This is a genomic window from Streptomyces sp. NPDC054883 (genome assembly GCF_053610645.1).
In genome coordinates this window covers 1-55744 of the sequence record NZ_JBSGYT010000008.1, presented here as the reverse complement: position 1 = coordinate 55744, position 55744 = coordinate 1, and the positions used below count along the sequence as shown (strand labels likewise).

Genomic DNA, 55744 nt, shown 5'->3' with positions numbered 1-55744 from the left:
GACGGCGCCCCAGACGCCCGGCACCAGCAGGGCCGGCGCGGCGAGGACGCCGGCGAGGGTCATCACGTAGGTCAGCTGGTTGGGCGTGACCTTGGTGGTGACCAGGACGCGGGTGATGCGCAGGGAGATCTCGCGCATGTACAGGCGGCCGCCCCAGTGCTCGCCACTGCGCCGGTCCTTGACGCCGGCCGGGTGGACGACGGGCCGGAGTTCAGCTACGGATGGTCTTGGCATAGTCGGCGTAAGCGTCCCTGATCTCGGCGGCGGACAGGTTGAGGTGCTCCAGGATGGTGAAGCGTCCCGGGCGGGTCTGGGGGGCGTACTCCACGGCCGCGACGAACTCGTCCTCGCTGAACCCGATCTCCTCGGGCGCGGTCGGCAGGCCGTGGCGGCGCAGGACCTCGACGAAGAGGCCGGCCTGTTCCACGGCCCCCCGCAGGTGCATCGCGAAGGCGGCGCCGAGGCCGACCTGCTCGCCGTGGAGCGCGGAGCGGCCCGGGTAGAGCAGGTCGAAGGCGTGGCTGATCTCGTGGCAGGCGCCGGAGGACGGGCGGCTGTCGCCGCTGATCGACATGGCGATGCCGGAGAGGACCAGGGCCTCGGAGAGCACGGTCAGGAACTCGTCGTCGGTGCAGTCCCCCGGGTGGCGCAGTACGGACTCGCCGGCGGTGCGGGCCATGGCGGCCGCCAGGCCGTCCACGGCCTCGCCGGTGATCCGGTGCGACAGCTCCCAGTCGGCGATGGCGGAGATGTTGGAGATCGCGTCGCCGATGCCGGCGCGGATGAACCGGACGGGCGCCTCCTTGATCACGTCGAGGTCGATGACCATCGCGATCGGGGTGGGCACTCCGTAGGACCCGCGGCCGTTGTCGTTGTCCAGGATGGACACCGGGGAGCAGATGCCGTCGTGGGAGAGGTTGGTGGCGACGGCCACCATGGGCAGGCCGACCCGCGCCGCGGCGTACTTCGCGACGTCGATGATCTTGCCGCCGCCCAGGCCCACGACGGCGTCGTAGCGGCGGCCCTTCATGTCGTCGGCCAGCTTGACCGCGGAATCGATGGTTCCGTCCACGACCGGGTACCAGTCGGCATGCGGCAGGACCGGCTCCAGCTTGGCGCGCAGCGCCAAGCCGGAGCCGCCGCTGATCGCGATGGCGAGCTTGCCGGACGCGGAGATGCGCTGGTCGGCCAGGAGGCCGGCCAGATCGTCCATCGCCCCGCGGCTGATGTCCACGACAACAGGCGAGGGGATCAGCCGCGTCAGTACTGGCATGCGATCGTCCGCCCCTTGGCGAGGTCGTCGTGGTTGTCGATCTCGACCCACCTGACGTCGCCGATGGGGGCCACGTCGATGGTGAAGCCGTCGTCGACGAGCTGCTGGTAGCCGTCCTCGTAGTAGAGGTCGGGGTCGCGCTCGAAGGTGGTCTTGAGGGCCTCGGCCAGCGCTTCGGCGGCCTCGGGCTCGATGAGGGTGACGCCGATGTACTCGCCCGTGGCGGTGGCCGGGTCCATGAGCTTGGTGATCTTGCGGACACCCGCGCCGTCGGCCGTGATGACCTTCATCTCCTCGTCGGCCAGGTTCTTGACCGTGTCGAGGGCGAGGATGATCTTCCGGCCGTGGCCGCGGGCGGCCAGCAGGGTCCGCTCCACGGAGACCGGGTGGACGGTGTCGCCGTTGGCGAGGATCACGCCCTGCTTGAGGACGTCACGCGCGCACCACAGCGAGTAGGCGTTGTTCCACTCCTCGGCCTTGTCGTTGTCGATCAGCGTGATCTTGACGCCGTACTTGGCCTCCAGGGCCTCGCGGCGCTCGTACACGGCTTCCTTGCGGTAGCCGACGACGATGGCGACCTCGGTCAGCCCGACCTCGGCGAAGTTGCCCAGGGTCAGGTCGAGGACCGTGAGGCTCTCCTCGTCGCCCTCGGGGCCGACGGGCACGAGGGCCTTGGGCAGGGTGTCGGTGTAGGGACGCAGGCGGCGTCCGGCACCGGCAGCGAGTACAAGGCCGATCATGCTGGTTCTCCTTCGTCATGTACGGCGGGTGCCCCGGAGGAGACCCAGAAGCGGATGCTCTCCACGAGCACCACGAGTGCCACGGCCACGGCCAGGGCCGTGAGCGCGACGGGGAAGTCCGCGGCGCGCGTCGCCAGTACGGCGGCCAGGACGGCGGTGACGAGCACCCGGCCTTCATGACCGCCGGTCGTCCGCACCAGCCAGTGCGGCGGCGCGCCGGTGCCACCGCGGATGCGGTACACCGTGTCGTAGTGATGGTAGGCGACCGCCGCGACCAGTCCGAATGCCGCCGGAAGCGCTCCGGGGACGTCCGCCTTCGCGGCGAGGATCAGCACGGCCGTGTACTCGGCGGCCCGGAAGACGGGCGGGACCAGCCAGTCGAGGGCGCCCTTGAGGGGGCGGGCGACGGCCACTCCGGCGAGCACCGCGTAGACGACGGCGGCGATCACGGTCTGGCGGGCGCCGAAGGGCTGGGCCCAGGCCGTCCACAGCAGGGCGACCGCGCCGATCACGGCGGCGGCGAGGCCGGCGCCGGGGGCCTTGCGGCCGACGGACCGGGCCACGAGGTCGGCGAGCGGGCCGGAGTCGGCGAGGTCGGCCAGCGCCCGGGCGGCCCGGTCGGTCCTCTCGGCCCTGCGGGTCAGCGAGCGCAGGACGCGGCCGGCGGTGGTGTAGAGCGCGCCGAAGGCGCAGCCGACGAGGAGGGCGCAGAAGACGATCCGGGGGCTGGTCACGGCGGTCAGTACGGCGATCATCGCCCAGCGCTCACCGATCGGCAGGATGATCATCCGGCGGACCCAGACCGTCCAGCCGACGCTGTCGAGGCGGTCGGAGAGCGCGGCCGTCGGGCTCGTGTTGGCCGCGGCGTCGTGGTTGGCCTCGTTGAAGGCGAAGTCCACGACGTGCCGGCAGGTCATAAGGATCATCGCGCCGAGCGCGAGGGCCCAGACGTCGTCGCCGTTGCGGGCGGCGCCCAGCGCGAGGCCCGCGTAGAAGGAGTACTCCTTGGCGCGGTCGAAGGTCGCGTCGAGCCAGGCGCCCATCGTGGAGTACTGGAGCGAGTAGCGGGCGAGCTGCCCGTCGGTGCAGTCCAGGACGAAGGAGACGAGGAGCAGCACCCCGGCGGCGACGTAGCCCGAGCGTTCGCCCGTGGCGGCGCAGGCCGCCGCTATGAGGGCGGTGATCAGCGAGGCGGTGGTCACCTGGTTCGGGGTGAGGCCGCGGCGGGCGCACCAGCGGGCGATGTAGCGCGAGTACGGGCTGATGAAGAAGGTGGTGAAGAACCCGTCACGGGACTTGACGGCGGTACGCAGGCGTACGGCTTCGTCGTCCACGGCGGCGACGGCGGCCGCGGCCGCGTCCCGCTCGGCCGGGCCGGCGGGCACCGCGGCGACGAGGGTGCCGAGGTCGGGGCGCTGGACCGGGGTGCCGGCGGCCTCGACGGCGGCCGCGAGGCGGTCCGGGTACGGGCCGTCGCCGTCGCCGTCGGGCGCGAGGGCCGCGGCCGCGTCGAGGGCGGCGCGGGCGCCCGGCTGGACGGCGAGTGCGCCGGTCACGGCGCAGGCGTCGAAGCGCGGGTCGGTGAGTGCCAGCCGCAGGGCGTGCCGGTGGCCGACGAAGGCGCTGTCCACGACGGCTACCCGCTGGTCGGCCGGTACTCCGGCCAGGGCGGTCGCGGTGTCTTCGGGCCCGGCGACGGGGCGGACGTCGAAGCCGAGCGAACGCAGCTCGTCGGCGAGCGGTGATCCGGGGACCGGCAGGCCGGTGAGGATGACGGTCGGCAGACGAACCCACTCCTTGCAGCGAACACTGGACGGCCGCCGCGCTGGGCGGCGGCACGACGGCAGAGGCTATCGGATGAACGGAAGCCGGGGTTCACCAGCCGTTTACGCCCGCACAAGCCGAATGTCCCGGGCGGCGGCCCCGGCCACGCCATCATTGACGATCACGCCGAGGGACTACAAACCGCCCGTGCGTTCCGCCGGCGGGGGCCCCTGGATTCGCGGGGCGGGCGGGCTGGCCGCCCCCCGCCGCCCCGCGGGGCGGCCTGCCTCGTCAGGCCGCGTACCACGCGTCGGGGGGCAGACATGCGCGGATCGACGAAGTGGGGACAAGCCGCTTTTGTACGGCAGACTTGAAGGCCGAAGTCCGAAGCGAAGGATGGGTATGCCGATCACACCAGCCACCGCCGGGAACAGCACGTCCGCCGGCACCGGGACTCAGGAACCGATCATGCTCGAACTGGTCGACGAGTCCGGCAACACCATCGGCACGGCGGAGAAGCTCTCCGCGCACCAGGCGCCGGGTCAGCTGCACCGGGCGTTCTCCGTGTTCCTCTTCGACGAGCAGGGCCGCCTGCTGCTCCAGCAGCGCGCCCTCGGGAAGTACCACTCCCCCGGCGTCTGGTCGAACACCTGTTGCGGTCACCCGTACCCCGGCGAGTCGCCGTTCGCGGCCGCCGCCCGGCGGACCCACGAGGAGCTGGGGCTGTCGCCGTCGCTGCTCGCGGAGGCGGGAACGGTGCGGTACAACCACCCGGACCCGGCTTCGGGGCTGGTGGAGCAGGAGTACAACCACCTGTTCGTGGGACTTGCGCAGGCCGCGGTGCGGCCGGACCCGGAAGAGGTCGGGGACACCGCTTTCGTCACCGCCGGGGAGCTGGCGAAGCGGCACGCGCAGGCTCCGTTCTCGGCGTGGTTCATGACCGTGCTGGACGCGGCGCGCCCCGCGATCCGCGAACTGACCGGTGAGGCCGCGGGCTGGTAGCCGGCACGCCGGCAGCCGTCACGCCCCCGGGACGGGGGCGGGCACGGGAGCGGTGAGCGGCAGGGCAGCCCAGATCACCTTGCCGCCGGTGGAGGTGTGCTCGACGTCGCACACCCCGCCGGCCTCCCGGGTGATCTCCCGGACCAGCAGCAGGCCCCGGCCCCCGGTCTGGCCGAAGTCGGCCTCCAGCGCTTTCGGGCGGTACGGATGGCTGTCCTCGACGGCCACCCGTACCCATGCGCGGCCCACCGCCACCTCGACGGCGACCTCGGGGGAGAGCAGGGCGGCGTGCCGGACCGAGTTCGTCACGAGTTCGGAGACGATCAGCAGCAGGGCGTAGACCAGGTCCTGGTGGGCCGGCACCCCCTGCCGGCCGAGCAGGTCGCGGACCGCGCGGCGGGCCTGCGGAACGGATTCTTCTACCGCCGGCGCGGTGAACCTCCACACTCCCTCGTAGGCGAGTGGGTCCGCCGGGACCTCCGGCTCACCCCCCCTGGCCGGCGGGACACTCCCGCTGTCGTCCATCTTCACGCCCCCGTCTTCGCGCTCGATCGTCTCCACGTTTCAAGGGTGGACAACAGCCAGGTCCGGACCGCGCCGCTGACCAGAAGTCAGCGTCATTCGTGCACTTTCTGACCACTGGCGTATGACAGCGTCAGTTGTTCGACCGTTCCTGATCCGGCGGCGCGACTGCCGGGTCACGCACCTGCTCGTGCGCCCCTTGGTCCTCCTTCACCTGTCCGAGGATCCGGCGGCCCGCCAGGCCCAGAGCCAGCAGGCTCAGCCCGTCGAAGAGCAGGGCGAGCGAGAAGAAGGTGCCGATCACGTACAGGCTGCTGCCCGGCCAGTCGGCCAGGATCAGCAGGCCCAGCAGGACGCCGAAGGCGCCCTGGACGAGTGCCAGCCCGAAGTGCGGCCCGCGCACCACCATCGCGCCCGCCAGCCGGAACACGCCGCCGGTGAGGAAGAGCAGCGCTGCGAACATGGTCAGGGCCTCGGCGCTCGCCTCCGGACGGCGCAGGATCACGAAACCGGCGGCGATGTTGACGGCGGCGACGACGACCGCGAGCCAGAAGTAGTTGCTCCTGCGGGCCTGTACCGCCTGCGCGAGGCCGACCACACCACCGATCAGCAGCAGCCAGCCGAAGAGGAACATCGAGGTCAGGGTGGCCACGCCGGTGTAGACCAGACCCACGAGCCCGGCCGCCACCAGCAGCACCCCGAGGAAGGCCAGCAAGCCGAGGTCGCGGCTCAGCTCCTTCTTCTCCCGCCGGGGCTCGGAGCGGCTCCGGTCTGCGCCCATGGAGATGCCACCTTTCAGCGCCCCCCGGACGGACTCCAACGATCATAGGTTCGACGGACCCGGATAGCATCCGGCGCATGGACGCAGCCCTCCTTCACACGGTGGCCGACGGGGTCGCCACCGTCGTCATCTCGCACCCGGCGAAGCGGAACGCCATGACGGCCGGCATGTGGCGGGCCCTGCCCGGGCTGCTGTCCGCGCTGGCCGGCGACGCGTCCGTACGGGTCGTCGTGCTGACGGGGGCCGGGCCGACCTTCTGCGCGGGAGCCGACATCACCTCGCTGCGGGGCGACGACGACCCGCAGGCGCTGTCCGTTGCGGCGGAGGAGGCCCTGGCCGCCTTCCCGAAGCCCACGATCGCCGCGATCCGGGGGTTCTGCGTGGGCGGCGGGAGCCAGCTGGCGGCGGCGTGCGACCTGCGCTTCGCGGAGGCGGGGGCGCGGTTCGGGGTGACCCCGGCGAAGCTGGGCATCGTCTACTCGGCCCCGTCGACGCGGCGGCTGGCCGCGCTGGTCGGGCCGGCGACCGCCAAGTACCTGCTCTTCTCGGCGGAGTTGATCGAGGCGGAGCACGCCTTGCGGGCAGGGTTCCTGAACGAGCTGCTGCCGGCCGGGGAGCTCGACGAGCGCGTGGCTGAGTTCGCCCGGCTGCTGACCGCCCGCTCACAGCTGACGCAGGGCGCGGCGAAGGAGTTCGCGGACGGCCGGACGGACCGGGACGCGTACTGGGCCGCCCAGGCCGCGGCCGGCGGCGACACCGCGGAGGGTGTCGCCGCCTTCCTGGAGCGCCGGGCGCCCGCCTTTACCTGGACCCCTCCGGCGGACTGACCGCGCGCAGCCGCGCGACGAGCTCGGCCGGGGCCTTCGCCGGGGAGCCGGCGTCGTAGGGCGGCTGGGGGTCGTACTCGGTCATCAGCTGCACGGTCCGGGCGACGTCGTCGCCGGCGATGCGGCCGAGGAGGGTGAGGCCCATGTCGATGCCGGCGGACACCCCGGCGGCGGTCACGTACTTGCCGTCGAAGACGACGCGCTCGCCGGTCGGCTCGGCGCCGAACGCGGGAAGCCGGTCCAGGAACAGCCAGTGGCCCGCGGACCGGCGCCCGTCGAGCAGGCCGGCGGCGGCCAGCAGGAGCGAGCCGGTGCAGACCGAGGTGGTCCAGGTCGTGGTGGCGTCGACGGCCCGCAGCCAGTCCAGCACGGCGGGGTTCGCCATCTGGACGTCGGGGTGCGGACAGCCGGGCACGATGACGATGTCCGGGCGGGTGACCTCGTCGAGCGCCTTGTCGGCGACGAGCGCGAGGTTCCCTGCATCGACCCGCACGGGCCCCGGCCGTTCGGCGACGAAGACGACCTCGGCACCCGGGAGCCGCCCCAGGGTGTCGAAGGGCCCGATGGCGTCGAGGGCGGTGAACCGGTCGTAGAGCAGTACGGCGATCTGCATGGCTCCTCCGGAGCGGTAGTGGTCGGTACGAGCGGCGCCGGGCCGGCGGGGTCATGGGCCGAAGCGGCGGCGGTATTCGGACGGGGGTTGGCCGAGGGTGCGCAGGAAGGCGCGGCGGAGGGCCTCGGGGGTGGCGTAGCCGGACGCCCGGGCGACCTGGGCGACGCCCGCGCCACCCTCTTCCAGCAGCCGTCGCGCGTGCTCCACCCGCACCCGCTCGACGTACCGCCCAGGCGTCACCCCCGTCTCCGTCCGGAACGCCCGCGCGAAGTGCCGCGGCGAGAGCGACGCCCGCGCCGCGAGCGCCTCCACGCTCAGGTCCTCGTCCGGGTGCTCCGTGATCCACTGCTGCACGTCCCGCAGGGGTTCCCGCTGCGCCGTCTGCGCCGCCAGCTGCGCGCTGAACTGCGCCTGGTTCCCGGGCCTGCGCAGGAACACCACCAGGTGCCGGGCGATCAGCAGCGCGACGTCCCGGCCGACGTCCTCCTCCACCAGCGCGAGCGCGAGGTCGATGCCGGCCGTCACCCCGGCCGAGGTCGCCACCCGCCCGTCCCGTACGTAGATCGGTTCGGGTTCGACCGTGACGGCCGGGTAGTCCCGCGCCATCCGTTCGCAGGCGTCCCAGTGCGTCGTGGCCCGGTGCCCGTCCAGCAGCCCCGCCTCCGCCAGCAGCAGTCCCCCCGTGCACACCGACACCACCCGCTCCGCGCGCCCCCCGTACGCGCGGAGCCAGTCGGTGAGCCGCGGCTCGAAGTCACCCGAGTACCGGCCCCCGGGCACCAGCAGGGTGGTTCCCGGCCCGGGCCGGGCGCTTTCCAGGTCCGCGTCGGGGACCAGGGTCAGCCCGCTGCCGGTGCGTACGGGAGCACCCCCGGGGGAGACCGTCCGGATCCGGTACCCGGGATGCTCCGGGAACCGCCCGACACCGCTGAACACCTCCACCGGGCCGGTCACGTCCAGGCTCTGCACCCCGTCGTAGAGGAGGACGAGCACGTTTCGAGACGACATGGCTCCATCCTGTGACGCGGCCCCGATGGCCGCAATGACGCGCATCCCACCTATCCGGCCACCGTCCGGACCCCGTGGACGGCGCGGATAGGATCGACGGACCATGACTGCAACCCTCGTCGCCAAGAACCTCACCGCCGCGCACGGTGAGCGCACGCTCTTCGCCGGCCTCGACCTCGTCGTCGCACCCGGCGACGTCATCGGCCTCGTCGGCGTCAACGGCGCCGGGAAGTCCACCCTGCTGCGGCTCCTCGCCGGGCTGGACGCCCCCGAAACCGGCGAGCTGCGGCTCTCCCCGCCCGGCGCCGCCGTCGGGCACCTGCCGCAAGAGCCCGAGCGCCGCCCCGGGGAGTCGGTCCGCGAGTTCCTCGCCCGCCGTACCGGCGTCGCGGCCGCGCAGGCCGAGCTCGACGCGGCCACGCAGGGCCTGGTCGACGGCACCCCCGGCGCGGACGACGCCTACGGGGAGGCCCTCGACCGCTGGCTGAACCTCGGCGGAGCGGACCTGGACGAACGGGCCCAGGAAGTCGCCGACGACCTGGGGCTGTCCGTCGGCCTCGACCTCCCGATGGCCGCCCTCTCCGGCGGGCAGGCGGCCCGCGCCGGCCTCGCCTCCCTGCTCTTGTCCCGGTACGACGTGTTCCTGCTCGACGAGCCGACCAACGACCTCGACCTCGACGGTCTGGAGCGGCTGGAGCGGTTCGTGAAGGGGCTGCGCGCGGGCACGGTCGTCATCAGCCACGACCGCGAGTTCCTGTCGCGGACCGTGACCAAGGTCCTCGAACTCGACCTGGCCCAGCAGCAGATCAACCTCTACGGCGGCGGCTACGACGCCTACCTGGAAGAGCGCGAGCGGGCCCGGACGCACGCCCGCGAGGAGTTCGACGAGTACGCCGACAAGCGCTCCGCGCTCGAAGGCCGGGCCGCGATGCAGCGCGGCTGGATGGACAAGGGCGTCAAGAACGCCCGCCGCAAGGCCACGGACAACGACAAGATCGGCAAGAAGTTCCGCAGCGAGGCGAGCGAGAAGCAGGCCGCCAAGGCCCGCCAGACGCAGCGCGCCATCGAGCGGCTGGACGTGGTCGACGAGCCCCGCAAGGAGTGGGAGCTGCGCATGGAGATCGCCGCGGCTCCCCGCTCGGGCTCGGTGGTCGCCACCCTGCGCGAAGCGGCCGTCACCCGGGGCGACTTCCACTTCGGCCCGGCCAGCCTGCAGATCGACTGGGCGGACCGGGTCGCCATCACCGGCGCCAACGGGGCCGGGAAGTCCACCCTGCTGGCCGTACTGCTCGGCCGGCTGACGCCGGACTCCGGCGCGGCCGTCCTCGGTTCCGGCGTGCTCGTCGGTGAAGTGGACCAGGCGCGGGGCCTGTTCCTCGGCGACGAGCCGCTGCTGGAGGCGTTCTGCGCCGCCGTACCGGACACCGAGCCCGCCGAAGTCCGCACCCTGTTGGCCAAGTTCGGCCTCAAGGCGGTGCACGTACTGCGCCCGGCGGCCACCCTCTCGCCCGGCGAGCGCACCCGCGCGGCGCTGGCGCTGCTCCAGGGCCGCGGGGTGAACCTGCTGGTGCTGGACGAGCCCACCAACCACCTCGACCTGCCGGCGATCGAGCAGCTGGAGTCGGCGCTGGACGCCTACGAGGGCACGTTGCTGCTGGTCACCCACGACCGCCGGATGCTCGACGCGGTGCACGTGACCCGCCGCCTGGAAGTCTCGGGCGGCAAGGTCACGGAGCTCTAGACGTTCTCGGGCGCCCGCCGGGTGCGGGCCATCCGGCGGGCCACGAAGTCGCGCGGGAGGTGGCGGGCCGCGAGGGCGTACGCCTGGTAGCGGCGGCTGGTGACGCTGAGGGGGCGGCGCCGGGCCAGGTCCCGCAGGGCCTTGGCCACCACCGCCCCGGGCTCCAGCCACACCGCGTCGCGCAGGGCGCTGACGTCCATCCCGGCGCGCTCCTGGAACTCGGTGCGGGTGAAGCCGGGCACCACGGCCAGCACGCGCACCCCGTACGGTTCCATGTCGATCCGTACGGATTCGCTGAACGCGGTGATCCAGGCCTTGGCGGCCCCGTAGGTCCCGGTGGGCAGCAGTCCCGCGACCGACGAGACGTTGAGCACCGCGCCCCGGCGGCGCTCGCGCAGGCCCGGCAGCAGCGCGTGGGTCAGTCGCAGCGGGACCTTGGCCAGCAGGTCGAGCATCCGCTCCTCGTCCTCGACCGGGCTGTACGGGAAGGGCGCGGGCAGTCCGAAGCCGGCGTTGTTGACCAGGATGTCGACGGGCCGCGTCCGGTCGGCGAGCCGCTCGGCGACCTTCGCGCACTCCGCGGGGTCGAGCAGGTCCGCGGGCAGCACCTCGCAGGCCGTCCCGGACAGGCGGCCGAGCTCCTCGGCGAGGACGGTGAGCCGGTCCTTGTCGCGGGCGACGAGGACGAGGTCGCAGCCCTTGGCGGCGAGGCCCCGCGCGAAGGCCGCGCCGAGGCCGGAACTGGCCCCGGTGATCAGAGCGGTGGTCACTGCGGTGGCACTCCTTCGGTGGTGGTGCGGACGGCCGGGGTTCACGCCGGCCGCGGCGTGAACGCGGTGGTGGAGGCGGACGCGTACGCCTCCGCGACGTGCACCAGGAAGCGGGCCTCCTCGTCCAGGTCGCCGCCTTCCGCGGAGGTCTGGATCGCGGCGGGCAGCTCCAGGGCGGAGGCCTCCCCCGCCTGCTGTCCGGGCAACCCGGCCAGTTTGGCCTGCCGGGCCTCCTTGAGTACGCAGGCCAGCGCGGCCGCGGAGCGCCGCTGCTCGGGCACCCCGCTGCCGGCGACGTGGGTGCGCGCCAGCTCTGCGAGACCCGGGGCCACGTACTCCCCCAGGATCAGGATGGCGTCGCGCGTCTCGATGACCTTCCGGTACACCAGCAGGTTGCGCGGCAGGGGCGGCCACAGCAGCTCCACGACCCGCCCGGCGCGCGGCTTCGACAGGACGACGTGCGGTACGGCTAGGACCAGGTCCCGCCACAGCGGCCACAGCCGCCAGGCGGTGGCGATGTCGGCGGTCGTACGGCGCAGGGTGAAGAGCGTCGGGACGACGATGGCGGCGGCGCGCAGCAGCCCGTGCAGGTTCATCATCAGCGGCAGGGCGGGCATGGCCCAGGTGCTGCCGAAGAGGGCCTTGAGCAGGTACACGAACCAGAACACGCCGGCGAGGGCCGTGCCGAGGCCGAACAGCCGCAGCCCGAGGGCCAGTCCGCGGCTCTCGGTGCGGCGGCTGTAGCGGGCGCACACGTACACGCAGGTGGTGTTGGCGACGAGGTGGGCCGAGATCAGCACCAGCCAGTACGCGAGGGAGGGCACCGGGTCCCCGACGGGCGGCATGGTGTGCGTACCGTGGTCCGGCGCGAGGCCGTCCAGCACGATCAGCGTGGTCAGCCAGAGCACCGTGCCGGTCCGGGCGGCCAGTTGGAGTCGGCGGCCCCCGGTGGCGGCGGCCACGAAGTAGACCACGGCGCCGGCCGACAGGACGCCGATGAGGTTGCGCACCAGGCCGATCGTGTGCGCGTAGCCGGCGTCGCGGCTGGTCGCGTAGGCCACGACGGCGGGCAGGTTCAGGGTCATCGCGGCCGCGGCGGTGGCGACGGCGAGCCACAGGCCGCGCTGCTGCGGGGAGCGCAGCGCGCCGGGCGCACGCAGCAGGACCGCGATCCACAGGCACACCACGCTGGGGACGGCGAGCCAGTCGCCGAACGCGGTGAGGTCAGCTGCCATCGTGCGCGCCCCGCTGCCCGTACCCCATGGCGGACTCCAGGCGGGCGAGGGCGCCGCGCGGTTCGGTGCGCGCGCGCGGGCCGTTGCCCGCGGTCCGCGTGCGGATCATGCTCGCGAGCATCTCCGCCTCCTGCTCCTGGCGGGTGGTGTAGTTGGTGCGTCCGAGCACGACGGGGGCCTTGCCGTCGGTCTCCTCGCCCTCCAGCGAGTGGTGGCCGAACAGGATGTGGCCGAGCTCGTGGAGCACGATGTGCTCGCGGTGCAGGGGGGTGGTCTGGGCCTCGTAGAAGACGTAGTCGACGCGGGCGGTGCCGACCCACAGTCCGCAGACGCCGGATTCGGCGGCTTCCTTGGGCAGCGGGTGGAGCCGGATCGGGCGGCCGCGCTGTTCGGCGATGTCCGTGCACAGGTGCTCGAGCGAGAACGGGCGGGGCAGGTCGAGATGGCCGAGAATCATCTCGCACCGTTTACGCAAGTTGAGATTCCGATAGGGCATGTGTTCCCTCTTCGGACCCTTTCTCGGGCAGCGTCGATAGGCGTGCGTGGGCATGGGCGTACATCCTGTGCCTTGAGGCGGCCTCGGGAGTGCGGTCCCGGAGGGGAATGCGGAAGCCCGTCCGCGTCAGGACGAACGGGCGTTCCACCCATGCCTACAGATCTTTTACGGGAGTTGGCAAGGCCGTGTGCCCAGGTGGGGAACCTATTCGGCCAATCCGTACGCGTCCACGCGCGCGGGGCCGCTACCGCTTGCGGCGCTCCTCCTTGCCGGTGAGGCCGGCCCGGCGCAGGGCGTCCGCCATCGCGCTGTTGGCGGGGGCCGGGGCGTTGCCGCCGCCCTGGCCGCCGGACCGGTTCTGGCCGCCGGCGCCGTTGCCGGTCCTGGCCTGGCCGCCCTGAGCGCCCTGCCCGCCCTGCCGGCCCTGCCCGCGCTGGCCGCCCTGGCCGCGCTGCTGCGGGGGACGGCCGCCGCCGCGGCGCTCCTCGCGCTGCCCCGGGGCGCCCGGGGGACGGTCGCCCGTCGCCTCGTCGTCGATCCGCAGCGTCAAGGAGATCCGCTTGCGCGGGATGTCCACCTCCATGACCTTGACGCGGACGATGTCGCCCGGCTTGACCACGTCGCGCGGATCCTTGACGAAGGTCTTCGACAGGGCCGAGACGTGCGCGAGGCCGTCCTGGTGGACGCCGATGTCGATGAAGGCACCGAAGGCGGCCACGTTGGTGACCACGCCTTCGAGGACCATGCCGGGCGCGAGGTCGCCGATCTTCTCCACGCCCTCCTTGAAGGTGGCCGTCTTGAAGGCGGGGCGCGGGTCGCGGCCCGGCTTCTCCAGCTCCCGCAGGATGTCGGTGACCGTCGGCAGGCCGAACGCCTCCGTGACGAACTGATCCGGCCGCAGCGAGCGCAGCACGCCGCCGTTGCCGATCAGGGCCGCGACCTCGCTGCCCACCGCCTTGGCCATGCCCCGCACCACCGGGTAGGCCTCGGGGTGCACGCTGGAGGCGTCCAGCGGGTCGTCCCCGCCGCGGATCCGCAGGAAGCCGGCGCACTGCTCGTACGCCTTGGGGCCGAGCCGGGCCACGTCCTTGAGCCCCTTGCGGCTGCGGAAGGGGCCGTTGGCGTCGCGGTGGGCGACGATGTTCTCGGCGAGGCCGCCGCTGATGCCCGACACCCGCGAGAGCAGCGGCGCGGAAGCGGTGTTGACGTCGACGCCGACGCCGTTCACACAGTCCTCGACGACCGCGTCCAGCGAACGGGAGAGCTTCACCTCCGACAGGTCGTGCTGGTACTGCCCCACCCCGATGGACTTGGGGTCGATCTTCACCAGCTCGGCGAGCGGGTCCTGGAGGCGGCGGGCGATGGAGACGGCGCCGCGCAGCGAGACGTCCATGCCCGGCAGTTCCTGCGAGGCGAAGGCGGAGGCCGAGTACACCGAGGCGCCGGCCTCGGAGACCATCACCTTGGTCAGTCCGAGCTCCGGGTGGCGGGCGATCAGGTCGCCGGCGAGCTTGTCCGTCTCGCGGGAGGCCGTGCCGTTGCCGATCGCGACGAGTTCGACCGCGTGCTGCGCCGCCAGCCGGGCCAGCTTGGCGAGGGACTCGTCCCACTTGTTGGCGGGCACGTGCGGGTAGATCACGTCGGTGGCCACGACCTTGCCGGTGGCGTCGACCACGGCCACCTTCACGCCGGTGCGGAAACCCGGGTCCAGCCCGAGCGTGGCCCGGGTGCCGGCGGGCGCGGCGAGCAGCAGGTCGCGGAGGTTGGCGGCGAAGACGCGTACGGCCTCGTCCTCGGCGGCTGCGCGCAGCCGGGTCCGCAGGTCGATGCCGAGGTGCACCTGGATCTTCGTGCGCCAGGCCCAGCGGACGGTGTCGGCGAGCCACTTGTCGCCGGGGCGGCCCGAGCCGGGCCCCACGCCGAAGCGGCGGGCGATCATGCCCTCGTACGCGGAAGGCCCGGGCGCCGCGGTCTCCCCGCGCTCGGCGGGCTCGTCGGGCTGGAGGTCGAGGACGAGCACGTCCTCCTTCTCGCCGCGGAGCATGGCGAGGACTCGGTGGGAGGGCAGCGCCGTGAAGGGCTCGGCGAAGTCGAAGTAGTCGGCGAACTTGGCGCCCGTCTCCTCCTTGCCTTCGCGCACCTTGGAGGCGAGCCGGCCGCGGCTCCACATCCGCTCGCGCAGCTCGCCGATCAGGTCGGCGTCCTCGGCGAACTTCTCGGTGAGGATGGCCCGGGCGCCCTCCAGGGCGGCCGCCGCGTCGGCGACGCCCTTGTCCGGGTCCACGAACGCGGCCGCGGCGACGGCCGGTTCCACCGAGGGGTCGGCCAGCAGGCCCTCCGCGAGCGGTTCGAGGCCCGCCTCGCGGGCGATCTGGGCCTTGGTGCGCCGCTTGGGCTTGAAGGGCAGGTAGATGTCCTCCAGCCGGGCCTTGGTGTCGGCCTCCCGGATCCGGGCCTCCAGCTCGGCGTCGAGCTTGCCCTGCTCGCGTACGGAGTCGAGGATCGCCGCCCGCCGGTCCTCCAGCTCGCGCAGGTACCGCAGCCGCTCCTCCAGGGTGCGCAGCTGGGCGTCGTCGAGCATCTCGGTCGCTTCCTTGCGGTAGCGAGCGATGAACGGCACGGTGGAGCCGCCGTCGAGCAGCTCGACGGCGGCCTTGACCTGCCGTTCCCGTACGCCGAGCTCCTCGGCGATCCTGCCTTCGATGGACATCGTCACGGTGCGGTCCTGCCTGCCTTCGTACGTGTGCATGGGATGCGCGGAAGGCTGCCAATTGTGGCAGGTGGCGGTGACGGACGTCCGGAGACCCGGCTCAGGCCTTGCCGAAGAGGCCCTGCGGGAAGGCTCCGGCGCCGATGGCCTTCGTAACGAGCCCGCCGCCGAGTTCGGCGAGGCGGGCCAGGCCGTCCGCGCCGAGGTGCTCGTAGGGAGCGGCGTCGAGGCGGTCGGTTTCCGTCTCCAGCTGCTCGCGCACGGCGGCGCCTTCTTCGGTGAGCTCGCCGGCCGCGTCGAGCATGCCGCGCTCGCGCAGCCGCTCGGTGGCGGCGTCGAGGTCGGACTGCTCCCAGCCGCGGATCGACTTGATCCACTTGGGGGCCATGCCGCGGCCGGTGGCGGTGTGGCTGACCAGGGCTTCCAGCGGGTCCAGCGGTGCGAGCAGGAGCGCGGCGAGGTGACCGTCTCCGCGGTGCTCGCGCAGCAGGGTGGTGGCGTGCCACAGCCGCAGGTGCGGCTCCTCGGGTACGGGGAGGTCGGCGTGGGCGGCGTAGAGGGGGCGGGCGTGCCGGGTGCAGCCCTCGGTGGCCCGCATCGCCAGGTCGGCGGCTTCGGCGACCTCGGGCGACGCGACGGTCTCGTCGCCGAGGAGGCGGCGCAGTGTGGTGTCGACGGCGCGCAACCGGGCGGCGAGTGCCTGCGCGGGCGAGGCGGTCTCCCACACGGCGGGCAGGTGCTCGGCGACCAGGTCGTGGCGGTAGTTGTAGAACGCGGCGGTCACCGTGCCCGCGCCGACGGCGCCCATGGCCGCGGACCGGGAGGCGAGGTTCACGGCGGCTCGGTGCGTGACGCCGAGGGCGGCGAACTCCTTGCCGAGGTCGGGCGAGAAGTAGACGGTGGCGTGCAGCGGGTTGATGGCTGCGTGCCAACAGCGGCGGGCGGCGCGCGGGGGAAGAGTCATGCGGGGCAGATTACCGACTGCTTAGTATGCGGACCAGACCCCACTGCGCCCGGGGGCGCGTTCCGGCCGGTGTGCGGGCGCGGTATCCAGCCGATCTTCGGCCGCCCGATGGCCTGACCGGGCTGTTCGCGGCGCTGCGCGGCCGGCTGTGACGGCCGAATGGCGATCATGTGACAGCAGGCGCCATGGACATGACGCGGCCCGCCACGCGTGAATACGGTCGCACCACGCATCCGCGAACGGAACTGTCTCCCCTACCCCTTGGAGCTCTTCGTGCACCGCAAAGTCATCGCCCCGAGCGTGCTCGCCGCTTCCCTGCTGCTGGTGATCCCGGCGTCGGCGGCCAGTTCCGTCCCGGGCGCCCCGGGCATAGGCGATTCCTACTACCCGACCAGCGGCAACGGCGGATACGACGTATCGCACTACGACCTGCGCCTGAAGTACGAGCCGAAGACGGACCTGCTGGAGGGCACCGCCACCCTCCTGGCCACCGCCACGCAAAACCTGTCCCGCTTCAACCTGGACTTCGGCCTCAAGGTCAGCGAGATCCGGGTCAACGGCGCCAAGGCGAAGTTCGCGGCCTCCGGCGCCCACGAGCTGGAGGTGACCCCGGCGCAGGCCCTGGAGAAGGGCAGGCAGGCCTCGGTCGTCGTCAAGTACGCGGGCAAGCCCTCGGAGTTCAAGGTCGACGGATGGTCGGCCTGGCAGCGCACCCCGGACGGTGGCATCGCGGCGCAGGAGCCCGATTCGGCCGCCTGGTGGTTCCCGGGCAACGACCACCCGCTCGACAAGGCCACCTTCGACATCTCGGTCAACGTCCCGGACGGCACCCAGGCGATCAGCAACGGGGTGCTCGTCTCGCAGAGTTCGAAGCTCGGCTGGACCCGCTACAACTGGCGCTCGAACAAGCCGCAGGCCACGTACCTCGCCACCCTCGCCGTCGGCAAGTTCGACGTCACCACCGACAAGACGGCGAGCGGGCTGCCGATCCTCAACGCGTACAGCAAGGACCTCGGCGACAACGCGGGCGCGGCGCGGGCGAGCGTGGAGCGGACCGGCGAGGTCGCCGAATGGCTGGAGAGCGTCTTCGGCCCGTACCCCTTCAACGCGCTGGGCGGCTACGTGCCGAACGTGCCGTCCGGCTTCGCCCTGGAGACCCAGACCCGCCCGTTCTACAGCCCGCGCCAGTTCTCGAACGGCGCGAACGTCTCGGTGGTCGTCCACGAGCTGGCGCACCAGTGGTACGGCGACAGCGTGTCCGTCGACAATTGGAAGGACATCTGGCTCAACGAGGGCTTCGCCCGCTACAGCCAGTGGCTGTGGTCGGAGAAGGAGGGCGAGGGCACGGCGCAGGAACTCGCCGACTGGGCGTACGCCACGCGTCCGGCGGAGGACCCGTTCTGGCAGGTCAAGCCGGGAGACCCGGGTGCTGACAACCAGTTCCACGGGGCGGTCTACGACCGGGGCGCGATCGCGGTCCAGGCGCTGCGCAACGAGATCGGCGACGAGAAGTTCTTCAAGATCCTCAAGGGCTGGCCGACCGAGCGCGCCTACGGCAACGCGAAGGTCGCGGACTTCGTGCGGTACGCGGAGAAGGTCTCCGGCAAGCCGCTGGCCCAGCTCTTCGAGACCTGGCTGTACACCCCGGGCAAGCCCGCCTTCGCCCCGCCGGCCGCGGGCCCGGCCCCGGCCGCCCGGTCCTCGAAGGCGCCCGCCGCCCAGCCGGTGGAGCCGAAGTCCTGGAAGAAGATCGCGGAGACCAACTCGGTCCACGAGCACTGACCGCGCCCTGCGCAGGCCCCGCGCGCCGTCGCCCCTCAGCGGGCGGCGGCGCGCCGCCGCGCCCGGGCCGCCCGGGCGACGGGCAGGTAGCGCAGCCGCTCGGGCAGCAGCGGTACGAGGATCCGCACGACCGCGCTGAACCGCCGGAGCCTGCGCTCCTGCACCGGGGTCCACTCCAGCCCGATCGCGGCACGCGCCTCGGGCGGCATGTAGCCGACGGTGACGAAGGCCCGCAGCCGCAGGAACGCGGCCCGCAGCACCGGCCAGGCGAGCCGCAGCAGCAGCCGTACCGGCAGGGGTCCGCCCTCGGGGCGGGGCAGCGCCACGTCGGTGGCGACCAGCTCGCGGGCGACCGGGGTGGGCTCGATCTCCTCGGCCAGCATCCGGCGGTAGTAGACCCAGTACTCTTCGACGCTCTGCGGCATGTCCCGGTCGTGGAGGCCGAGGATCCGGCCCACCTGGAGCCACTCCCGGTACAGCTGGCGCTCCTGGGCCGGGGTGAAGCGGCGCAGCAGGTACCGGCCCGCGTAGAGGTAGACCGGGAAGCCGGTGGCGTGCACCCAGGAGTAGCAGGCGGGGTCGAGCGAGTGGTAGCGGCGCCCGCGGGTGTCGGTGCCCTGGATCTCCTTGTGCAGACGGCGCACCCGGCGGCCCTCCTCGGCGGCCCGCTCGCCGCCGTACACCCACAGCTGGACGGAGCGCAGCGAGCGCTCGCCGCGCCCCCAGGGGTCGGTGCGGAAAACGGAGTACTGGTCGACGCCGGCCCCGATCGCGGGGTGCGCGACCTGCATGGTGAAGGCCGCGGGGAGCATCAGCAGGGCGCGGACGTCCCCGGCGATGGTCCACAGCACGCCGCCGGGCGGGGGCGGCTCGGGGTCGCGGCGGTGGCCGGGCGCCCGGGTGGCGGACTCCGTGTTGCTCATGGTTCAAGTATGCGAGTCCAGACGGCCGTGCTGCGGACAGAAAGTCTCTGCATGGGTGTTACCCAGAGGTAACCGCGGCTGCTTGGATGACGGCGTCGAGCTTCCCCCGCCGGACTGACGGAGCCCCCATGACGCACACCCCGAACCGCCGCGGACGCACCGCCGCCACCGCCGTCGCGGCGATCGCCGCGGGCGCGCTGGCCCTCACCACCGCCCCGGCCGCCACGGCCGCGCAGAGCACCACCGCCCCGCGGCTCAGCGTCCTCACGTACAACACGTTCCTCATGTCCACGAACCTCTACCCCAACTGGGGTCAGGCGTACCGGGCCGCGGAGATCCCCAAGGCCTCCTTCTTCCAGGGACACGACGTCGTGGTGCTCCAGGAGGCCTTCGACAACACCGCCTCGGACGCGCTGAAGTCCAACGCCTCGGCGCAGTACCCCTACCAGACGCCGGTCGTCGGCCGGTCCAAGAGCGGCTGGGACGCCACCGGCGGCTCGTACTCCGCCACCACCCCGGAGGACGGCGGGGTCACGGTCCTGAGCAAGTGGCCGATCCTCCGCAAGGAGCAGGTGGTGTACAAGGACGCCTGCGGCTCGGACTGGTGGTCCAACAAGGGCTTCGCGTACGTCGTGCTCGACGTGAACGGCACCAAGGTGCACGTGGTCGGCACCCACGCCCAGTCCACCGACTCCGGCTGCGGCACGGGTGAGGCGGCGGACATGCGCGCCCGCCAGTTCCGCGCGATGGACGCCTTCCTGGACGCCAAGAACATCCCGGCGGGCGAAGAGGTCATCGTCGCGGGCGACATGAACGTCGACTCGCGCAGCGCCGAGTACCCCTCGATGCTGGCCAACGCCGACCTGGCCGGCGCCGACTCGCGTACGGGGCACCCGTACTCCTTCGACACGGCGCTCAACTCGATCGCGAACTACCGCTACCCGACGGACCCGCGCGAGGACCTGGACTACGTCCTGTACCGCAGGGGCAACGCCCGCCCGGCGGGCTGGGACAACACGGTGGTGAAGGAGCAGTCCGCCCCCTGGACGGTCTCCAGCTGGGGCACCTCCTACACCTACACCAACCTCTCCGACCACTACCCGCTGATCGCCCACTGACCCGGCCGTCCGTCTCCGCACCCAGCGCCGTCCCACGGCTGCTGGAAGGCGCCGGGCCGGCGGAGGCAGCAGGGGCTCGGGGATCGGCACCGGCACCCGGTCCGACGCCGCCCGGCGGCGGGTCCCCGGGTTCCGTTAGGGCTCGTAGAGTTCCTCGATCAGGTCGGCGTACTTCTCGCGGACCACGCGGCGGCGGAGTTTGAGGGACGGGGTGAGTTCGCCCGACTCCGGGCCCCACTCCTCGCTGAGCACGCGGTACCGCTTGATCCGCTCGGTGCGGTTGAGCCGGGCGTTGGCCGCCGCCACCGCGCGGGCGATCTCCTCACGGACCTGCGGGTGCTCGGCGAGTGCCGCGGGCGAGGCCGCCTCGATGCCGCGGGCCGCCGCCCAGGCCGGGGCCAGCTCGGGGTCCAGGACGAGGAGTGCCACGAGGTAGGAGTGCCCGTCGCCGTGCACGAGGGCCTGGCCGATCAGCGGGTGTTCCTTGACCGTGTTCTCCACCAGGGCGGGCGAGACGTTCTTGCCGTTCGAGGTGATGATCAGTTCCTTCTTGCGGTCGGTCAGCCAGAGGAACCCGTCCCGGTCGAGCCGGCCCACGTCCCCAGTGGGGAACCAGCCGTCCGCGTCGCTCGCCCGCTCCACCGAGCCGTCGGGCCGCAGGTAGCCGTCGAAGACGGTCGCGCCGCGGGCGAGTATCTCGCCGTCCCCGGCGGTCTTGAGCTCGACACCGTCGATCGGACGGCCCACCGAACCCAGCCGGAAGCCGTCCGGACTGTTGACCGTGCACACCCCGGCCGTCTCGGTCAGCCCCCAGGCGTCCATGATCGTGATGCCCCACCCCGCCCAGAACCGCACCACGTCGATCGGCATCGGCGCGGTGGCGCTGGCCGTCCAGACCAGCCGGTCCATCCCGGCCAGGGCCAGCAGCGGGTCCAGCACCCCCTCCTTGGCCCGGGCGTACGAGGCCTCCAGCGCCGCCGGGACCGGCTCGCCGCGCTCCCGGTGCCCGGCCACGGCGCGGGCCACGCCGTTGGCCGCCTCGATGGCGGACCGCTGCTCCTCGGGGAGCCCGGCGAGGACGGCACGTACGGCCGCCGCCAGCTTCTCCCAGACCCGGGGCACGCCGAAGAACTGCACGGGGCGCAGTTCGCGGACGGCGCCCGCGACGGCGGCGGGGTCGGCGACGAGGCGGACGTGCCCGGCCCGCAGCAGCGGCAGGTAGATCCCGAGGATCCGCTCCGCGATGTGCGCGAAGGGCAGGTAGCAGATGTGCTCGGCGTGCTCGGGCAGGTCGGTTCGCCGGTCGAGGCGGACCGCCTGGAGCATGATGTTGCGGTGGGTCAGCCGGACCCCCTTGGGGTCTCCCGTGGTGCCTGAGGTGTACACGACGGTCAGCGGGTCCTCGGGCAGCGTCCGGCGCCAGCCCTTCTCGAAGGCCTCGGCGCACCGGGCCGGGACCTCGGCCGCGCGCAGGGAGGCGTACGTGCGGTGCGGGCCCGCGTCGGCCTCCTCGGCGACGACGAGGCGCTCCAGGGCCACCGTCGGGTCGTCCAGCAGCGGCTCCCAGCGGGGGAGTTCACGCACGCCCTCCACGACGGCGAGCCGGGCCCTGCTGTGGCGGGCTATGTGGGCGACCTGCTCGGGCGCGGAGGTTCCGTACACGGTGACGGGGACGGCGCCGAGGTGGACCAGGGCGAGGTCGGTGAGCCAGTGCTCGGGGCGGTTGCCCATCATCAGCAGCACGTGCTCGCCGCGCTCGACGCCGAGGGCCGCGTAGCCGCAGGCGAGGGCGGCGACCTCGTGGCGGACCTGGCCCCAGCTGAGGGTCCGCCAGCCGGTCCCCGCGCGCCAGGAGAGGGCGGGCAGGTCAGCGTATCGGCCGACGTTGCGGGCGAGCAGGACGGGGAGGGTGAGTTCCCCGGGCGGTCCGGGCAGTCGCAGGGTCGTGGTCATGGGCAGCTCCTGGCCGTTTCACATCGTTGGTGCGACAGCAATACTGTTGAACCCAAGCTGTGGAGCAGAGAGCGAGGCGCAGACGATGGCCGACCAGGCACCCGAGCCGACGCTCACCGTCGACGAACTGGCCGCCCGGGCGGGTGTCACCGTCCGCACCGTACGGTTCTACAGCACGCGCGGGCTTTTGCCCCCTCCCGTGATCGGACCGCGTCGGGTGGGCCACTACGGCCCCGAGCACCTCTCCCGCCTCGCCCTGATCGAGGAGTTGCAGCACCAGGGCATGACCCTGTCGGCCATCGAGCGCTACCTGGACGCGCTGCCCGACGACCTGAGCGCGCACGACCTGGCCATCCACCGGGCGCTGGTGGCGGCCTGGGCCCCGGACTCGGCGATGGAGTCCTCGCGGGAGGAGCTGGAGAAGCGGGCCGGGCGGGCGCTGACGGAGACCGACGTCCGGCGGCTGACGGCGATGAACGTGCTGACGCCGGCCGGCGAGGGGTTCCGGGTGGACGTGGGGCTGCTGCGGCTGGGGGTGGCGCTGCTGGACGTGCCGATCTCCTACGAGACGATCCTGGCGGCCCGCTCGGTCCTGCTGGACCACGCGCGGACGGCCGCGCACCAGCTGACGGCGCTCTTCCGGGATGAGGTGTGGGGTCCGTTCACCGAGGGCGAGAGCGATCCGGAGCGGGTGGAGTCGATGAAGGCACTGTCCGCGCACATGCAACCAATGGTGGTGCAGGCACTGGTGACGGCCTTTCAGCGGTCGTTGAAGGAGGAGCTGCGCACTGCCTTCGTCCCGGAGGGGTAGGTTCGCGGGCATGGCGATCATTCACAAGACCTCGATGAACCCGGGCAAACTGGAGCTGCTCGCACCCTGGCTCTCGGCCCAGCCGTGGTACGTGTCCACGCAGCGTGCCCCCGAGCCGGCCCGCGCGGGCGGCTTCCGGCTCGACGACCCGGAGGGGGAGGTGGGTCTCGAATTCATGGTGCTCACCGAGGAGTCGCCCGACGGACCGGTCGCCTACCACGTTCCGCTCAGCTACCGAGGGGCGCCGCTGGAGGGCGCCGAAGCGGCTCTGATCGGCACCTCGGAGCACGGTGTGCTCGGCCGGCGCTGGGTGTACGACGGCACCCGCGACCCGGTGCTCGTCGGGCAGTTGCTGTCGCTGCTCCAGGGCCGGGCCGTGGCCCAGGCGCAGGGCCGCTCGGACACGCCGGACCCGTCCGTATCCGCGCAGTTCGACGGACGGAGCCTGCCGGTCCCGCTGCTTCCCCCGCTGCGGCCGCAGGTCGCGCACACCGCACGGGACACGGAGATCGCCGTCGGTGACGGTCCGAGGCTCACCGTGGCGCGGGTCCTGCGGCCGCACGGCGCGGCGGATGCCCCCACCGGGGCGATCGGCCGGGTCACGGCGGGCTGGAACGCCCCGGACGGCACCGCCCACCGGGGCCTGTTCGCCGCGCTGTACCCGGCGTAGGCCGGGCGTACGGCTCCGCGGTGGGCGTACCCCGGAGCCGTACCCCGCGGTCAGTCGGCGTACGTCTCGCCGCGCTCCGCCTTCGCCACCAGGGAGGCCGGCGGGGTGAACCGCTCGCCGTACTGGGCGGCCAGCTCGCGCGCGCGGGCCACGAAGCCCGGCAGACCGCCCTGGTAGCCGTTGACGTACTGGATCACGCCGCCGGTCCAGGCCGGGAAGCCGATGCCCATGATCGAGCCGATGTTGGCGTCGGCGATCGAGGTCAGCACGCCCTCGTCGAGGCAGCGGACGGTGTCCAGCGCCTCGGAGAAGAGCATCCGCTCCTTCATGTCCTCGAAGGGGATCTCGGCGTCCGGCTTGGCGAAGTGCTCGCGCAGGCCGGGCCAGATGCGGACGCGCTTGCCCGTCTCGTCGTACTCGTAGAACCCGGCGCCGCCGCTGCGGCCCGGGCGGCCGAAGTCGTCCACCATCCGGTCGATGACCGCGTCCGCCGGGTGCTCGGTCCACGCGCGGCCCTCGGCCTCGAAGGCCTTGCGGGTCTCGTTGCGGATCTTGCGCGGCAGGGTCAGGGTCAGCTCGTCCATCAGGGACAGCACCTTCGCCGGGTACCCGGCCTGCGCCGCGGCCTGTTCGATCGAGGCGGGCTCGATGCCCTCGCCGACCATGGCCACGCCCTCGTTGATGAACTGGCCGATGACGCGCGAGGTGAAGAAGCCGCGCGAGTCGTTGACCACGATCGGGGTCTTGTTGATCTGGCGGACCAGGTCGAAGGCGCGGGCAATGGCCTCGTCCCCGGTGCGCTCGCCCTTGATGATCTCCACCAGCGGCATCTTGTCGACGGGCGAGAAGAAGTGCAGTCCGATGAAGTCGACGGGGCGCGAGACGCCCTCCGCGAGCCCCGTGATGGGGAGCGTGGAGGTGTTGGAACAGAGCAGGGCATCGGGGGCGACGACGTCCTGGACCTCCTGGAACACCCGGTGCTTGAGGGCGGTGTCCTCGAAGACGGCCTCGATGACGGCGTCGCAGCCCGCCAGGTCGGCGGCCTCCGCGGTGGGCGTGATCCGGGCGAGCAGCTCGGCGCGCTCGGCCTCGGTGGTGCGGCCGCGCGAGAGGGCCTTGTCGAGCAGCTTCTCGGAGTACGCCTTGCCCTTCGCCGCGGCCTCGGGCGTGACGTCCTTGAGCACGACGTCGATGCCCGCGCGGGCGCAGGAGTACGCGATGCCCGCGCCCATCATCCCGGCGCCGAGGACCGCGACCTTGCGCACGCGGCGGGGCGCGATGCCCTGCGGGCGGCTGCGGCCGGCGTTGACGGCCTGGAGGTCGAAGAAGAACGCCTGGATCATGTTCTTGGCGGTCTGGCCGGTGACCAGCTCGGTGAAGTACCGGGCCTCGATGGTCAGCGCGGTCTCGAAGTCCACCTGCGAGCCCTCGACGGCACAGGCCAGGATGTTGCGCGGCGCCGGGTAAGGGGCCCCGTTCAGCTGCTTCTTGAGGTTGGCGGGGAACGCGGGGAGGTTCGCGGCGAACCGCGGGCTGGCCGGCGTACCGCCCGGGATCTTGTAGCCGGGGACGTCCCACGGCTGCTTCGACTCCGGGTTGGCATCGATGAAGGCGCGGGCCTTGGCCAGCATCTCCTCCGGCGTCGCGGCGAGTTCGTGGACCAGGCCGTTGTCCAGGGCGCGCCGGGGGCTGTACTGGGTGCCCTGGAGCAGCACCTTCAGCAGCGCGTCCGCGATGCCCATCAGGCGTACGGTGCGGGTCACGCCGCCGCCGGCCGGCAGCAGGCCGAGCGTGACCTCCGGCAGGCCGATCTTCGAGCCGGGGGTGTCGAGGGCGATCCGGTGGTGGGAGGCGAGGCAGATCTCGTAACCGCCGCCGAGGGCGGCTCCGTTGATGGCGGCGACGACGGGCTTGCCGAGGGTCTCGATGCGGCGCAGCGAGCGCTTGATCGCGGTCCCGGTGTCGAAGGCCAGCCGGGCGTCCTCGGGGCGCAGCCGGACCATGTCCTTGAGGTCTCCGCCGGCGAAGAAGGTCTTCTTGGCGGAGGTGTAGATGATGCCCCGGATGGAGTCCCGCTCCGCCTCGGCGCGGTCGGCGATCGCCGCGATGGAGTCCTTGAAGGCCTGGTTCATCGTGTTGGCGGACTGGCCGGGGTCGTCGAGGACGAGGGTGACGACGCCGGTCTCGTCCTGTTCCCAGCGGATCGTGGTGGACTCGCTCATGTTCGCTACTTCCGTGTCGGAGGGTTCGGTGGTCACAGGACGATTCAGAGGCGCTCGACGACGGTCGCGACGCCCATGCCGCCGCCGACGCAGAGGGTGACGAGCCCGTAGCGCTTGTCCTGGCGCTCCAGTTCGTCGATGACGGTGCCCAGGATCATCGCCCCGGTGGCGCCGAGCGGGTGGCCCAGCGCGATGGCGCCGCCGTTGACGTTGACCTTGTCGAGGGAGAGGCCCATGTCCTTGACGAAGCGGAGCACGACGCCCGCGAACGCCTCGTTGATCTCGACCAGGTCGATGTCGTCGATGGTCAGACCGGCCTTGGCGAGGGCCTTGCGGGTGGCCGGGGCGGGGCCGGTGAGCATGATGGTCGGCTCGGAGCCGGAGACGGCGGCCGAGACGATCCGGGCACGCGGCGTCAGGCCGCCCCGCTCCCCCGCCTCGCGAGAGCCGATGGCGACGAGCGAGGCGCCGTCCACGATGCCGGAGGAGTTGCCCGCGTGGTGGACGTGGTCGATCTTCTCGACCCAGTGGTACTTCTGGAGCGCGACCGCGTCGAAGCCGCCCAGGTCGCCGATGTCCGCGAACGACGGCTTGAGCTTGGCGAGGGTGTCGGCGGTGGTGCCGGGGCGGATGAACTCGTCGTGGTCCAGGACCACCAGGCCGTTGCGGTCGGTAACGGGGACGACGGACTTCGCGAAGCGGCCGTCCTTGACGGCCGTCGCGGCGCGCTCCTGGGACAGGGCCGCGTACTCGTCGACGTCGCGCCGCGAGAATCCCTCGATCGTGGCGATCAGGTCGGCGCCGATGCCCTGCGGGACGAAACCGGTGTCCCAGTTGGTCATCGGGTCGGCGAACCAGGCGCCGCCGTCGGAGGCCATCGGCACCCGCGACATGGACTCCACGCCGCCCGCGAGGACCAGGTCCTCCCAGCCGGAGCGGACCTTGGCGGCGGCCAGGTTGACGGCTTCCAGGCCGGAGGCACAGAAGCGGTTCTCCTGGACCCCGGCCACCGTGTCGGGGAGACCTGCGGCGATCGCCGCGATGCGGGCGATGTCGGAGCCCTGGTCGCCGACCGGGCCGACGACACCGAGCACGATGTCGTCGATGGTGGCCGGGTCGAGACCGGGGTTGCGCTCGCGCAGGGCGTGGATGAGGCCGACGACCAGGTCGATCGGCTTGGTGCCGTGCAGGGCGCCGTTGGCCTTGCCGCGGCCGCGCGGCGTGCGGATCGCGTCGTATACGTACGCTTCGGTGCTCACTGGTCAAGCCTTTCGAGGGGAGGTTAGCCGAGCAGGGAACGGCCGATGATCTCTTTCATGATCTCGGTCGTGCCGCCGTAGATGGTCTGGATGCGTCCGTCGGTGAAGGCCCGCGCGACCGGGTACTCGCTCATGTACCCGTAGCCGCCGTGCAGTTGCAGGCAGCGGTCCGCGACCCGCTTCTGGAGTTCGGTGGCCCACCACTTGGCCATCGAGGCGTGGACGTGGTCCAGTTCGCCGTTGGAGTGGTCCACGATGCACCGGTCCAGGAACGCCCGGGTGACGGCGCACTCGGTGGCCATCTCCGCTATCTCGAACCGGATGTGCTGGAGCTTGGAGAGCGGCCGGCCGAAGGCCTCGCGCTCCTTGACGTACGCGGTCGTGATCTCCAGCAGGTGCTCGGCGGCGGCGATGCCCGCCATCGCGATGCCCATCCGCTCCTGCGCGAGGTTGGTCATCAGATGGAGGAAGGCGCCGTTCCGCTCGCCGAGCAGGTTCTCCTTGGGGACCCGTACGTCGTGGAAGAACAACTCGGCGGTGTCCTGCGCCTTCTGGCCGATCTTGTCGAGGTTGCGGCCGCGCTCGAAGCCCTCCGCGCCGCGCTCGACGACCAGCAGCGACAGGCCGTGCGCCCCGCCCTCGGGGGTCGTCTTCGCCACCACGATGACCAGGTCGGCCAGGATGCCGTTGGAGATGAAGGTCTTGGAGCCGTTGAGCAGCCAGTGGTCGCCCCGGTCCTCGGCGCTCGTGCGGATGCCCTGGAGGTCCGAGCCGGCGCCGGGCTCGGTCATCGCGATCGCCGTTATCGTCTCGCCCGAGCAGAACCCGGGCAGCCAGCGGCGCTTCTGCTCCTCGGTGGCCAGCGAGGTCAGGTACGGGCCGATGATGTCGTTGTGCAGGCCGATCGCGAGTCCGGGCGCGCCCGCCCGGGTGAACTCCTCGGCGATCACGGCGGCGTAGCGGAAGTCGGGGTTCCCGCCGCCTCCGTACTCCTCGGGGACGGCGAGTCCCAGCAGGCCCTGCCGGCCGGCGGCCCGCCAGGCCGCGCGGCTGACGATGCCGTCCTTCTCCCACTGCTCGTAGTGCGGCAGCACCTCCTTGGCGAGGAAGGTGCGTACGGTCTCGCGGAACGCCTCGTGGTCGGCGTCGAAGATGCGGCGTTGCATCGGGGCTCCCTAAAGCCAGCTCTTGACGGTTTCGATCAGGCGGGCCGGCTCGGGGCCGACGGGCGTGACGTTGAGCATGGTGACGCCCGCCGCGCGGAACGCCTCGACGCGCTCGCGAACGTAGCCTCCGGGCCCGCACAGCGTCATGAGCTCGCAGAACTCGTCCGGTACCGCCGCGGCCGCATCGCGTTTGCGTCCCGAGAGGTAGAGTTCCTGGATCTTCCGGGCCTCCTCCTCGTAGCCGTAGGCGACGGCGAGGTCGTTGTAGAAGTTCTTGCCGACCGCGCCCATGCCGCCGACGTACAGGGCGATCTGCGGGCGGGCGAGTTCCCGGACGGCCGCCGCGTCCGCGCCGATCGCGAGCAGCCCGCCCGCGACGACCTGGAGCGGGCCGAGGCCGGGGTCCCGGCGGGCGGCGCCCGCGGCGAGGGAGTCGCCCCACACGGCGTCCGCCTTCTCGGGGAGGAACAGGGTGGGCAGCCAGCCGTCGGCGATCTCGGCGGTCATCGCCACGTTCGCCGGGCCGAGGGAGGCCACGTAGACGGGAACGGCCAAACGCACGGGGCGGGTCAGCATCTTCAGCGGCTTGCCGGGCCGGCCGCCCTTGGCGGGCGGCAGGGGCATGTCGGTGATGCCGTGGTGGTCGATGGTCTCGCGGCGCCAGATCCGCCGGCACAGCTCCACCGTCTCGCGGGTGCGGCCGACGGGCCTGTCGTACGGCCTGCCGTGCCAGCCCTCGATCACCTGCGGGCCGGAGGCGCCGAGACCGAGCATCGCCCGGCCGCCGGACATCGCGTCGAGCCCGGCCGCCGTCTGGGCGATGAGGGCGGGGGTGCGCGAGTAGACGTTCAGGATGGCGGAGCCGATCCGCATGCGCTCGGTGCGGGCGGCCAGGTAGCCCATGATCGTCGGGGAGTCGAAGCCCCAGGCCTCGGCCACCCACACCGCGTCGAGTCCGGCTGTCTCCAGCGCGGCCGCCTCGTCCGCGGCCCGGCGCGGATCGCCCGAGTAGTCGAGCATCATGGAGAGTTCCATCAGGCGCCCTTCCCCGGCAGGCCCGGTACGTCCCAGTCCAGCGCCACGGAATCGGTGTGCGCCCCCGGCTGCGCGGGGCCGCTCCTGACGGCGGCCGGGGTGGCGGAGAAGCGGGGCGCGGGGGCGGGCTGGGTGATCCCGCCGAAGTCGGTGAAGGTGCCCCGGGCCGCGAGGTGGGGGTGGTGCGGTGCCTCGCCCAGGGAGAGCACCGGCGCCACGCAGGCGTCGGAGCCCTCGAAGACGGCCGTCCACTCCGCCCGGGTCCGGGACTTGAAGCGTGCGGCGACGCTCTCGCGCAGCTCGCCCCAGCGGGCGAGGTCCTTGCGGGCCGGGGCCTGCTCCTTGATGCCGAGCAGTTCCGTGAAGGTGTCGTAGAACTGCTGTTCCAAGGCCCCGACCGCCATGTATCCGCCGTCGGAGGTCTCGTAGGTGCCGTAGAAGGGGCAGCCGCCGTCGAGCAGGTTGGCGCCGCGCCGGTCCTGCCAGCCGCCGGCCGCCATCATGCCGTGGATCATGGCGGTGAGGTGGGCCGTCCCGTCGACGATCGCGGCGTCCACGACCTGGCCGGTGCCGCCGGGGGTGCCGGCGTGGCGGAGGGCGGCGAGCACGCCGATCACCAGGTAGAGCGACCCGCCCGCGTAGTCGCCGACCAGGTTGGCGGGGACCGCGGGCGGCCGGCCCGGGTCGCCGATCATGCCGAGGGCCCCGGTGACGGCGATGTACGCGATGTCGTGCCCCGCGGTGTGGGAGAGCGGGCCGTCCTGGCCCCAGCCGGTCATCCGGCCGTAGACGAGCTTCGGGTTGCGGGCGTGGCAGTCGGCCGGGCCGACGCCGAGCCGCTCGGCCACCCCGGGGCGGAACCCCTCGATCAGCACGTCGGCCCGCTCGACCAGTTCCAGTACCCGGCCGGGGCCTTCGGGCGCCTTCAGGTCGATCAGCACCGAGCGCTTGTTGCGGTTGGTGACGTCGTACGCCGGGTTCACGGCGAGGCCGCCGCCCCCGGGACGGTCCACGCGGACCACGTCCGCGCCGAGGTCGGCGAGGAGCATCGCCGCGAACGGGCCCGGACCGATCCCGGCCAGTTCGACGACACGTACTCCGGCGAGCGGGCCGGTACCGGACACTGCCATCGAACCCCCAGCGATTCCCGTGGGAAGTGTGTGACACAACTGATGTAACACCAGTGATGCTAGGAACGTGTTCCACTCAGCACAAGAGCGGGCGCTTAGCCATCTGCCTCGATCCGCGCGTCGAGTTCCCGGATGTGGCGTTTGAGTGCGACGGTGCGGTAGCTCTCCTCGATCCACTCGCACAGCACGTCGGCGGCCGGTGCCCCCTTCCCGTCCAGCGGGAGGGAGACCCATCCGGCCCGGCCGAGGCCGTACCCGGTCGGCGCGGCGCCCGGAAAGGTCATCGCGTGGCCGTGCAGCGCCTCGTCCTTGAGCTTCACGGAGAGGCCGGGCGGCTGCGGGCCGTCGGCGTCGCCCAGAAAGACGAAGATCTTCTTGTTGACCTTGACCACGCAGTCCCCGGGCCCCCAGGGGAACTCCTCGACCGCCTCGGGCAGCCCCAGAGCGAACTCCCGCGCCTTCTGCCACTTGCGCACCGCGGCCTTCATCGACGCCTCCACTTACCGCAGGTCACACCTGCTCGTACGGACAGTCGATCCTCACGCTAGCCTCAGCCACCGACACCAGCTGGGAGGAGCGTCATGAACGAGCGGGTCCGCCGCGGAGAACCGCAACGCGCCTACGACCTCGTGCTTTTCGGCGCGACCGGGTTCGTGGGCACACTGACCGCCGAGTACCTCGCCGCGAACGCCCCGGCCGGCTGCCGCTGGGCCCTCGCCGGGCGCGACCCGGGCAAGCTGGAGCGGCTGCGCGGGCGACTGGCTGCCCTGGACCCGGCGTGCGCGACCTTGCCGCTGATCCGGACGGACGCCTCCGACCCGCGGGCCGTACGGGAACTGGCCGCCTCCACGCGGGTCCTGGCCACGACGGTGGGGCCGTACGTCTGGTACGGAGCGGAACTGGTCGCGGCGTGCGCCGGGGCGGGCACCGACTACGTGGACCTCACGGGCGAGCCGGAGTTCGTGGACCGGATGTACGTCGCCCACGACGCGCGGGCCCGGGAGACCGGCGCGCGGCTGGTGCACGCGTGCGGCTTCGACTCCGTTCCGGCCGACCTCGGGGCGTACTTCACGGTGAACCGGCTGCCGGCCGGGGTGCCGCTGCGGGTCGACGGCTTCATGCGTTCCAACGCCCTGCTCTCCGGCGGAACCCTGGCCTCCGTCCTCACCGCGCTGAGCCGGGGCCCCCAGACCCTGGCCGCCGCCCGCGAGCGCCGGCTGTACGAGCCGCGGCTGCCGGGCCGGCGGGTGCGGGGCTCCGGGGGCGCGCCGCGGTTCAGCCGCGAGACCGGCAGCTGGGCGCTGCCGCTGCCGTCGCTGGACCCGCGGGTCGTGGCCCGCTCGGCGGCCGCCCTGGAGCGGTACGGCCCGGACTTCCGCTACCGGCACTACGCGGCCCTGGAGCACCTCCCGTTCGCGCTGGGTGCCACGGCGGCGGTCGGCGCGACGGCCCTGCTGGCCCAGGTGCCCACCGCCCGGAGGTGGTTGATGGGCCGTTGGGAGCCGGGCCGGGGCCCGGACGCGGAGCGGCGGGCGCGCAGCTGGTTCACCGTCCGCTTCGTGGGGACGGGCGGCGGCCGCCGGGTCTTCACGGAGGTCTCGGGCGGCGACCCCGGCTACGGCGAGACGGCGAAGATGCTGGCGGAGTCGGCCCTGTGCCTGGCGTACGACACCCTCCCGGACACCTCCGGCCAGGTCACCACGGCGGTGGCCATGGGCGACGCCCTGCTGGACCGGCTCCAGAAGGCCGGCATCCGCTTCCGCGTGGCGGCCGAAACGGGTGTCTAGCCGGCTTCCGCCGCCTCGCGCAGGGCGCGCCGGCACAGCGAGTCGGCGCGCCGGGTGGTCTCCGGGAGCCGGTAGCGGGGGCTCAGGGCGAGGGTGTGGGCACAGGCGTTGTCGAGCGTGACGCGGTGGCCGACCGAGACGTAGACCGGCTTGATCCCGTCCTGGGTGCGCAGCGCCCGCCCGACGACGTCGCCGTCCGCCGCGAGGAGCGCGGCCGCGTCGCCGCGCCGGGCGCCGGGTTCCTCGTAGGTGAAGGTGAACGGGTTCTTCGCGACGCCGATGCTCGGCAGTCCGGTGACCACCCCGAGGTGACAGGCGAGGCCGAAGCCGCGCGGGTGCGCGAGCCCGTAACCGTCGCAGACGACGAGGCCGGGGGTGACGGTCAGGGCGTCGAGCGCGGCCAGCACGGTGGGCAGCTCCCGGAAGGCGAGCAGCCCGGGGACGTAGGGGAAGCTGACGCGGCCGACGGCGGTGCGTTCCTCGACCACCTCCAGGGTGGCCGCGTCGAGGACCACGGCCGCGGCGGCGACCAGGTCCCGTTCGTCGTCGTACGCGACGTCCACTCCGGCGACGAGCCCCGCCCCGGGCGGCGGTCCGGGCTCGTCCAGCACCACGCTCCGGCGCAGTTCGTCCTGTACGGCCCGGGCTTCGGCCTCGTCGGCGGGGGTCTTCGCAGTCGTCATGAGGTGCGAGGGTAGCCTGGCGATCATGTTCGTAATGGAGCTCACTTACACCGCCCCCATCGAAGCCGTCGACGAGCGGATGGAGGCGCACGTGGCGTGGCTGGACCGTTACTACGCGTCCGGCGTCTTCCTGGCCTCGGGACGCAAGGTGCCGCGTGACGGCGGGGTCATCCTGGCCGCCGGCGTCTCCCGCGCGGAGGCCGAGGAGATCGCGGCCGAGGACCCGTTCACCGTGGCCGGTGTCTGCGCCTACCGCATCACCGAGTTCGTCGCCACGAAGACGTCGGCGGACCTGGCGCCGGTACGGGAGGACCTGCCGGCGGCCTGAGCGGGGCCGGCGGCACGTCGGCGGAGCCTCGGGTACGGGCGGGCGCCCGGGTACGGCCGGCGGCCGGACCCGCCCCGGCATCAGCTGACGCGGGGCGAGTCCGCGTACGCCCGGACCGACGCCGGGCCGCTCCGGACAGTGGCCGTTCAGTGCCGCTCCAGCCTGCCCACCCGCCCCCGCTCCCCCGCCGCCCAGCAGCCGCCGTCGGGCGCGCAGTCGACGGTGTCGTACGAGCCTGCGTCCAGCGGCCGCCAGGTGCGGCCGCCGTCGAGCGTCACGTCCGTGCCCGTGGGGCCCACGGCCAGCGCGGCGTCCCGGGAGTGCGGGTACCAGGCCGCGCCGGAGCGGTAGGCGGGCGGGGGCGTGTCGGCGGGCCGCCAGGTGCGGCCGCCGTCCGGTGACACGGCCGCCGCCCGGGGCGACGCCTGACCGGTGCGGTAGTCACCGCCGACCGCGAGCCCCGTCGTACGGTCGCGGAAGGCCAGCGCGAAGACGCCCCGGGCCGGATCTCCCGCCGGGACGGGCGCCGGGGCGGCGCTCCAGGTTCGGCCGCGGTCCCCGGAGCGCAGCACGCGGGCGACCGGGCCGCCTCCGGTGGCGATCAGGACGTCCCGCGGCCCGGCCGCGACCAGGCACTGCCCGCTCGCGGCGAAGCCCGCCTCGCCCGGCAGCGCCTCCGGCATCCCGGTGGCCGGGAGCACCTGCCAGCTCCGCCCGCCGTCCTCCGTCGCGAGGAGCCGGAACCTGCCGTCCACCGGGTCGCTCAGCGCGAGGCCGTGGCGGGCGTCGAAGAAGGTCAGGCAGTCGTAGAAGGCCCGCGGGTCGGTGTTGCGGAAGCTTTCGGTCCATGTCGCCCCGCCGTCCTCGGTCCGCAGGACCCGGGAGGCCTCGCCCTCGCCGATCGACAGCGCGACCGCCCGCCGCTCGTCGAAGGCCTCGATGTCGCGCAGCTCCAGCCCCTCTGCCAGCGCTCCCGGCGGCGAGACGTCACGCCAGCTGCGGCCGCCGTCCGAGGTGCGCAGCACCGTCCCCTTCGAGCCGGCCACCCAGGCCGCGGAGCGGCTGACCGCCGCGAGCCCGCGGAAGCGGACCGCGTCCTTGCCGGTGGCCTTGAGCGCCCAGCCGGCACCGCGAGGATCACGCGAACCGGTACCGGGGCCGACCGGGTCCGCCTGCGCGGGCGCGGCCAGCGCCGTGACCGCCAGCGCTGCCACGCACATGCCAACTCCCAGAAGTCTCATGGCGCGGGAAGCTAACGCACGCCGGATTTTCCGTCCAGGGTGCGTCGGGGCGCCCCGGTTCCTAGGCTGACGCCATGCCTCCTGAGGACCAGCATCCACAGCACACGGCGCAGGACCCCAAGCCCTACGCGGGCAAGCACATCACCGTCACGTACGAGAGCGCCCGGTGCCTGCACGCCGCCGAGTGCGTCGGCGGGCTGCCCGAGGTCTTCGACTCCGGCCGGCGGCCCTGGGTGCAGCCCGACGGAGCCGCCCCGGCGCGGGTGGCGGAAGTGGTCCGCCGCTGTCCCTCGGGGGCGCTCCAGTACCGGCTCGAGGACGGGCCGGCCGAGGCACCGGACCGGCCGACGAGCGTCGTACGGTCACCAGCCGGCCAGTTGGTGCTGCGCGGCGAACTCGGCGTGACCGGGCCGGACGGCACCGTCCGCCGGGAGACCAGGGCCATGCTTTGCGCCTGTGGAGTGAGCGGTAATCAGCCGTACTGCGACCACTCCGGAGCCTGTGGCAGCGGCTGATCGCCTAGGCGCGCCGACTCCGTTTGGTCACTCTGTGCGATCAGACGGTCTCGATCAAGCCACTCGGTGACACAGCTCACTCGAATGCGCCTGCACGGATTTGCTCTTTCGGGCGTCTATCCGGTTGCCGGGCTCCACCCCAAGCCCGGCAGGAGCACCGCCGCAAGGGAGCGAGCCTTGATCACTGTCATCGAGCAGGCCGTGCAGGCCCGACTGGTCGCCACCGCGCCGAAGGTCGAGACCGTGCCCGTCACCCTCTGCTACGACCGTTCGGACCCCTTCGCCGTCCGCATGGCGTTCCCCGGCCCGGCGACGCTGGAGGGCGTCGAGGTTTCCTGGACGTTCGCGCGCGAACTGCTGGAGGCGGGGCTGCGCCGTCCCGCCGGCTCGGGTGACGTGCGCGTGCGCCCGCACGACGCCGAGCGGACCAGCATCGAGTTCCACGCGCCGGAGGGCGTGGCGATCGTGCTCATGGGGACCCCCGACCTGCACCGGTTCCTGGAGCGGGCCGCGACGGTCGCGCCACCGGGGCTGGAGCACCTCTACCTCGATCTGGACCACGGCCTGGCCGAGCTGATGCGCGGCCCCCGCTGAGCCCGCGCCGCTTCGCCCTTGGCCCTTCCCCCTTCGCCCTTGGCCCTTCGCCCTTCGCCCTTGACCCTTCCCCCTTCGCCCTTGCGGTTAAATCCGTTGCGAGGCGGCTCCGGCCGCCCGTAGCTTCGTAGACGCCCCATCACCGTCGAAACGGAGCAGGACATTGCTCTTCTGAGGTCCGAGACACCGACCACCCTCAGCTTTCACCACCCGTCGGCTGTCTCCCCATGTTGCCCGCACCACTTCACGCAACCTGGAGGCCTCCATGAGTCTTGCCCCCACTTTCGTCACCTGCTCCGCCCTCTCCTTCGACTGGCCCGACGGAACCCCCGTCCTCGACGGCTTCCAACTGACCGTCGGGCCCGGCCGAACCGGCCTGATCGGCCTCAACGGCTCCGGCAAGTCCACCCTGTTGAAGCTGATGGCGGGTGAACTGACCCCCTCCGCCGGACAGATCTCCGTCGCCGGAACGGTCGGCTACCTCCCGCAGAACCTCATCCTCGACACCGCCCTGCGCGTGGACGAGGCGCTCGGCATCCGCCGGACCCGCGCCGCCCTGCACGCCATCGAGGCGGGCGAGACCACCGAGGCGAACTTCGCCGCGGTGGGCGACGACTGGGACGTGGAGGAACGTGCGCTGGCCACGCTCGACGCACTCGGCCTCGCCCGGACCGGCCTGGACCGCACGGTCGGTGAGCTGTCGGGCGGCGAGTGCGTGCTGCTGCGGCTGGCGGCCCTGCTGCTGGCCCGCCCCGACGTCCTGCTCCTGGACGAACCGACCAACAACCTGGACCTACGGGCCCGGCGCCGGCTCTACGCGGCCGTCGACTCCTGGTCCGGCGTACTGGTGGTGGTCAGTCACGACCGCGAACTGCTGGAGCGGGTCGACCAGATCGCCGACCTGCGCGACGGTGAAGTCCGCTGGTACGGAGGGAACTTCACCGACTACGAAGAGGCGCTCGCCGCCGAGCAGGAGGCGGCCGGGCGAATGGTCCGGGTCGCGGAGGCCGACGTGCAGCGACAGAAGCGCGAACTGGCCGACGCACATATGAAACTGGCCCGGCGCAAGCGCTACGGGCAGAAGATGTGGGACTCCAAGCGCGAACCGAAGATCGTGATGGGTGCCCGCAAGCGCGCCGCCCAGGAGTCGGCCGGCAAGCACCGCATCATGCACACCGAGAAGCTGGCGGACGCCCGGGAGCGGCTCGACCAGGCGGTGGAGGCGGTGCGCGACGACGACGAGATCCGCATCGAGCTGCCCGCGACCTCGGTGCCGCCGGGGCGCCGGGTCCTGACCCTCGCCGGCCTGCGCCCGGCCCACGGTCCCGCGATCGCCGGCGAGTGGGAACTGCGCGGGCCGGAGCGGATCGCCCTGGTGGGCCGCAACGGCTCGGGCAAGACGACCCTGCTGCGGACGGTCGCCGGGCTGCTCGCCCCGGTCGCGGGCGAGGCGACGGCGCACGTGCCGATGCGGTTCCTGCCGCAGCGGCTGGACGCCGACGTACTGGACGACGGCCGCTCGGTGGTGGAGAACGTGGCGCGGTTCGCGCCGCACGCCACGAACAATCTGATCCGGGCGCGGCTCGCGCACTTCCTGTTCCGGGGTGCCCGGGCGGACCGGCCGGCCGGCACCTTGTCGGGCGGCGAGCGGTTCCGGGCCGCGCTGGCGGCGCTGCTGCTGGCGGAGCCGGCGCCGCAGCTGCTGATGCTGGACGAACCGACCAACAACCTGGACCTTGCGAGCGTACGGCAGCTGACCGGCGCCCTGGAGGCGTACGAGGGGGCACTGCTGGTGGCGAGCCACGACGTGCCGTTCCTGGAGTCGCTGGGCATCACGCGCTGGCTGCTGCTGGACGCGGAAACGGGCCTGTGTCCGACGACGGCCGAGGAGGTCCGCGAGTCGCTCTGGAACGGCTGAGCGGGCGGCCCTGACGCCCGGGCCGGGCGGTACGCCGCCCGGCCCGGGCGTCAAGACGGAGCGGATGACCACCTACGGGCGTGATTTCGCTTCCGATTTGCCCCTTCACAGGCGCTCCCGCACGCTCTCAAACTGCGGAGATAACCGGACGTAACCACACATAGGCAGGGGTGGGGCTTGGCTGGTCCTTGATGCCGTGCTTAACCTACGACTCCGTAGGCTACGGAACCGTAGGTAATTCGCTTGTTCCCCCTGGAGTACCCGTGACGATCACCTCCCCCCACCTCGGCAGCTCGGAGGCGTGGACCGACGCCAAGTTGCTGTTCGCGCTGGAAGAGGTGGTCGAAAAGGAACTCGACCGCCATCTGAAGGTCACCAAGGACTGGATGCCCCACGAGTACGTCCCGTGGAGCGACGGCCGGAACTTCCCGGGCTTCTTCGAGGACGGCGAGGCCTGGGACCCGGAGCAGTCCAAGGTCACCGACATCGGCAAGATCGCCCTCGTCGTCAACCTGCTGACCGAGGACAACCTGCCCAGCTACCACCACGAGATCGCGACGCTCTTCGGGCGCAACGGCGCGTGGGGCACCTGGGTGCACCGCTGGACCGCCGAGGAGGGCCGCCACGGCATCGTGATGCGCGACTACCTGCTGGCCTCGCGCGCCGTGGACCCGGACAAGCTGGAAGCGTTCCGGATGCAGCACATGTCGGAGGGCTTCGAGTCCGACAACCGGCACTCGATGCTGCACTCGGTCGCGTACGTGGCCTTCCAGGAGCTGGCGACCCGGATCTCGCACCGCAACACCGGCCACCAGTCCGGTGACCCGGTGTGCGACCGGATGCTGGCCCGCATCGCGCAGGACGAGAACCTGCACATGATCTTCTACCGCAACCTGCTGGGCGCCGCCTTCGAGCTGGCCCCCGATCTCACGATGCAGGCCGTGCGGGACGTCGTGGTCAACTTCCGGATGCCCGGGCACGGCATGCCGGGCTTCGAGCGGATGGCCGCGCAGATGGCGATCGGCGGGGTCTACAACCTGCGGATCCACCACGACGACGTACTGAGCCCCGTGATCCGGTTCCTGAAGATCATGGACATCGACGGTCTCGGCCCGGAGGGGCAGAAGGCCCAGGAGGAGCTCGGCCTGTACATGGGCGGCCTGGACTCCGAGGCCCGCAAGTTCGACGAGCGGCTGGCCGCCCGCGCGGCACGCATCGCGGCGCGCACGGCCTGACCTGCTCCCTGGAACCCGTCAGCCCCGGCAGGGCCGCGCGCCCTGCCGGGGCTTCGCCGTGCCTGGGCCCCCACGCCCTGGCCGGCGGGTCAGGCGCGCGGGCGCAGGGCGAGGCGCTCGGACTCCGAGAGGCCGCCCCAGACGCCGAAGCGCTCGTCGTTCGCCAGGGCGTACTCCAGGCAGGCCACCCGGCCCTCGCACGCCCCGCACAGCCGCTTCGCGTCGCGCAGCGAGGAGCCGGGTTCCGGGAAGAAGAAGGCGGGGCCGGTCTGCGCGCACAGGGCGAGGTCGTACCAGGCGGGTGCGGCGGTGTTCGTCGGGCGCTCGCTCGTGTTCATCGACATGACGGAGATCCTCACCGCCGCCGATGGACGTCCGATCAACGCCTCATCAACACGGTGCCCGGGACGCCGGTGCCGGCCGGCCCGCGCCCTACGCCCCGGGGGCGTGGGCAGGGGCGCCGGTGATGACCGCGAACCGCGCGCCGAAGGGGTCCGCCGGGCCGGTGAACATCGCCATGCGGCCGAGGTCCGGCACGTCCACCGGGTCGAGCTCGACCGCACCGCCCGCCTTCCGCACGGCGAGAACGGCGAGGTCCCCCTCGGTCAGCCCGGTGCCCGGATCGACGCGGTGCAGAGGCGCCCGCCCGGGATGGTCCGCCGCCACCCGGGCGCGGTCGTCGGACGTGATCTCGTCATCGACCCGTACGAAGGGCCGCCCGGCCGCCCGGGCGACGAGCGACCGGGGCTTCCAGTGCAGCCGGCCCGACTCGCAGCCGCCAGGGTCCGGCGGGTCGAGTACCGGGAGCTCCGGCAGTGTCAGTCGTCCGCGGGCTTGGCGCGGCTCGGCTGGACGCGCTTGGGTTCGCCCGGCATCTTCGGGTAGTCCGGGGGATACGGCATGTCGCCCAGGCCGTGGTCGTGCTCCTGGCGGTCCGCCAGGTCCAGGACGGTGTCCAGCGTGAAAGCGTGCTCGTCCATGTCGGCGTGCAGGTCTCCGAGTTCCGCGAAGCGCGCCGGCATCGTCACGATGTCGAAGTCCCGCGGCTCGGCGTCGTCCACCTCGTCCCAGCGCAGCGGCGCGGACACCGGGGCGTGCGGGCGGGGCCGGACGGAGTACGCGGAGGCGATGGTCCGGTCGCGCGCCGTCTGGTTGTAGTCCACGAAGATCCGCTCGCCGCGCTCCTCCTTCCACCAGGCCGTCGTGACCTTGCCCGGCATCCGCCGCTCCAGCTCCCGGCCCAGGGCGATCGCGCACCGCCGGACCTCCGTGAACGTCCACCGCGGAGCGATCGGCACGAACACGTGCAGCCCGCGCCCGCCCGAGGTCTTCGGCCAGCCGCGCAGTCCCACCTCGTCCAGCAGCGCCCGCAGTTCGTGGGCGGCCGCGACCGCGTGGTGGTAGTCGGTGCCCGGCTGCGGGTCCAGGTCGATCCGCAGTTCGTCGGGCCGGTCGGTGTCCTCGCGCCGCACCGGCCACGGGTGGAAGGTGAGGCAGCCGAGGTTGGCGGCCCACAGGACGGCGGCCGGCTCGGTCGGGCAGATCTCGTCGGCCGTCCGCCCGCTGGGGAAGGCGATGTGGGCGGTCGGGATCCAGTCGGGCAGGTTCTTCGGAGCCCGCTTCTGGAAGAAGGACTCCCCCTCCACTCCCTCCGGGTACCGCTCCAGCGTCGTCGGACGGTCGCGCAGGGCCCGGGTGATGCCGGGGGCGACCGCCAGGTAGTACTCGGCGACGTCCCGCTTGGTGAGGCCGCGTTCCGGGAAGTACACCTTGTCCGGGCTGGACAGCCGAACCGTCCGCCCGCCCGCGTCCAGCTCGATCGCATCACGCGCAGCACCCATGCCCGCCACGGTAGGCGGCCCCCGGCCGGCCCGCACACCGGACGGCTCCGGCCGGGCGCGCACACCGCGCGGCTCCCGGCGGCCCGCCGCAGAATCGAAGGCATGGATCTGCCGGTGATGCCGCCCGTGAAACCGATGCTCGCGAAGTCCGTCGCGGCCATCCCGCCCGGCATGCAGTACGAGGCCAAGTGGGACGGCTTCCGCGCCATCGTCCACCGCGACGGCGCCGAGATCGAGATCGGCAGCCGCACCGGCAAGCCGCTGAACAGGTACTTTCCCGAACTCGTCACGGCCTTCCAGGAGAATCTGCCCGACCGCTGCGTCGTGGACGGCGAGATCGTGATCGTCCACGACCGCCGGCTCGACTTCGACCGCCTCACCGAACGGATCCACCCGGCCGCCTCCCGGGTGAAGATGCTCGCCGAGACGACCCCGGCCAGCTTCGTCGCCTTCGACCTGCTCGCCCTCGGCGACGATTCGCTCCTCGACACCCCGCTCGCCGCCCGCCGCAGCGCCCTGACCCGCGCCCTCTCCACCGCTCGGCCCCCCGTCCACATCGCGCCCGCCACCACAGACTCCGCGCTCGCACACGACTGGTTCGAGCGGTTCGAAGGCGCCGGGCTGGACGGGGTGATCGCCAAGCCCCTCGATCTCCCCTACCGGCCCGATGCCCGTCTCATGTTCAAGATCAAGCACGAGCGTACGGCCGACGTCGTCGTCGCCGGTTTCCGTTTCCACAAGAGCGGTCCGATCATCGGATCGCTGCTCCTCGGCCTCCACGACGCCCACGGCACCCTCCAGCACGTCGGCGTCTGCGCCGCCTTCCCCATGAAGCGCCGCGCCGAGCTGGTGACCGAACTCGAACCGCTGCGGATGCCGGACCCCGCGGGCCACCCCTGGGCCGCCTGGGCGGAGGAGGCCGCCCACGAAAGCGCCCGGCTGCCCGGCGCACAGAGCCGCTGGACGGGCAAGAAGGACCTGTCCTGGGTCCCGCTGCGCCCCGAGCGGGTCTGCGAGGTGGCCTACGACCACATGGAGGGCGACCGCTTCCGCCACACCGCCCAGTTCCGCCGCTGGCGCCCCGACCGCACGCCGGAGAGCTGCACCTACGCCCAGCTGGAGGAGGTCGTCCGCTACGACCTGGCCGAGGTGCTCGGTACGCCCGGGGCCTGACCGCGCGGGCTCCGCTCAGCCTCCGCTCAGCCCGCCGTCAGCTTCTCCCACTCCCCCCGGTCCGGGCCCGCCGCGTTCGGTGCGTAATGCGGCCTGTCCGCCAGCCAGCGGGACACCCGCGCCCGGACCCCCGGGTCCGCGTACGCCCGCTCCGGAGGCTCGGCCAGGTGCCGTACCCGCGCCCGGGCCCGCATCACCTCCGGGTCCTCCAGCGCGCAGTCGAACAGCGCGGCCACCTCCCGCGCCGTCCCCGTCCGCCCCGCCCTGGCCGCGAAGCGCTCCCCGATGGCCGCGTCCGCGACCACCTGGTAGTCGAACCAGGGCTTCAGGGTCCGGACCGCCCACTCGTGGTACCCGGCGGCGAACGCGGCCGACCCCGGGTCCCGGTGCGCCGTGCGCGCCACCCGGCTCGCCGCCCACAAGGTCAGCGAAGTGCCCTGGCCCAGCGTTGGGTTGGTGTGCGCGATCGCGTCCCCGACCGGTACCAGCCCGCTCACCACCGGTCCCCGCTCGTCGCTCAGCGCGCTCCACCGGTTGTCCAGGCCGGCGGTGGCCAGTACGTCCGACAGCGGCTCCGCGCCCAGCCGCAGCCACGCCTCCCCCGGCGCGAAGGCCCGCGCCGCGGTCTCGAAGACGGCCGGACCGCGCAGCGCCGAGCGCGTGGGGTCCTCGGTGTGCACGAACAGGGTCACGGCGAAGACCCGGTTGTCGGCGGGGAAGACGGCGCATCCCGCGAAGGTGCCGCCGGTGACCGCCCAGGGGCGGCGCGGCCCGTCCGGCAGCCCCTCGGGCAGCCGGTACCAGCGGCAGAAGTAGGCCAGCCCCGTGCGGTGCCGCTCGACCACCGGCGGCCGGCAGCCCGCCGCGGCCAGCCACCGGGCGGTGGCGCCGCGCCGCCCGCCCGCGTCGACGACCAGGTCCCCCTCGTACGCGCCGGCCGGGGAGGTGACGCCCGTGACCCGGCACCCGGCGGACCGCAGTCCGGTGACCGGCTCCCCGTAGCGCGCGACGACGCCCGGCTCGGCGCGCAGGGCGGTGGCCATGGCGCTCTCCAGCAGGATGCGCCGCGCCTGGATCATGACGAGGTCTTCGTCGCCCGGGCGCGCGGCCGGGCGCTCGTCGAACCAGTCGAGCTCGTGCCGCTCGCGCGCTCCCAGCCGCATCATCTCGGCGTGGACGTCCGGCAGTTCCCCGCGCAGCACGGTGCGCGCGGCGCCGAGCAGCGCGTGCGGCTGGGCGGCCTGGGGCACGGTGGGGCGGCGCCAGCCGAAGAAGTCGCGGTCGAGGGCGGTGCCCGGGGCGCGGGAGTCGCGTTCGAAGAGTTCGACGGTGTGTCCCCGCCGGGCCGCGAGCAGGGCGGTCGCCTGCCCGCCGATCCCGCCGCCGATGACCAGTACGTGTGCCACTGCGCCCCCCTGAGCCGGCGAACCGTACGACGATCAGAGCGCCCAGAGCCTGCGCGGACCGGCCCCGGCCGAAACCCGTACGGCTGTCCGAACCGGTTCCCCGGGGCCCACGCGGCCCTTCCGAACGGTCGGAGCCATGCACCGGGGGGTGCGCTCAGCCGGAGTCCCCCCGGTACGCCCGCAGCGCCCTGCCGGTCTCCGCCTCGACCAGGTCGGCGTTCAACGCCGCCGCGGCCCGCACGCCCTGCGCGGCGGCGCCCGCCAGCTGCTCCACCGGGGACGTGACGTTGCCGGCGACCCACACCCCCGGCAGCGCCGTCGCCCCGGTCTGCGGGTCGCAGGCCACGCACGTGCCGAGCACCGCGCCGTCCCGCTCGACGGTGGTGACGGGCAGCCCGAGGCTGGTCAGCACCCCGGCTCGGGCGGTGAAGCACGGCGCCACCACCAGGGCCCGGCAGGGCACCACCTCGGCCCCGGCGCCCAGGACCACCCCGCTCAGCCGGTCGTCCCCGTCGACGGCCAGCCCCGTCACCTCGCCCCCGACCACCGCGACGTCCCGCGCTGCGAGCAGCTCCAGCTCGGGCGCGCCCGGCCGCCAGGTGTGGGCCAGCAGCGTCACCCGGCCGCTCCACTGCCGCCACAGCAGCGCCTGGTGGACGGCGACCGGCCCGGTCTGCGCCGCGGCGAGCACCGCCAGGGGCTGGTCCCGCACCTCCCAGCCGTGGCAGTACGGGCAGTGCAGCACGTCCCGCCCCCAGCGCGCCCGCAGCCCCGGCACCGGCGGGAGCTCGTCCACCAGACCGGTGGCGACCAGCAGCCGCCCCGCCCGGACCACCGAGCCGTCCCCGCAGCGGACGAGGAACTGCCCGTCGGGCTCCCGGTCGGCGGCGATCGCGGTCCCGGCCCGGCCGGTCCGGATCTCGGCGCCGTAACCGGCCGCCTCGGCCCGCCCCCGCTCCAGCAGCCCGGCGGGGCTCTCGCCGTCGTGCCCGAGGTAGCCGTGCAGCCGTGCGGCTGGGGGCGTTGCGCGGGCTGCCCGCGTCGAGCACGAGGACCGAGCGCCGGGCCCGGGCCAGGGTCAGGGCCCCCGCCAGGCCGGCGGTCCCGCCGCCCACGACCACCACGTCGAACCGCACCGCCCGCAGGTTTTCCATACGGCCGACACTGCGCCCGGCCGGGCCCGCTTGACAAATGAGGTTGCCGAACCGGCAAATGGAGCCATGCCCACGCACGCTCACGAGCCGCCCGCTGATCAGGGGCCGGGCGCGGACCTCGCCGACGTCATCACCGCCGTCGGCCCGCGACTGCGTGCGCTGCGCCGCCGGCGTGGCACGACCCTGGCGCAGCTCAGCGAGGCCACCGGCATTTCGCTGTCCACGCTGTCCCGGCTGGAGTCGGGACAGCGCCGGCCCACGCTGGAGCTGCTGCTCCCGCTGGCCAAGGCGCACCGGGTGGCGCTGGACGACCTCGTCGGCGCGCCGGACACGGGGGATCCCCGGATCCGCCCGCGCCCCTTCGTCCGGCACGGCTGCACCTACGTACCGCTCTCCCGCGATTTCGGCGGGGTGCACGCGTTCAAGCAGATCCTGCCGCCCCGCGACCCCTCGCTGCCGCTGCCCGAACCGAAGGTCCACGAGGGCTACGAGTGGCTGTACGTGCTCTCGGGCCGGGTACGGCTGCTGCTGGGCGAGCACGACCTCGTCCTCACGGCGGGCGAGGCGGCCGAGTTCGACACGCGCACGCCGCACGCCTTCTTCAACGCGGGACCTCAGCCCGCGGAGTTCCTCAGCCTGTTCGGCCCCCAGGGCGAGCGCATCCACGTCCGCGCCCGCCCCACCACCTCCCCGGAAGGACGCCCATGAGCACCGAACGCCCCGAACGCGCCGTGCCGCAGCCCCACGCGGTGGTCGGCGTCGGCCTCGTCGTGGTCGGCGCGGACGGCCGGGTCCTGCTCGGCCAGGCCCACGACGGCCGCTGGGAGCTGCCCGGCGGCAAGGTCGACCCCGGGGAGGGCTTCGAGCAGGCCGCGGCCCGGGAGCTCGAGGAGGAAACGGCACTGCGGGCTCAGCCGCGGGACATCGAGGTGCTGGGCGTCCAGATCGACGACCGTGCCGGCCTGACCCGCCTGACGGCCGCCGCCGTCACCCACGCCGCCGCGGGCACCCCGGCCGTCACGGAGCCCCACAAGATCGTCCGCTGGGCCTGGTTCACCCCGGCCGAGATCCCCCCGGCCCTCTACGCGCCCTCGGCGGCGGTACTGCGCACCTGGCGCCCCGACCTCACCCCCGAGCTTCCCCACGTCCCGTCGCACGACTACCGCACCGCCCCTCGGCACACCCCCTGAAGGTGTCCGCGGCTCAGGCCGGCGCCGGGCGGGGGGCGAAGTTGCCCTCCGCCAGGTCCTCCGCGAGGAGCCGCTTCGCGATCGCGTCCGCCGCCGCGCGCAGGGCCGTGCTGCGCGGGCGGCCGCCGTCCCGCTCCAGCCGGTCGCCCAGCCAGTCGGCCCACGCCCGGGAGATCACCCCGGCCTCCCGCTCCCCCGCGGCGGTGAGCGAGAAGTAGACGCCCTCGCGGCTCAGGTAGCCCTCTTCCACCATCCGGTCGAAGACCGGCAGCAGTACCTCGGGCGGCACCGACCGGCGGGCCGCGACGAGGCCGATGCCGGCGTGCCCGACAGTCCGGATCAGCAGGTCCACCTGCATCACCGTCCACGCCCCCGCGATGTCCAGCCGGGTGTCGGAGCCGTTCACGATCGCCCGCGCCGTGTCCGGGCCCATGCCCCGTACGAGCTTGCCGACCGCCAGCTCCAGCAGTTTCGCCGAGTCCCCGGAGGCGGTGACCGGTGAGGCGAAGCCCTCGCCCATGTCCGTGGACGACGCCCGGGCGCTGTCGCGCAGCCGGACCTCCTTGAGGAACAGCGCGACGACGAAGCCGAACGCCGCCACCGGCACGGTCCACAGGAACACCGTCTGCAGGGTCCGCGCGTACGCGTCGATGATCGGCCCCGCGGCGGCCGGGCCGAGGGCGTGCACGCCTTGCGGGCTCTGCGCCGCCGCGCCCAGGAGCCGCGGATCCCGGCCGGTGGCCCGGGCCGCCTCGGCCACGCCCGCCGCGAGGCGGGGCGCGAGGGTGTTCGCGTAGATCGTGCCGAAGACCGCGGCGCCGAAGGAGCTGCCGAGCGTACGGAAGAACGTGACGCCGGACGTGGCGGTGCCGAGGTCGGCGTAGTCCACGGTGTTCTGTACGGCGATCGTCAGGACCTGCATGCACAGGCCGATGCCGGTGCCGAGGACGAACATGTACACCGATTCCAGCCAGGCGCCGGTGTCCGGGCCCATCAGCGACAGCAGGTACAGCCCGGCGCCCATCACCGCGCAGCCCACGATGGGGAAGATCCGGTAGTGGCCGGTCTTGGCGGTGACGTTGCCGCTGAAGACGGAGGCGATCAGCAGCCCGATGACCAGCGGCAGGGTCCGCACGCCCGACACCGTGGCCGAGTCGCCGTCCACGTACTGCAAGTACGTCGGCAGGAACGTCATCGCGCCGAGCATCGCGAACCCCACGACGAAGCTGAGCACCGAGCACACCGTGAAGACGGGGTTGCGGAACAGCCGCATCGGCAGCATCGGTTCGGCGGCCCGCGTCTCGACCACGCAGAACAGCGCGAGGGCGAGCGCGCCGCCCGCGAAGAGGCCGCTGATCACCGCCGAGCCCCAGGCGTACTCGTTCCCGCCCCAGCTGGTGGCGAGGATCAGCGCGCTCGCGCCGACGGCGACCAGCGCGATGCCCAGGTAGTCGATGACGGGCTTGCCCGCTGCCCGCACCGAGGGGATCGTGCGGGCGGCGGCGATCACCACCAGCACCGCGATGGGGACGTTGACGTAGAAGGCCCAGCGCCAGCTCAGGTGGTCGGTGAACAGCCCGCCGAGCAGCGGCCCGATGACGGTGGCGACGCCGAAGACGGCGCCGATCGCCCCCTGGTACTTGCCGCGTTCGCGCAGCGGCACCACATCGGCGATCAGAGCCATCGAGGTGACCATCAGGCCGCCCGCACCGATCCCCTGGAGGCCCCGCCACAGGATCAGCATCGTCATGTTGCCGGACAGTCCGCACAGGAACGATCCGGTGATGAAGACGACCGCCGAGACCTGGAAGACGAGTTTGCGGCCGAAGAGGTCGCCGAACTTGCCGACCAGGACGGTCGCGACGGTCTCCGCCAGCAGGTAGGCGGTCACCACCCACGACATGTGGGCGGCGCCGCCGAGGTCCGCCACGATCGTCGGCAGGGCGGTGCCCACGATGGTCTGGTCCAGCGCCGCCAGCAGCACGCCCAGCATGATCGTGCCGAAGACGACGTTGCGCCGCCGCCGGTCGAGCACGGGTGGCGGGACGGCCGCGGCGGGGGCAGTGGTCACATCTCGCACTCTCACAGCGCCCCCGCCGCGCCGCATGCGGCTGGGGACCGTACGGGTGACGGGGAGCGCTGATCAGCGCAGGTAGGTTAGGCCTGGGTGCTCCGCCGCGTACCCGTGGAGGAGCCGCCGGGCCACGGTCACGGAGTCCACGAGCGGGTGCAGGGCGAAGGCCTTGACGGCGTCCGCGCGCGAGCCGCTCACCGCGGCGGCCAGCACCTCCCGCTCGACCGCCTTGACGGCGGTCACCAGTCCCACCGCGTGCAGCGGCAGCGGGTCGACGGCCACCGGGTGCGCGCCGTTGGCGTCCACCAGGCAGGGCACCTCGATGACCGCCCGCGCGTCGAGCGCCGAAAGGGTCGCGCCGTTGGGCACGTTCAGGATCAGGGTGGCCCGCTCGTCCCGGGCGATCGCCCGCATCAGCGCGAGCGCGACCTTCTCGTAGCCGCCGGACTCCAGGTCGCTCTCGTCGCGCTCGCCGACGCCCGCCGCCTCCCGGTTCTCGGCCATGTACGTGGCCTCCCGCTCGGCTCGGGTCCGGTCCCAGGCGGCCAGCGCCGATCCGGGCGGCTGCCCCTCCTGCCCGGCCCTGGCGTAGAACTCGCGCTGCTGGTCGCGCAGGAAGGCGCCGCGGGTCTGCGGGGCCTCCTGATAGCCGCGTACGGTCTCGCGGTTGAAGTAGTAGTAGTGCAGGTACTCGTTCGGGATCGCGCCGAGCGAGCGCAGCCATTCCGCCCCGAAGAGCCGGCCCTCCTCGAAGGACTCCAGCGCCTCGGTGTCGGCCAGCAGCCGGGGCAGTTCGTCGCGGCCCGCCACCCGCAGCCCCCGGATCCAGCCCAGGTGGTTCAGGCCGACGTAGTCGATCCACGCGTCCTGGGGCCGGACCCCCAGCAGGCGCGCGATGCGCCGGCCGAGGCCCACCGGGGAGTCACAGATGCCGATGACCCGGTGTCCGAGCACCTCCGCCATCGCCTCGGTGACCAGACCGGCCGGGTTGGTGAAGTTGATGACCCAGGCGTCGGGGGCGGTACGGGCGATCCTGCGGGCGATCTCCCGGACCACCGGGACCGTGCGCAGGCCGTACGCCACCCCGCCCGCGCCCACCGTCTCCTGGCCCAGGACCCCTTCGGCGAGGGCGATCCGCTCGTCGGCGGCGCGTCCCTCCAGGCCGCCGACGCGGATGGCGGAGAAGACGAAGTCGGCCCGGCGCAGGGCTTCGTCGAGATCTTTGGTGGCGGCGACGGCGGGTGCGTCCGGCACCCCGGCGGCCTGGTCGGCCAGGACCCGGGCCATGGCGGTGAGCCGGGCCGGGTCCTCGTCGTAGAGGGTCACGTGGGTCACCCTGCCCTCGGCGCGGTCGCCGAGGAGGGCCCCGTAGACGAGCGGTACGCGGAAGCCGCCCCCGCCGAGAATGGTGAGCCGCACGTCCCTACCGCCCCTTCGCCAGTGCCACGATCGGTGACACGGCGGACGGGGCCCGGGTGGGCCGGCCCGGCTCGGCACCGATCAAGGACTCCAGTGTCCCCCGCCGCCGGCGCCCGCGGGGGCAGCCCCGGCCGGAGTCGGCCCGGGCTCAGCCGGCACTGGAGGCCGGCCGGGCGCCGGCCTCCTGCCGCCGGCCCGCCGCGCGGGTTCAGTCCCCCAGCGACGGCACCGCGCGCAGCCGCGCGCCCTGCGGGTGCGGGAACCCCTGGCCCGGCCGGACCGGCCCGGCCGGCAGGCCCTGCGGCGCCGAGAGGATCAGGGTGATCCTGGTGAGCCCCATGGCGTCCAGCATCCGGCTGGATTCCGCCACCATCCGGCACCGCACCAGACCCCAGCCCGGGTCCGGGTGGCGCACCGTCCGTACCGCGCCGTCTTGTTCGGCGGCGTCCTCGCCGTGGGTGCTGAGCCAGTGCGGGACGCCGTAGCGGTAGGCGGCCTCCATGAACGGGTCGCGGGCCACTTCCTGACGGATGCTCCGCAGTCCCTCGTCGTCCGGGGAAGCGACCAGCGCGGTCGCGAAACGGGCCAGCAGCGGGACGCACCAGGCCGGTTCGTGGTCCTCCAGCACGGCGGCGGCGTCCGGGTGGAACAGCACGAAGCGCAGGAAGTTGTCGTCCGGCAGGGCGGTGGGGTGCGGACGCACCGACTGGAACAGCTTGTCGAAGGCCGAGTTGGTCAGGGCCACGTCCCAGCGGTGGTCCACCAGGAAGCTCGGGTAGGGCACGGCCTCCATGAGGGCCGCGTAGTCACACAGGTAGTCGCGCTGGGCCGGGTCCTCGGGCAGCCGGTTCTCCTCGGCGGCCCGCCAGGTGGGCGGCGGGTCCCGGTCGACCATGACCCGGAACAGCCAGAAGCACTGCCGCTCGCTCATCTCCAAGGCCTCGGCCAGGGCGAGCAGTTTGCGGTCCGTCCACTCCTTGACCAGGCCGCGTTCCCAATTGCCGTACGCGCGCACACTGATGCGCAGCCGTGCGGCGAGGTCCTCCTGGCTCAGGCCCAGTTCCTCGCGGCGCTGGCGCAAAATCTCCTTGCGACGCTCCGACCGCACTGCGCCACGGGCCGACTCGTCGCCCGTCAGGCGTTCCTCGCCGGCTCGGGCGAGGCCATCGGACGGGCCCACCGCTGCGAGATGTGGCACCGAGAGCTCCCCCTCCTCACGGTCTGGATCTTCATTTCCGTGTGGCGATCCTGCTACCGACTTCATTCGAGTGTCAACTATTGTGGCAATTCCAGCCTTGTGACAGCTCATTCCCGCCACAGCTGTGGCAAGTTCTGGCCCTCCGGGGGGAGACCGGATAGATTCCCTGGGGCCGACCCCGTGCCCGTATTGACCCCGCGCGATCTAGGAGAACCACTGGTGACAGACGGCTTCCCGGCTCCCGTCGCGGTGGCCAACGCGTCTCTGGCAGCCACCGTCACGCGGGTCGCCGAACTCGCGGGCAAAATGGGCCGCGACCTGAACCAGGTATTCGACCTCCGTCGGCTCTCCGAGGCCTCTGGTGTCCCGACGGACGTGATCAAAACCCTCCTCGACGGCCGCCGGGCCGGCGAACCCGACCTGCAGACCCGCTTCCTCCAGCGGCTGGACCTGCTCCGCCGGACCCGGGTCAAACCCAACGGCCGCCGCTACACCCAGCAGGAGATCGCGGACGGCGCCGGCATGTCCCGGCAGCAGGCGGGCGCCCTGATCAACGGCGACCGGCGGCCCACGATGGAGCACTGCGACGCCATCCAGCGATTCTTCGGCGTGCACGCGGGCTTCCTCACCGCCCACGACGCCGACGCCCTCACCGACGCCCTCCAGCGCACCGAGCAGCAGCTGCTCCAGGACTTCGCCGGTCGCGAGCGCGAAACCGTACCCGCCGAGGCCGCATCAGCCGGCGATCCGCTGGCAAGACTCCTGCAGAACCACGGCGTACGGGGCATCGCCTGGCGCGCCGCCCAACTGCCCAGCGACAAGCACCGGGACAAGGTGACCGAATGGCTGGACATGCTCCTCGAAAGCGTCAAACCGAACGAATCATGACCCAGTCGAAAGTCTGGATCTGATCCTTGAGTCCTGATCCGGATCCGCGCCGACGGGGAGAACGGTGAGCATAGGCAGAGAGCAGCGGCGGTTGTGCGCGGAACTGGTGGCCGGCATCAAGCTGACCGCCCCCGTGGAGCCAGTGGACCTCTATGCCGCCCTCTGCGAGGGCATGAGCAGAGACCGGGGCCGACCGGTGGAATTCCGGATGGCCGCGTTCCCCCAAGGAACGGCCAGCGGGCTGTGGCTCGACATGGCGAACCGCGATCTGATCGTCATCGAGGAGCGCACGGCACCCGACCACCAACTGGTGATCCTGGGTCACGAACTGTGGCACATGAAGGCCGGCCACTGCAGCCACCACGTCGACGGCGCCGCCGTCGCCGCGCGACTGCTGGCCGACGAGGCCGACATCGGCGAGACGGTCCGTCGCGTCGCCGCGCGCACCCGCGCCGACGTCCGGGAGGAGACCGAGGCGGAGACCTTCGGGCTGCTGCTCGGCAGCCGCTGCCGGAACTGGCTCGCCGGCTCCGGCGGCCACCGCGCCCCCGCGCAGCGCGACCAGCTCGCGGGCAGGATCGAAACGTCCCTCGGATACCGGGGGCACAGGAACGAGCTTTGAACGGACCGGACTACTACATCCCCGCAGCGGCCATGGCGGTCTCCCTCGCCTTGAAGGTCCCGGCCCTGCGGGCCGACCGGCGCGACCCGCTGCACCGCTCCGTCTGTGTCCTGCTCATCCTGGCCGGAGCGGTGTTCACCTTCGCCGCCCCGCCGACCATCGCGGCCGTCAACCGCTGGACCGGCGTCCCCAACATCTCGGCCCCGCTGGTGTACTGCCTGATGACCGCGTTCAGCGCCTCCTGCCTGGTGCTGGTCTTCAACTGGCGCGGCGGTGAGCCCGAGGAGATCCGGCGCACCTCCCGCCGCTGGATCTCCGGCTACTCCGTCGTCATCGGCACGATCATGGTCGTGTACGCGCTGGGTTCCGCACCGGTGGAGCGGCTGCGCGACTTCGACACGTACTACGCCAACACCCCGTACATCCGGCTGATGATTGCCGCCTACCTACTGGCCCACAACGTCGCCGCCATCACCATGACGGCCATGTGCTGGCGCTGGGCCCTCCAGGTCCGCGGCTGGCTGCGCACCGGCCTGTTCATCATCGTCGGCGGCTACGTGTTCAGCCTCGCCTACGACGCCGCCAAGATGTCGGCCGTCGTCGCCCGCTGGACCGGCCACGACCTGGACGACCTGAGCACCCTCGTCGCCCCGCCGCTCGCCTCCATGGGCGCGCTCGTCAGCGCCATCGGCTTCGTGCTGCCGCTGCTGTGCCAGCGCCTCTCCGACAGCTGGCGCACCTGGTCGACGTACCGGCGCCTGGCCACCCTCTGGCACGAGATGCAGAGCACCGCGCCCACCGGCACCCCCTCGGTCCGGATGTCCTGGTGGTCACCGGCCGAGATAAGGGTGATCCAGCGGGAGTCGGACATCCACGACGGATTCCTGCGCCTGGGCCCCTGCTTCGACCGCCGCCGCCGGGACCTCGCCTACGCCCAGGCCCGCGCGGACGGAGCCGACGAGGTCACGGCCCGCGCCGTGGCCGACGCGGCGATGGTCGCGGCGGCGGTGCGCACGAGCGCCACCGACCCGGAGGGAACCGGCTGCGCCGACGGGGCGGAGCGGGTGCACGTCACCGCGGACGGGCCGCGCGACCTCGTACGGATCTCCCACGCCCTGCGCCACTCGCCGCTCGTGGCGGCGGCCCGCCGGCAGGCCGCGGCCCTGTCGGGCAGCGGCCTGTGAGACCGTGCGCTGCGACTCAGCGCGCGGCGGCGATCGAGACCGTCGGGAAGAGGTCCTCGAACGGCCCCGCCGAATCGGTGCCGTCCCGGCCGTACGGCGCGTCGAAACTCCACACCATGAACAGCAGGAACACGATCAACGCGCTGAACAGCCCCGCCAGCAGCAGCTCCCGGCCCGAGCGCCGGATCTGCAGCGTGAAGATCAGCCCGACCGTGACCAGGCCGCCCACCAGCAGCCCGAACCACACCACCCCCGGCAGCGTCGACTCGTCGCTCTGCACGCGCGAGTGCCGGGCGTCGTCGGCCGCCGCGATGTGGTCGAGCAGCGGCTGGTAGGCCTGCGCCTGGAGTTCGGTGGCCGGGCTCTGGTGGGTGACGTCGGTGCGCAGCTTGCCGAGCAGGTTCGCACCCTCCGCGGATGCCGCCTCGCCGGAGGTCAGCCTCGGCCAGTCCACGTTGACGGTGTGGGAGACGTAGGCGTCCACCTCGCCGCGGATCCGGTCGCGCACCGGCGCCGGATAGACGTCGGCCCGCTGGGTGACCTCGTACAGCGACTGCGCCTCGCGCCGCACGCTGTCCTCGGCGGAGCCGCGCGCCTCCCAGACGCCGGCGATGGCCAGACCGAGCACGATCGCGTAGACCACGCCGACCATCATCGTCATGTACTCGATGACGTCGGGGGTTTCGCTGGTGTCCTCGTCCTCCGCGACCCGGCGGTGCCGGAGCATGGTGCAGGCGAGGACGAGGGCGCAGACGAGCGCCATGGCGATGGCCAGGACCAGCCATTCGGACACGAGGGTTCTCCCGTTCGGGGGTCGAAGAGTGGAAGGGGCTACCGGGCGCTCTTGGAGCGGGGGCGCAGCGCGGCGGCGGCGAGCACGGCCGGGGTCGTGACGACGGCCATCAGCATCATGGTGGACAGGCCGTTCGGGCCCCTGCGCTCCGGCGCCGATGAGTGGTACGTCGGCACGTGGAAGGCGGTCACGGGCGCGGCGGCGGCCCCGCGCGGGAGCGGAGCGGAAGCCTTGGCCGGCGCCGCCTCCGCCGGCGGCCCGGCAGCCGCCCCGACCGGCGGTGGCTGCGCCCCGGCACCCGGCGGCTCCGGCCGGACCGGGAGGCCGGGGGCCCGCCCGGGGTGGTGCACGGTCGGCCGCCGGGCGCCGGGCGCGGTCACCCGCACCGAAGGCTCCGCCGGGGGCCGGACCCCGGGCGGGGTGACCCCCGGGAGCCGCACGGCGGGCGGCCGCGGCTGCCCGGCGGGTACGCAGACGTCGATCCGGGCGCCGTGGCCCGCGCCGTCCCCGGCGACCGCCACGTGCCCGTGCAGCGGGCACAGCGCGCCCACCAGGCCGGCCCCGGCGACGTACTGCCAAGCGGTCACCACGCGACTGGTCCTCCCGATCCGATTCGGCAGCAGATATGAGGGTTCCTGCAGAAGAAACGATCACGACCCGGCTTCGACACGCACGGACGGGCGACGGCCGGGGCCCGCAGGGGCTTCTGCCGGCCCCGGCACGGCCGTACGCTGCCCGGGTGGAGGAGTGGGAGCGCTGGGAGCGGCGGGTCCAGACGGCCGCCCATCCCGTGGTGTACCGGCTGCTGAGCGCCCTCGCGGCCCGCGGACCGGTGGTACGGGTGGCCCGCGTCGGGGTGGTGGTCAGCGACGCCCGGCTCGCCCGGGAGGTGCTCCTCGACACCGATGCGTACACCAAGACGGGCCCGGGCGCGGCCGGGGGCCTGTGGACCCCCGTACTCGGCCCGCGGACGCTGATCACCCTGGAGGGCGCCGAGCACGCGGCGCTGCGCCGGCGCCTCGCCGGGCTGTTCACGCCGGGCCACGTCGAGGGGGTCTGCGAACGGGTGCTGCGCGCGCCCCTGGGCGCCCTGCGGCGGGACCTGGCGGCGGGCGAGGAGGTGGACCTCGTCCGGGTGGTCCGGGACGCGGCGACCGGAGTGATCCGCGAACTGGTGGGACTGCCCGGCCACGTGGCCGACTTCGCGGAGGCCTCGGCGGTGGTCGCGGCGGTCCGGCTGTGGCGGACTTCGCTGACCCCCCGCCAGACGGAGCGCGCCCGGGCGGCGCTGGCCCGGCTGAGCGGGGCGGCGGTGGCGGCGTACCGGGCCGGTGACGAGGCGACCGTCCCGGGCCGGCTGCGCGCCCTCGGTCTGGACGAGGCCGAGGCCCGGGGCGCCGTCGGGCTGCTGCTGCTGACCGGCACGGAGACGCTGGTCTCCTTCGTCCCCCGGCTGGTGGCGCTGGTCCACGACACCGGGCGACGGCCTCAGGCGATCACCGAAGCGCTGGTGGAGGAGGCGTTGCGGGTGACCGCGCCGACCCCGGTGATGCTGCGCAGCGCCGCCCGGGCGGGGTGGATCGGAGGTGTCCGGGTCCGGGCCGGGGAACGGGTGGTGATCTCCACGCTGTTGTGCACCCGGTCGTACGGGCCGTTCCGGCCGGACCGCGACGCCACCGGGATCCGGGAGCTGCGGCGGCTGTGGTTCGGCGCGGGCCCGCACTTCTGTCTGGGGATGCCGCTGGCGATGGCCGAGGTCCGGGCGGTGGCGGCGACGCTGCGGGCCTTCCCCGACCTCACGGTGACCGGCCGCAGACCGGCCCGGGGAGTGCTGGTGCCGGCCTACGCGCGACTGTCCCTGCGGGCGGCCCCGGCGCCCGGCCGACCGCCGGGGCCGCCGGACGGGTGACCACATGACCCGGGCCGCCGGGCCGGTGCGCACACGGCCGGGGGCCGGAGCGCGCCGAGGGGCGCGACCCGGCGGGT

The 55744-nt window shown here is 73.1% G+C and carries 53 protein-coding genes and 1 pseudogene (1 of these 54 cut by a window edge); 21 read left to right on the top strand and 33 right to left on the bottom strand.

The window, feature by feature from the left end; all coding sequences use genetic code 11:
• The 4 genes in view from ACWGH1_RS08735 to ACWGH1_RS08720 are tightly spaced (each overlapping or abutting the next) and all read right to left on the bottom strand, a layout consistent with a single transcriptional unit that may run on beyond the window.
• Positions 1-234, bottom strand: partial view of a CDP-alcohol phosphatidyltransferase family protein gene (locus ACWGH1_RS08735; protein ID WP_453352605.1) — the 5' portion only. 546 nt of this gene lie to the left of the window's left edge; 234 of the gene's 780 nt are visible here — the first part of the coding sequence; its start codon is at positions 232-234; the stop codon falls past the left edge of the window.
• Entirely contained in the window at positions 212-1273 is a 1062-nt protein-coding gene (locus ACWGH1_RS08730) for an iron-containing alcohol dehydrogenase family protein (RefSeq protein WP_453408549.1), read from the bottom strand. Before ACWGH1_RS08730 ends, ACWGH1_RS08735 begins: the two co-directional genes overlap by 23 nt.
• A complete protein-coding gene (locus ACWGH1_RS08725; RefSeq protein ID WP_453357481.1) occupies positions 1261-2013 on the bottom strand; it encodes a phosphocholine cytidylyltransferase family protein in 753 nt (250 codons plus the stop codon). Before ACWGH1_RS08725 ends, ACWGH1_RS08730 begins: the two co-directional genes overlap by 13 nt.
• Positions 2010-3644 carry a DUF5941 domain-containing protein gene (locus ACWGH1_RS08720; protein ID WP_453408548.1) on the bottom strand — a complete coding sequence of 545 codons (1635 nt, stop codon included), beginning with the start codon at positions 3642-3644 and terminating at the stop codon, positions 2010-2012. Before ACWGH1_RS08720 ends, ACWGH1_RS08725 begins: the two co-directional genes overlap by 4 nt.
• Here ACWGH1_RS08720 and ACWGH1_RS08715 point away from each other — a divergent pair.
• On the top strand, positions 3621-3758 hold the full coding sequence (locus tag ACWGH1_RS08715; protein WP_453408547.1) for a hypothetical protein: 138 nt from the start codon (positions 3621-3623) through the stop codon (positions 3756-3758). The two genes, ACWGH1_RS08720 and ACWGH1_RS08715, sit on opposite strands and share 24 nt — an antisense overlap.
• Positions 3759-4179: 421 nt before the next feature.
• Positions 4180-4779, top strand: coding sequence for an isopentenyl-diphosphate Delta-isomerase (idi, locus tag ACWGH1_RS08710; protein WP_453357067.1), 600 nt, complete (start codon positions 4180-4182; stop codon positions 4777-4779).
• 18 nt (positions 4780-4797) lie between these two features.
• Here the strand turns inward: idi and ACWGH1_RS08705 are convergent, their stop codons facing one another.
• Together ACWGH1_RS08705 and ACWGH1_RS08700 are read right to left on the bottom strand one after the other, a co-directional pair.
• Entirely contained in the window at positions 4798-5304 is a 507-nt protein-coding gene (locus ACWGH1_RS08705) for an ATP-binding protein (RefSeq protein WP_453357070.1), read from the bottom strand.
• Between the two features lie 130 nt (positions 5305-5434).
• Entirely contained in the window at positions 5435-6082 is a 648-nt protein-coding gene (locus ACWGH1_RS08700) for an HdeD family acid-resistance protein (RefSeq protein WP_453357068.1), read from the bottom strand.
• A gap of 77 nt (positions 6083-6159) precedes the next feature.
• On the opposite strand from ACWGH1_RS08700, the gene ACWGH1_RS08695 reads away from it, so the two are divergent.
• Positions 6160-6909, top strand: a complete 750-nt coding sequence (locus ACWGH1_RS08695) for an enoyl-CoA hydratase/isomerase family protein (RefSeq protein ID WP_453408546.1) — start codon at positions 6160-6162, stop codon at positions 6907-6909.
• Here the strand turns inward: ACWGH1_RS08695 and ACWGH1_RS08690 are convergent.
• The gene (locus ACWGH1_RS08690; RefSeq protein WP_453357261.1) at positions 6884-7522 is read right to left on the bottom strand and encodes a DJ-1/PfpI family protein; all 639 of its coding nucleotides are present in this window, start codon (positions 7520-7522) and stop codon (positions 6884-6886) included. The two genes, ACWGH1_RS08695 and ACWGH1_RS08690, sit on opposite strands and share 26 nt — an antisense overlap.
• Positions 7523-7573: 51 nt before the next feature.
• The gene (locus ACWGH1_RS08685; RefSeq protein ID WP_453357262.1) at positions 7574-8530 is read right to left on the bottom strand and encodes a GlxA family transcriptional regulator; all 957 of its coding nucleotides are present in this window, start codon (positions 8528-8530) and stop codon (positions 7574-7576) included.
• Between the two features lie 103 nt (positions 8531-8633).
• On the opposite strand from ACWGH1_RS08685, the gene ACWGH1_RS08680 reads away from it, so the two are divergent.
• Complete coding sequence (locus ACWGH1_RS08680; RefSeq protein ID WP_453408545.1) at positions 8634-10271, top strand: ABC-F family ATP-binding cassette domain-containing protein; 1638 nt, start codon at positions 8634-8636, stop codon at positions 10269-10271.
• On the opposite strand, the gene ACWGH1_RS08675 is transcribed toward ACWGH1_RS08680, so the two are convergent.
• The 5 genes from ACWGH1_RS08675 to ACWGH1_RS08655 all read right to left on the bottom strand — a co-directional run bounded on the left by ACWGH1_RS08675 (position 10268) and on the right by ACWGH1_RS08655 (position 16446).
• Positions 10268-11041: an SDR family NAD(P)-dependent oxidoreductase gene (locus tag ACWGH1_RS08675; protein WP_453354422.1), complete on the bottom strand. Its 774-nt coding sequence runs from the start codon at positions 11039-11041 to the stop codon at positions 10268-10270. The two genes, ACWGH1_RS08680 and ACWGH1_RS08675, sit on opposite strands and share 4 nt — an antisense overlap.
• A 41-nt stretch (positions 11042-11082) precedes the next feature.
• Entirely contained in the window at positions 11083-12276 is a 1194-nt protein-coding gene (locus ACWGH1_RS08670; RefSeq protein WP_453354421.1) for an MAB_1171c family putative transporter, read from the bottom strand.
• Positions 12266-12733: a hypothetical protein gene (locus tag ACWGH1_RS08665; protein ID WP_453354420.1), complete on the bottom strand. Its 468-nt coding sequence runs from the start codon at positions 12731-12733 to the stop codon at positions 12266-12268. Before ACWGH1_RS08665 ends, ACWGH1_RS08670 begins: the two co-directional genes overlap by 11 nt.
• A 283-nt stretch (positions 12734-13016) precedes the next feature.
• The gene (locus ACWGH1_RS08660; RefSeq protein WP_453354424.1) at positions 13017-15488 is read right to left on the bottom strand and encodes a Tex family protein; all 2472 of its coding nucleotides are present in this window, start codon (positions 15486-15488) and stop codon (positions 13017-13019) included.
• Positions 15489-15582: 94 nt separating this feature from the next.
• Positions 15583-16446, bottom strand: a complete 864-nt coding sequence (locus tag ACWGH1_RS08655; RefSeq protein ID WP_453354419.1) for an SCO6745 family protein — start codon at positions 16444-16446, stop codon at positions 15583-15585.
• A gap of 273 nt (positions 16447-16719) precedes the next feature.
• Here ACWGH1_RS08655 and ACWGH1_RS08650 point away from each other — a divergent pair, with 273 nt between their 5' ends.
• A complete protein-coding gene (locus ACWGH1_RS08650; protein ID WP_453354418.1) occupies positions 16720-18228 on the top strand; it encodes a M1 family metallopeptidase in 1509 nt (502 codons plus the stop codon).
• Between the two features lie 35 nt (positions 18229-18263).
• On the opposite strand, the gene ACWGH1_RS08645 is transcribed toward ACWGH1_RS08650, so the two are convergent.
• Positions 18264-19151, bottom strand: coding sequence for an oxygenase MpaB family protein (locus tag ACWGH1_RS08645; protein ID WP_453408544.1), 888 nt, complete (start codon positions 19149-19151; stop codon positions 18264-18266).
• Positions 19152-19279: 128 nt separating this feature from the next.
• Here ACWGH1_RS08645 and sph point away from each other — a divergent pair, with 128 nt between their 5' ends.
• The gene (sph, locus tag ACWGH1_RS08640) at positions 19280-20269 is read left to right on the top strand and encodes a sphingomyelin phosphodiesterase (RefSeq protein ID WP_453352125.1); all 990 of its coding nucleotides are present in this window, start codon (positions 19280-19282) and stop codon (positions 20267-20269) included.
• Between the two features lie 135 nt (positions 20270-20404).
• On the opposite strand, the gene ACWGH1_RS08635 is transcribed toward sph, so the two are convergent.
• Entirely contained in the window at positions 20405-22222 is a 1818-nt protein-coding gene (locus ACWGH1_RS08635; protein WP_453352124.1) for an AMP-dependent synthetase/ligase, read from the bottom strand.
• Positions 22223-22307: 85 nt separating this feature from the next.
• On the opposite strand from ACWGH1_RS08635, the gene ACWGH1_RS08630 reads away from it, so the two are divergent.
• The gene (locus tag ACWGH1_RS08630; RefSeq protein WP_453408543.1) at positions 22308-23033 is read left to right on the top strand and encodes a MerR family transcriptional regulator; all 726 of its coding nucleotides are present in this window, start codon (positions 22308-22310) and stop codon (positions 23031-23033) included.
• 10 nt (positions 23034-23043) lie between these two features.
• Positions 23044-23703: a maltokinase N-terminal cap-like domain-containing protein gene (locus ACWGH1_RS08625; protein WP_453352122.1), complete on the top strand. Its 660-nt coding sequence runs from the start codon at positions 23044-23046 to the stop codon at positions 23701-23703.
• A gap of 50 nt (positions 23704-23753) precedes the next feature.
• On the opposite strand, the gene ACWGH1_RS08620 is transcribed toward ACWGH1_RS08625, so the two are convergent.
• The 6 genes from ACWGH1_RS08620 to ACWGH1_RS08595 all read right to left on the bottom strand — a co-directional run bounded on the left by ACWGH1_RS08620 (position 23754) and on the right by ACWGH1_RS08595 (position 31003).
• Complete coding sequence (locus tag ACWGH1_RS08620) at positions 23754-25925, bottom strand: 3-hydroxyacyl-CoA dehydrogenase NAD-binding domain-containing protein (RefSeq protein WP_453352121.1); 2172 nt, start codon at positions 25923-25925, stop codon at positions 23754-23756.
• Positions 25926-25969: 44 nt separating this feature from the next.
• Positions 25970-27184: an acetyl-CoA C-acetyltransferase gene (locus ACWGH1_RS08615; RefSeq protein ID WP_453352120.1), complete on the bottom strand. Its 1215-nt coding sequence runs from the start codon at positions 27182-27184 to the stop codon at positions 25970-25972.
• 23 nt (positions 27185-27207) lie between these two features.
• Entirely contained in the window at positions 27208-28350 is a 1143-nt protein-coding gene (locus tag ACWGH1_RS08610; RefSeq protein WP_453352119.1) for an acyl-CoA dehydrogenase family protein, read from the bottom strand.
• A 9-nt stretch (positions 28351-28359) separates the two neighbouring features.
• A complete protein-coding gene (locus ACWGH1_RS08605) occupies positions 28360-29385 on the bottom strand; it encodes an LLM class F420-dependent oxidoreductase (RefSeq protein WP_453408542.1) in 1026 nt (341 codons plus the stop codon).
• A complete protein-coding gene (locus tag ACWGH1_RS08600; RefSeq protein ID WP_453352117.1) occupies positions 29385-30515 on the bottom strand; it encodes a CaiB/BaiF CoA transferase family protein in 1131 nt (376 codons plus the stop codon). Before ACWGH1_RS08600 ends, ACWGH1_RS08605 begins: the two co-directional genes overlap by 1 nt.
• Positions 30516-30610: 95 nt before the next feature.
• The gene (locus ACWGH1_RS08595) at positions 30611-31003 is read right to left on the bottom strand and encodes an MmcQ/YjbR family DNA-binding protein (protein ID WP_453352116.1); all 393 of its coding nucleotides are present in this window, start codon (positions 31001-31003) and stop codon (positions 30611-30613) included.
• Positions 31004-31096: 93 nt separating this feature from the next.
• Here ACWGH1_RS08595 and ACWGH1_RS08590 point away from each other — a divergent pair, with 93 nt between their 5' ends.
• A complete protein-coding gene (locus ACWGH1_RS08590; RefSeq protein ID WP_453352115.1) occupies positions 31097-32302 on the top strand; it encodes a saccharopine dehydrogenase family protein in 1206 nt (401 codons plus the stop codon).
• Here ACWGH1_RS08590 and ACWGH1_RS08585 read toward each other — a convergent pair.
• A complete protein-coding gene (locus ACWGH1_RS08585; RefSeq protein WP_453352114.1) occupies positions 32299-32985 on the bottom strand; it encodes an endonuclease V in 687 nt (228 codons plus the stop codon). The two genes, ACWGH1_RS08590 and ACWGH1_RS08585, sit on opposite strands and share 4 nt — an antisense overlap.
• Before the next feature lie 25 nt (positions 32986-33010).
• Here ACWGH1_RS08585 and ACWGH1_RS08580 point away from each other — a divergent pair, with 25 nt between their 5' ends.
• A complete protein-coding gene (locus ACWGH1_RS08580; protein WP_453352113.1) occupies positions 33011-33313 on the top strand; it encodes a YciI family protein in 303 nt (100 codons plus the stop codon).
• Between the two features lie 146 nt (positions 33314-33459).
• Here ACWGH1_RS08580 and ACWGH1_RS08575 read toward each other — a convergent pair whose 3' ends face one another.
• Positions 33460-34533 carry a WD40/YVTN/BNR-like repeat-containing protein gene (locus tag ACWGH1_RS08575; protein ID WP_453352112.1) on the bottom strand — a complete coding sequence of 358 codons (1074 nt, stop codon included), beginning with the start codon at positions 34531-34533 and terminating at the stop codon, positions 33460-33462.
• A 95-nt stretch (positions 34534-34628) separates the two neighbouring features.
• Here ACWGH1_RS08575 and ACWGH1_RS08570 point away from each other — a divergent pair, with 95 nt between their 5' ends.
• The 4 genes from ACWGH1_RS08570 to ACWGH1_RS08555 all read left to right on the top strand — a co-directional run bounded on the left by ACWGH1_RS08570 (position 34629) and on the right by ACWGH1_RS08555 (position 38816).
• The gene (locus ACWGH1_RS08570; protein ID WP_453352111.1) at positions 34629-35069 is read left to right on the top strand and encodes a (4Fe-4S)-binding protein; all 441 of its coding nucleotides are present in this window, start codon (positions 34629-34631) and stop codon (positions 35067-35069) included.
• Positions 35070-35246: 177 nt separating this feature from the next.
• Positions 35247-35663 (top strand): SsgA family sporulation/cell division regulator, encoded by a 417-nt coding sequence (locus tag ACWGH1_RS08565; RefSeq protein WP_453352110.1) that lies wholly within the window; start codon positions 35247-35249, stop codon positions 35661-35663.
• Between the two features lie 265 nt (positions 35664-35928).
• The gene (locus ACWGH1_RS08560) at positions 35929-37581 is read left to right on the top strand and encodes an ABC-F family ATP-binding cassette domain-containing protein (RefSeq protein WP_453352109.1); all 1653 of its coding nucleotides are present in this window, start codon (positions 35929-35931) and stop codon (positions 37579-37581) included.
• Positions 37582-37844: 263 nt separating this feature from the next.
• Positions 37845-38816, top strand: coding sequence for an acyl-ACP desaturase (locus tag ACWGH1_RS08555; RefSeq protein WP_453357818.1), 972 nt, complete (start codon positions 37845-37847; stop codon positions 38814-38816).
• A gap of 89 nt (positions 38817-38905) precedes the next feature.
• Here ACWGH1_RS08555 and ACWGH1_RS08550 read toward each other — a convergent pair whose 3' ends face one another.
• The 3 genes from ACWGH1_RS08550 to ligD form a co-directional block, all read right to left on the bottom strand.
• The gene (locus ACWGH1_RS08550) at positions 38906-39160 is read right to left on the bottom strand and encodes a WhiB family transcriptional regulator (RefSeq protein ID WP_453352744.1); all 255 of its coding nucleotides are present in this window, start codon (positions 39158-39160) and stop codon (positions 38906-38908) included.
• Positions 39161-39248: 88 nt separating this feature from the next.
• Entirely contained in the window at positions 39249-39482 is a 234-nt protein-coding gene (locus tag ACWGH1_RS08545; protein ID WP_453352743.1) for a hypothetical protein, read from the bottom strand.
• 152 nt (positions 39483-39634) lie between these two features.
• Positions 39635-40657: a non-homologous end-joining DNA ligase gene (ligD, locus tag ACWGH1_RS08540; RefSeq protein WP_453352742.1), complete on the bottom strand. Its 1023-nt coding sequence runs from the start codon at positions 40655-40657 to the stop codon at positions 39635-39637.
• A gap of 102 nt (positions 40658-40759) precedes the next feature.
• Here ligD and ACWGH1_RS08535 point away from each other — a divergent pair, with 102 nt between their 5' ends.
• The gene (locus ACWGH1_RS08535; RefSeq protein ID WP_453352741.1) at positions 40760-41830 is read left to right on the top strand and encodes an ATP-dependent DNA ligase; all 1071 of its coding nucleotides are present in this window, start codon (positions 40760-40762) and stop codon (positions 41828-41830) included.
• A gap of 26 nt (positions 41831-41856) precedes the next feature.
• Here the strand turns inward: ACWGH1_RS08535 and ACWGH1_RS08530 are convergent, their stop codons facing one another.
• Together ACWGH1_RS08530 and ACWGH1_RS08525 are read right to left on the bottom strand one after the other, a co-directional pair.
• Positions 41857-43236: an NAD(P)/FAD-dependent oxidoreductase gene (locus tag ACWGH1_RS08530; RefSeq protein WP_453352740.1), complete on the bottom strand. Its 1380-nt coding sequence runs from the start codon at positions 43234-43236 to the stop codon at positions 41857-41859.
• A 154-nt stretch (positions 43237-43390) separates the two neighbouring features.
• Positions 43391-44390 (bottom strand): annotated as a pseudogene (locus tag ACWGH1_RS08525) (NAD(P)/FAD-dependent oxidoreductase).
• 66 nt (positions 44391-44456) lie between these two features.
• Here ACWGH1_RS08525 and ACWGH1_RS08520 point away from each other — a divergent pair.
• Together ACWGH1_RS08520 and ACWGH1_RS08515 are read left to right on the top strand one after the other, a co-directional pair.
• Complete coding sequence (locus ACWGH1_RS08520) at positions 44457-45098, top strand: helix-turn-helix domain-containing protein (RefSeq protein WP_453352739.1); 642 nt, start codon at positions 44457-44459, stop codon at positions 45096-45098.
• The gene (locus tag ACWGH1_RS08515; RefSeq protein WP_453352738.1) at positions 45095-45580 is read left to right on the top strand and encodes an NUDIX domain-containing protein; all 486 of its coding nucleotides are present in this window, start codon (positions 45095-45097) and stop codon (positions 45578-45580) included. The genes ACWGH1_RS08520 and ACWGH1_RS08515 overlap by 4 nt, the downstream gene beginning before the upstream one ends.
• Positions 45581-45593: 13 nt before the next feature.
• Here ACWGH1_RS08515 and ACWGH1_RS08510 read toward each other — a convergent pair whose 3' ends face one another.
• From ACWGH1_RS08510 to ACWGH1_RS08500, 3 genes are all read right to left on the bottom strand, one after another.
• Positions 45594-47687, bottom strand: coding sequence for an MDR family MFS transporter (locus tag ACWGH1_RS08510; RefSeq protein ID WP_453352737.1), 2094 nt, complete (start codon positions 47685-47687; stop codon positions 45594-45596).
• Between the two features lie 36 nt (positions 47688-47723).
• Entirely contained in the window at positions 47724-49073 is a 1350-nt protein-coding gene (locus ACWGH1_RS08505; RefSeq protein ID WP_453352736.1) for a 6-phospho-beta-glucosidase, read from the bottom strand.
• A 208-nt stretch (positions 49074-49281) separates the two neighbouring features.
• On the bottom strand, positions 49282-50271 hold the full coding sequence (locus ACWGH1_RS08500; RefSeq protein WP_453408541.1) for a helix-turn-helix domain-containing protein: 990 nt from the start codon (positions 50269-50271) through the stop codon (positions 49282-49284).
• Between the two features lie 219 nt (positions 50272-50490).
• Between ACWGH1_RS08500 and ACWGH1_RS08495 the strand changes: the two genes are divergently transcribed.
• The 3 genes from ACWGH1_RS08495 to ACWGH1_RS08485 all read left to right on the top strand — a co-directional run bounded on the left by ACWGH1_RS08495 (position 50491) and on the right by ACWGH1_RS08485 (position 52965).
• A complete protein-coding gene (locus tag ACWGH1_RS08495; protein WP_190185069.1) occupies positions 50491-51159 on the top strand; it encodes a helix-turn-helix domain-containing protein in 669 nt (222 codons plus the stop codon).
• 64 nt (positions 51160-51223) lie between these two features.
• The gene (locus tag ACWGH1_RS08490; protein ID WP_453352734.1) at positions 51224-51781 is read left to right on the top strand and encodes a toxin-antitoxin system, toxin component; all 558 of its coding nucleotides are present in this window, start codon (positions 51224-51226) and stop codon (positions 51779-51781) included.
• Positions 51778-52965 carry an MAB_1171c family putative transporter gene (locus ACWGH1_RS08485; RefSeq protein WP_453352733.1) on the top strand — a complete coding sequence of 396 codons (1188 nt, stop codon included), beginning with the start codon at positions 51778-51780 and terminating at the stop codon, positions 52963-52965. The genes ACWGH1_RS08490 and ACWGH1_RS08485 overlap by 4 nt, the downstream gene beginning before the upstream one ends.
• Positions 52966-52981: 16 nt before the next feature.
• Here the strand turns inward: ACWGH1_RS08485 and ACWGH1_RS08480 are convergent, their stop codons facing one another.
• Both ACWGH1_RS08480 and ACWGH1_RS08475 read right to left on the bottom strand, forming a co-directional pair.
• Positions 52982-53758: a bestrophin-like domain gene (locus tag ACWGH1_RS08480; RefSeq protein WP_453352732.1), complete on the bottom strand. Its 777-nt coding sequence runs from the start codon at positions 53756-53758 to the stop codon at positions 52982-52984.
• A gap of 38 nt (positions 53759-53796) precedes the next feature.
• The gene (locus ACWGH1_RS08475; protein WP_453408540.1) at positions 53797-54348 is read right to left on the bottom strand and encodes a hypothetical protein; all 552 of its coding nucleotides are present in this window, start codon (positions 54346-54348) and stop codon (positions 53797-53799) included.
• A gap of 149 nt (positions 54349-54497) precedes the next feature.
• Between ACWGH1_RS08475 and ACWGH1_RS08470 the strand changes: the two genes are divergently transcribed.
• The gene (locus ACWGH1_RS08470) at positions 54498-55667 is read left to right on the top strand and encodes a cytochrome P450 (protein ID WP_453408539.1); all 1170 of its coding nucleotides are present in this window, start codon (positions 54498-54500) and stop codon (positions 55665-55667) included.
• Positions 55668-55744 lie beyond the last annotated feature (77 nt).

Bases quoted from the DNA above. Each gene is read 5' to 3' on its own strand.
- ACWGH1_RS08510 (WP_453352737.1), bottom strand. From the start codon at position 47,687: ATGCGGCGCGGCGGGGGCGCTGTGAGAGTGCGAGATGTGACCACTGCC.
- ACWGH1_RS08560 (WP_453352109.1), top strand. From the start codon at position 35,929: ATGAGTCTTGCCCCCACTTTCGTCACCTGCTCCGCCCTCTCCTTCGAC.
- ligD (WP_453352742.1), bottom strand. From the start codon at position 40,657: ATGGGTGCTGCGCGTGATGCGATCGAGCTGGACGCGGGCGGGCGGACG.
- ACWGH1_RS08600 (WP_453352117.1), bottom strand. From the start codon at position 30,515: ATGGCAGTGTCCGGTACCGGCCCGCTCGCCGGAGTACGTGTCGTCGAA.
- sph (WP_453352125.1), top strand. From the start codon at position 19,280: ATGACGCACACCCCGAACCGCCGCGGACGCACCGCCGCCACCGCCGTC.
- ACWGH1_RS08535 (WP_453352741.1), top strand. From the start codon at position 40,760: ATGGATCTGCCGGTGATGCCGCCCGTGAAACCGATGCTCGCGAAGTCC.
- ACWGH1_RS08570 (WP_453352111.1), top strand. From the start codon at position 34,629: ATGCCTCCTGAGGACCAGCATCCACAGCACACGGCGCAGGACCCCAAG.
- ACWGH1_RS08670 (WP_453354421.1), bottom strand. From the start codon at position 12,276: ATGGCAGCTGACCTCACCGCGTTCGGCGACTGGCTCGCCGTCCCCAGC.
- ACWGH1_RS08605 (WP_453408542.1), bottom strand. From the start codon at position 29,385: ATGGAACTCTCCATGATGCTCGACTACTCGGGCGATCCGCGCCGGGCC.
- idi (WP_453357067.1), top strand. From the start codon at position 4,180: ATGCCGATCACACCAGCCACCGCCGGGAACAGCACGTCCGCCGGCACC.
- ACWGH1_RS08695 (WP_453408546.1), top strand. From the start codon at position 6,160: ATGGACGCAGCCCTCCTTCACACGGTGGCCGACGGGGTCGCCACCGTC.
- ACWGH1_RS08575 (WP_453352112.1), bottom strand. From the start codon at position 34,533: ATGTGCGTGGCAGCGCTGGCGGTCACGGCGCTGGCCGCGCCCGCGCAG.
- ACWGH1_RS08725 (WP_453357481.1), bottom strand. From the start codon at position 2,013: ATGATCGGCCTTGTACTCGCTGCCGGTGCCGGACGCCGCCTGCGTCCC.
- ACWGH1_RS08595 (WP_453352116.1), bottom strand. From the start codon at position 31,003: ATGAAGGCCGCGGTGCGCAAGTGGCAGAAGGCGCGGGAGTTCGCTCTG.
- ACWGH1_RS08655 (WP_453354419.1), bottom strand. From the start codon at position 16,446: ATGACTCTTCCCCCGCGCGCCGCCCGCCGCTGTTGGCACGCAGCCATC.
- ACWGH1_RS08515 (WP_453352738.1), top strand. From the start codon at position 45,095: ATGAGCACCGAACGCCCCGAACGCGCCGTGCCGCAGCCCCACGCGGTG.
- ACWGH1_RS08665 (WP_453354420.1), bottom strand. From the start codon at position 12,733: ATGATTCTCGGCCATCTCGACCTGCCCCGCCCGTTCTCGCTCGAGCAC.
- ACWGH1_RS08610 (WP_453352119.1), bottom strand. From the start codon at position 28,350: ATGCAACGCCGCATCTTCGACGCCGACCACGAGGCGTTCCGCGAGACC.
- ACWGH1_RS08685 (WP_453357262.1), bottom strand. From the start codon at position 8,530: ATGTCGTCTCGAAACGTGCTCGTCCTCCTCTACGACGGGGTGCAGAGC.
- ACWGH1_RS08700 (WP_453357068.1), bottom strand. From the start codon at position 6,082: ATGGGCGCAGACCGGAGCCGCTCCGAGCCCCGGCGGGAGAAGAAGGAG.
- ACWGH1_RS08620 (WP_453352121.1), bottom strand. From the start codon at position 25,925: ATGAGCGAGTCCACCACGATCCGCTGGGAACAGGACGAGACCGGCGTC.
- ACWGH1_RS08705 (WP_453357070.1), bottom strand. From the start codon at position 5,304: ATGGACGACAGCGGGAGTGTCCCGCCGGCCAGGGGGGGTGAGCCGGAG.
- ACWGH1_RS08730 (WP_453408549.1), bottom strand. From the start codon at position 1,273: ATGCCAGTACTGACGCGGCTGATCCCCTCGCCTGTTGTCGTGGACATC.
- ACWGH1_RS08585 (WP_453352114.1), bottom strand. From the start codon at position 32,985: ATGACGACTGCGAAGACCCCCGCCGACGAGGCCGAAGCCCGGGCCGTA.
- ACWGH1_RS08590 (WP_453352115.1), top strand. From the start codon at position 31,097: ATGAACGAGCGGGTCCGCCGCGGAGAACCGCAACGCGCCTACGACCTC.
- ACWGH1_RS08550 (WP_453352744.1), bottom strand. From the start codon at position 39,160: ATGTCGATGAACACGAGCGAGCGCCCGACGAACACCGCCGCACCCGCC.
- ACWGH1_RS08520 (WP_453352739.1), top strand. From the start codon at position 44,457: ATGCCCACGCACGCTCACGAGCCGCCCGCTGATCAGGGGCCGGGCGCG.
- ACWGH1_RS08580 (WP_453352113.1), top strand. From the start codon at position 33,011: ATGTTCGTAATGGAGCTCACTTACACCGCCCCCATCGAAGCCGTCGAC.
- ACWGH1_RS08630 (WP_453408543.1), top strand. From the start codon at position 22,308: ATGGCCGACCAGGCACCCGAGCCGACGCTCACCGTCGACGAACTGGCC.
- ACWGH1_RS08690 (WP_453357261.1), bottom strand. From the start codon at position 7,522: ATGCAGATCGCCGTACTGCTCTACGACCGGTTCACCGCCCTCGACGCC.
- ACWGH1_RS08680 (WP_453408545.1), top strand. From the start codon at position 8,634: ATGACTGCAACCCTCGTCGCCAAGAACCTCACCGCCGCGCACGGTGAG.
- ACWGH1_RS08645 (WP_453408544.1), bottom strand. From the start codon at position 19,151: ATGAGCAACACGGAGTCCGCCACCCGGGCGCCCGGCCACCGCCGCGAC.
- ACWGH1_RS08635 (WP_453352124.1), bottom strand. From the start codon at position 22,222: ATGACCACGACCCTGCGACTGCCCGGACCGCCCGGGGAACTCACCCTC.
- ACWGH1_RS08625 (WP_453352122.1), top strand. From the start codon at position 23,044: ATGGCGATCATTCACAAGACCTCGATGAACCCGGGCAAACTGGAGCTG.